At 34.8% G+C, this 57,671-nt stretch carries 60 protein-coding genes, 1 pseudogene and 1 riboswitch (1 of these 62 only partly in view); of the genes and pseudogenes, 23 read left to right on the top strand and 38 right to left on the bottom strand.

Annotated features, from left to right (window positions below; translation table 11 throughout):
- The first annotated feature begins 78 nt into the window (after positions 1–78).
- Positions 79–705, top strand: coding sequence for a YktB family protein (locus DN393_RS09500; protein ID WP_000175087.1), 627 nt, complete (start codon positions 79–81; stop codon positions 703–705).
- Positions 706–785: 80 nt separating this feature from the next.
- On the opposite strand, the gene DN393_RS09495 is transcribed toward DN393_RS09500, so the two are convergent.
- Complete coding sequence (locus DN393_RS09495) at positions 786–1,055, bottom strand: UPF0223 family protein (RefSeq protein WP_000456565.1); 270 nt, start codon at positions 1,053–1,055, stop codon at positions 786–788.
- Positions 1,056–1,422: 367 nt separating this feature from the next.
- On the opposite strand from DN393_RS09495, the gene speA reads away from it, so the two are divergent.
- Positions 1,423–2,895 carry an arginine decarboxylase gene (gene speA, locus DN393_RS09490; protein WP_000084901.1) on the top strand — a complete coding sequence of 491 codons (1,473 nt, stop codon included), beginning with the start codon at positions 1,423–1,425 and terminating at the stop codon, positions 2,893–2,895.
- Between the two features lie 75 nt (positions 2,896–2,970).
- The gene (locus tag DN393_RS09485) at positions 2,971–3,801 is read left to right on the top strand and encodes a protein-glutamine gamma-glutamyltransferase (protein ID WP_088047245.1); all 831 of its coding nucleotides are present in this window, start codon (positions 2,971–2,973) and stop codon (positions 3,799–3,801) included.
- A 40-nt stretch (positions 3,802–3,841) separates the two neighbouring features.
- Here DN393_RS09485 and DN393_RS09480 read toward each other — a convergent pair whose 3' ends face one another.
- The 4 genes from DN393_RS09480 to DN393_RS09465 all read right to left on the bottom strand — a co-directional run bounded on the left by DN393_RS09480 (position 3,842) and on the right by DN393_RS09465 (position 4,824).
- Complete coding sequence (locus DN393_RS09480) at positions 3,842–3,970, bottom strand: GapA-binding peptide SR1P (protein ID WP_088047244.1); 129 nt, start codon at positions 3,968–3,970, stop codon at positions 3,842–3,844.
- A 45-nt stretch (positions 3,971–4,015) separates the two neighbouring features.
- Positions 4,016–4,144, bottom strand: coding sequence for a GapA-binding peptide SR1P (locus tag DN393_RS09475; RefSeq protein ID WP_064474947.1), 129 nt, complete (start codon positions 4,142–4,144; stop codon positions 4,016–4,018).
- A 59-nt stretch (positions 4,145–4,203) separates the two neighbouring features.
- Positions 4,204–4,332 (bottom strand): GapA-binding peptide SR1P, encoded by a 129-nt coding sequence (locus tag DN393_RS09470; protein WP_000536778.1) that lies wholly within the window; start codon positions 4,330–4,332, stop codon positions 4,204–4,206.
- 195 nt (positions 4,333–4,527) lie between these two features.
- The gene (locus DN393_RS09465; protein ID WP_088047342.1) at positions 4,528–4,824 is read right to left on the bottom strand and encodes a DUF3055 domain-containing protein; all 297 of its coding nucleotides are present in this window, start codon (positions 4,822–4,824) and stop codon (positions 4,528–4,530) included.
- A 128-nt stretch (positions 4,825–4,952) separates the two neighbouring features.
- On the opposite strand from DN393_RS09465, the gene DN393_RS09460 reads away from it, so the two are divergent.
- Positions 4,953–5,345: a DUF1885 family protein gene (locus DN393_RS09460; protein ID WP_098103102.1), complete on the top strand. Its 393-nt coding sequence runs from the start codon at positions 4,953–4,955 to the stop codon at positions 5,343–5,345.
- Position 5,346: 1 nt separating this feature from the next.
- Here the strand turns inward: DN393_RS09460 and DN393_RS09455 are convergent, their stop codons facing one another.
- Complete coding sequence (locus DN393_RS09455; protein WP_064474945.1) at positions 5,347–5,574, bottom strand: hypothetical protein; 228 nt, start codon at positions 5,572–5,574, stop codon at positions 5,347–5,349.
- 249 nt (positions 5,575–5,823) lie between these two features.
- Between DN393_RS09455 and DN393_RS09450 the strand changes: the two genes are divergently transcribed.
- Both DN393_RS09450 and DN393_RS32385 read left to right on the top strand, forming a co-directional pair.
- Positions 5,824–7,218, top strand: a complete 1,395-nt coding sequence (locus DN393_RS09450; RefSeq protein ID WP_149173471.1) for an MBOAT family O-acyltransferase — start codon at positions 5,824–5,826, stop codon at positions 7,216–7,218.
- Between the two features lie 97 nt (positions 7,219–7,315).
- A pseudogene (locus DN393_RS32385) lies at positions 7,316–7,525 on the top strand (hypothetical protein); the annotation flags it as partial.
- Positions 7,526–7,627: 102 nt separating this feature from the next.
- Here DN393_RS32385 and lpdA read toward each other — a convergent pair.
- The 4 genes from lpdA to pdhA form a co-directional block, all read right to left on the bottom strand.
- Positions 7,628–9,040, bottom strand: a complete 1,413-nt coding sequence (lpdA, locus tag DN393_RS09440) for a dihydrolipoyl dehydrogenase (RefSeq protein WP_000260106.1) — start codon at positions 9,038–9,040, stop codon at positions 7,628–7,630.
- 5 nt (positions 9,041–9,045) lie between these two features.
- Complete coding sequence (gene pdhC / locus DN393_RS09435) at positions 9,046–10,335, bottom strand: pyruvate dehydrogenase complex dihydrolipoyllysine-residue acetyltransferase (protein ID WP_064474943.1); 1,290 nt, start codon at positions 10,333–10,335, stop codon at positions 9,046–9,048.
- A gap of 93 nt (positions 10,336–10,428) precedes the next feature.
- Complete coding sequence (gene pdhB / locus DN393_RS09430; RefSeq protein WP_000068162.1) at positions 10,429–11,406, bottom strand: pyruvate dehydrogenase complex E1 component subunit beta; 978 nt, start codon at positions 11,404–11,406, stop codon at positions 10,429–10,431.
- A gap of 3 nt (positions 11,407–11,409) precedes the next feature.
- Positions 11,410–12,525: a pyruvate dehydrogenase E1 component subunit alpha gene (gene pdhA / locus DN393_RS09425; RefSeq protein ID WP_000536893.1), complete on the bottom strand. Its 1,116-nt coding sequence runs from the start codon at positions 12,523–12,525 to the stop codon at positions 11,410–11,412.
- Between the two features lie 513 nt (positions 12,526–13,038).
- On the opposite strand from pdhA, the gene DN393_RS09420 reads away from it, so the two are divergent.
- Both DN393_RS09420 and def read left to right on the top strand, forming a co-directional pair.
- On the top strand, positions 13,039–13,185 hold the full coding sequence (locus DN393_RS09420; protein WP_000274561.1) for a YjcZ family sporulation protein: 147 nt from the start codon (positions 13,039–13,041) through the stop codon (positions 13,183–13,185).
- A gap of 165 nt (positions 13,186–13,350) precedes the next feature.
- Complete coding sequence (gene def, locus DN393_RS09415) at positions 13,351–13,905, top strand: peptide deformylase (RefSeq protein ID WP_016086516.1); 555 nt, start codon at positions 13,351–13,353, stop codon at positions 13,903–13,905.
- Positions 13,906–13,963: 58 nt separating this feature from the next.
- Here def and DN393_RS09410 read toward each other — a convergent pair whose 3' ends face one another.
- Positions 13,964–14,737, bottom strand: a complete 774-nt coding sequence (locus DN393_RS09410) for a Cof-type HAD-IIB family hydrolase (RefSeq protein WP_064474942.1) — start codon at positions 14,735–14,737, stop codon at positions 13,964–13,966.
- Positions 14,738–15,284: 547 nt separating this feature from the next.
- Here DN393_RS09410 and DN393_RS09400 point away from each other — a divergent pair.
- Both DN393_RS09400 and rnjA read left to right on the top strand, forming a co-directional pair.
- A complete protein-coding gene (locus DN393_RS09400) occupies positions 15,285–15,497 on the top strand; it encodes a DNA-dependent RNA polymerase subunit epsilon (protein ID WP_000576445.1) in 213 nt (70 codons plus the stop codon).
- Between the two features lie 4 nt (positions 15,498–15,501).
- The gene (gene rnjA / locus DN393_RS09395; RefSeq protein ID WP_000670370.1) at positions 15,502–17,169 is read left to right on the top strand and encodes a ribonuclease J1; all 1,668 of its coding nucleotides are present in this window, start codon (positions 15,502–15,504) and stop codon (positions 17,167–17,169) included.
- A gap of 38 nt (positions 17,170–17,207) precedes the next feature.
- On the opposite strand, the gene DN393_RS09390 is transcribed toward rnjA, so the two are convergent.
- The 10 genes from DN393_RS09390 to DN393_RS09350 form a co-directional block, all read right to left on the bottom strand.
- A complete protein-coding gene (locus tag DN393_RS09390; RefSeq protein WP_000504032.1) occupies positions 17,208–17,873 on the bottom strand; it encodes a potassium channel family protein in 666 nt (221 codons plus the stop codon).
- 83 nt (positions 17,874–17,956) lie between these two features.
- On the bottom strand, positions 17,957–18,823 hold the full coding sequence (locus DN393_RS09385; protein WP_046956446.1) for a hypothetical protein: 867 nt from the start codon (positions 18,821–18,823) through the stop codon (positions 17,957–17,959).
- Between the two features lie 254 nt (positions 18,824–19,077).
- Entirely contained in the window at positions 19,078–20,208 is a 1,131-nt protein-coding gene (locus DN393_RS09380; protein WP_088047240.1) for an N-acetyldiaminopimelate deacetylase, read from the bottom strand.
- A gap of 61 nt (positions 20,209–20,269) precedes the next feature.
- Complete coding sequence (dapD, locus tag DN393_RS09375) at positions 20,270–20,992, bottom strand: 2,3,4,5-tetrahydropyridine-2,6-dicarboxylate N-acetyltransferase (RefSeq protein WP_064474940.1); 723 nt, start codon at positions 20,990–20,992, stop codon at positions 20,270–20,272.
- 71 nt (positions 20,993–21,063) lie between these two features.
- Positions 21,064–21,948 (bottom strand): LysR family transcriptional regulator, encoded by an 885-nt coding sequence (locus tag DN393_RS09370; protein WP_002008407.1) that lies wholly within the window; start codon positions 21,946–21,948, stop codon positions 21,064–21,066.
- A 141-nt stretch (positions 21,949–22,089) separates the two neighbouring features.
- Entirely contained in the window at positions 22,090–22,533 is a 444-nt protein-coding gene (gene cbpB, locus DN393_RS09365) for a cyclic-di-AMP-binding protein CbpB (RefSeq protein WP_000623572.1), read from the bottom strand.
- 170 nt (positions 22,534–22,703) lie between these two features.
- On the bottom strand, positions 22,704–22,895 hold the full coding sequence (gene abbA / locus DN393_RS09360; RefSeq protein ID WP_000817795.1) for an antirepressor AbbA: 192 nt from the start codon (positions 22,893–22,895) through the stop codon (positions 22,704–22,706).
- A 108-nt stretch (positions 22,896–23,003) separates the two neighbouring features.
- Entirely contained in the window at positions 23,004–23,522 is a 519-nt protein-coding gene (locus DN393_RS09355; RefSeq protein ID WP_000896655.1) for a ribonuclease H-like YkuK family protein, read from the bottom strand.
- A gap of 74 nt (positions 23,523–23,596) precedes the next feature.
- A complete protein-coding gene (locus tag DN393_RS31500; RefSeq protein ID WP_064474939.1) occupies positions 23,597–23,746 on the bottom strand; it encodes a hypothetical protein in 150 nt (49 codons plus the stop codon).
- A gap of 216 nt (positions 23,747–23,962) precedes the next feature.
- A complete protein-coding gene (locus DN393_RS09350; protein WP_000055151.1) occupies positions 23,963–24,199 on the bottom strand; it encodes a YkuJ family protein in 237 nt (78 codons plus the stop codon).
- A 233-nt stretch (positions 24,200–24,432) separates the two neighbouring features.
- On the opposite strand from DN393_RS09350, the gene DN393_RS09345 reads away from it, so the two are divergent.
- A complete protein-coding gene (locus DN393_RS09345) occupies positions 24,433–24,669 on the top strand; it encodes a glutaredoxin family protein (protein ID WP_000717880.1) in 237 nt (78 codons plus the stop codon).
- 116 nt (positions 24,670–24,785) lie between these two features.
- Here DN393_RS09345 and DN393_RS09340 read toward each other — a convergent pair whose 3' ends face one another.
- The 3 genes from DN393_RS09340 to fadH form a co-directional block, all read right to left on the bottom strand.
- The gene (locus tag DN393_RS09340) at positions 24,786–25,274 is read right to left on the bottom strand and encodes a DUF3993 domain-containing protein (RefSeq protein ID WP_046956444.1); all 489 of its coding nucleotides are present in this window, start codon (positions 25,272–25,274) and stop codon (positions 24,786–24,788) included.
- Between the two features lie 182 nt (positions 25,275–25,456).
- Positions 25,457–26,674, bottom strand: coding sequence for an EAL domain-containing protein (locus DN393_RS09335; RefSeq protein ID WP_046957433.1), 1,218 nt, complete (start codon positions 26,672–26,674; stop codon positions 25,457–25,459).
- A 255-nt stretch (positions 26,675–26,929) separates the two neighbouring features.
- Positions 26,930–27,694, bottom strand: coding sequence for a 2,4-dienoyl-CoA reductase (fadH, locus tag DN393_RS09330; protein ID WP_000660897.1), 765 nt, complete (start codon positions 27,692–27,694; stop codon positions 26,930–26,932).
- 244 nt (positions 27,695–27,938) lie between these two features.
- On the opposite strand from fadH, the gene DN393_RS09325 reads away from it, so the two are divergent.
- Both DN393_RS09325 and DN393_RS09320 read left to right on the top strand, forming a co-directional pair.
- Positions 27,939–28,796: a metallophosphoesterase gene (locus DN393_RS09325; protein WP_064474938.1), complete on the top strand. Its 858-nt coding sequence runs from the start codon at positions 27,939–27,941 to the stop codon at positions 28,794–28,796.
- 97 nt (positions 28,797–28,893) lie between these two features.
- On the top strand, positions 28,894–29,130 hold the full coding sequence (locus DN393_RS09320; protein ID WP_048563234.1) for a hypothetical protein: 237 nt from the start codon (positions 28,894–28,896) through the stop codon (positions 29,128–29,130).
- 175 nt (positions 29,131–29,305) lie between these two features.
- On the opposite strand, the gene DN393_RS09310 is transcribed toward DN393_RS09320, so the two are convergent.
- Positions 29,306–31,414, bottom strand: coding sequence for a polyphosphate kinase (locus tag DN393_RS09310; RefSeq protein WP_064474937.1), 2,109 nt, complete (start codon positions 31,412–31,414; stop codon positions 29,306–29,308).
- A gap of 107 nt (positions 31,415–31,521) precedes the next feature.
- The gene (gene ppx, locus DN393_RS09305) at positions 31,522–33,069 is read right to left on the bottom strand and encodes an exopolyphosphatase (protein WP_240368224.1); all 1,548 of its coding nucleotides are present in this window, start codon (positions 33,067–33,069) and stop codon (positions 31,522–31,524) included.
- Positions 33,070–33,237: 168 nt separating this feature from the next.
- Between ppx and DN393_RS09300 the strand changes: the two genes are divergently transcribed.
- Positions 33,238–33,696 carry a YkyB family protein gene (locus DN393_RS09300; protein WP_000804864.1) on the top strand — a complete coding sequence of 153 codons (459 nt, stop codon included), beginning with the start codon at positions 33,238–33,240 and terminating at the stop codon, positions 33,694–33,696.
- Positions 33,697–33,727: 31 nt separating this feature from the next.
- Here DN393_RS09300 and DN393_RS09295 read toward each other — a convergent pair whose 3' ends face one another.
- Both DN393_RS09295 and DN393_RS09290 read right to left on the bottom strand, forming a co-directional pair.
- Positions 33,728–34,390, bottom strand: a complete 663-nt coding sequence (locus DN393_RS09295; protein ID WP_088047237.1) for a YkyA family protein — start codon at positions 34,388–34,390, stop codon at positions 33,728–33,730.
- A 653-nt stretch (positions 34,391–35,043) separates the two neighbouring features.
- Positions 35,044–35,685 (bottom strand): diguanylate cyclase domain-containing protein, encoded by a 642-nt coding sequence (locus DN393_RS09290; RefSeq protein ID WP_088047236.1) that lies wholly within the window; start codon positions 35,683–35,685, stop codon positions 35,044–35,046.
- Positions 35,686–35,848: 163 nt separating this feature from the next.
- On the opposite strand from DN393_RS09290, the gene DN393_RS09285 reads away from it, so the two are divergent.
- The gene (locus DN393_RS09285) at positions 35,849–36,082 is read left to right on the top strand and encodes an SPP1 phage holin family protein (RefSeq protein ID WP_076539911.1); all 234 of its coding nucleotides are present in this window, start codon (positions 35,849–35,851) and stop codon (positions 36,080–36,082) included.
- 31 nt (positions 36,083–36,113) lie between these two features.
- Here DN393_RS09285 and DN393_RS09280 read toward each other — a convergent pair whose 3' ends face one another.
- Positions 36,114–36,614 carry a hypothetical protein gene (locus DN393_RS09280; protein WP_048563239.1) on the bottom strand — a complete coding sequence of 167 codons (501 nt, stop codon included), beginning with the start codon at positions 36,612–36,614 and terminating at the stop codon, positions 36,114–36,116.
- Positions 36,615–37,038: 424 nt separating this feature from the next.
- Between DN393_RS09280 and DN393_RS09275 the strand changes: the two genes are divergently transcribed.
- The 3 genes from DN393_RS09275 (at position 37,039) to metE (ending at position 42,185) form a co-directional block, all read left to right on the top strand.
- Complete coding sequence (locus DN393_RS09275; RefSeq protein ID WP_088047235.1) at positions 37,039–38,580, top strand: MDR family MFS transporter; 1,542 nt, start codon at positions 37,039–37,041, stop codon at positions 38,578–38,580.
- Between the two features lie 91 nt (positions 38,581–38,671).
- Entirely contained in the window at positions 38,672–39,229 is a 558-nt protein-coding gene (locus DN393_RS09270) for a PadR family transcriptional regulator (RefSeq protein ID WP_149173470.1), read from the top strand.
- A gap of 350 nt (positions 39,230–39,579) precedes the next feature.
- A riboswitch (cobalamin riboswitch) is annotated at positions 39,580–39,768 on the top strand.
- Positions 39,769–39,896: 128 nt separating this feature from the next.
- Positions 39,897–42,185 carry a 5-methyltetrahydropteroyltriglutamate--homocysteine S-methyltransferase gene (gene metE / locus DN393_RS09265; RefSeq protein WP_149173469.1) on the top strand — a complete coding sequence of 763 codons (2,289 nt, stop codon included), beginning with the start codon at positions 39,897–39,899 and terminating at the stop codon, positions 42,183–42,185.
- A gap of 37 nt (positions 42,186–42,222) precedes the next feature.
- Here the strand turns inward: metE and comJ are convergent, their stop codons facing one another.
- Positions 42,223–42,612 (bottom strand): competence protein ComJ, encoded by a 390-nt coding sequence (comJ, locus tag DN393_RS09260; protein WP_098103105.1) that lies wholly within the window; start codon positions 42,610–42,612, stop codon positions 42,223–42,225.
- Positions 42,613–42,648: 36 nt separating this feature from the next.
- Entirely contained in the window at positions 42,649–43,083 is a 435-nt protein-coding gene (gene nucA / locus DN393_RS09255) for a DNA-entry nuclease (RefSeq protein WP_064474927.1), read from the bottom strand.
- Between the two features lie 237 nt (positions 43,084–43,320).
- Between nucA and DN393_RS09250 the strand changes: the two genes are divergently transcribed.
- Positions 43,321–44,070, top strand: a complete 750-nt coding sequence (locus tag DN393_RS09250; RefSeq protein ID WP_064474926.1) for a DUF3967 domain-containing protein — start codon at positions 43,321–43,323, stop codon at positions 44,068–44,070.
- Between the two features lie 38 nt (positions 44,071–44,108).
- Here DN393_RS09250 and kinB read toward each other — a convergent pair whose 3' ends face one another.
- Complete coding sequence (gene kinB / locus DN393_RS09245) at positions 44,109–45,383, bottom strand: sporulation sensor histidine kinase KinB (RefSeq protein ID WP_000420381.1); 1,275 nt, start codon at positions 45,381–45,383, stop codon at positions 44,109–44,111.
- A 309-nt stretch (positions 45,384–45,692) separates the two neighbouring features.
- Between kinB and DN393_RS09240 the strand changes: the two genes are divergently transcribed.
- The gene (locus DN393_RS09240) at positions 45,693–45,893 is read left to right on the top strand and encodes a hypothetical protein (RefSeq protein WP_000929285.1); all 201 of its coding nucleotides are present in this window, start codon (positions 45,693–45,695) and stop codon (positions 45,891–45,893) included.
- 123 nt (positions 45,894–46,016) lie between these two features.
- Positions 46,017–47,180, top strand: a complete 1,164-nt coding sequence (locus DN393_RS09235) for an aminotransferase A (RefSeq protein WP_000434595.1) — start codon at positions 46,017–46,019, stop codon at positions 47,178–47,180.
- Between the two features lie 13 nt (positions 47,181–47,193).
- Here the strand turns inward: DN393_RS09235 and malR are convergent, their stop codons facing one another.
- The 4 genes from malR to DN393_RS09215 form a co-directional block, all read right to left on the bottom strand.
- On the bottom strand, positions 47,194–48,216 hold the full coding sequence (gene malR, locus DN393_RS09230) for a maltose operon transcriptional repressor MalR (protein ID WP_064474924.1): 1,023 nt from the start codon (positions 48,214–48,216) through the stop codon (positions 47,194–47,196).
- Positions 48,217–48,499: 283 nt separating this feature from the next.
- Positions 48,500–49,342 carry a maltosaccharide ABC transporter permease MalD gene (gene malD, locus DN393_RS09225; protein ID WP_064474923.1) on the bottom strand — a complete coding sequence of 281 codons (843 nt, stop codon included), beginning with the start codon at positions 49,340–49,342 and terminating at the stop codon, positions 48,500–48,502.
- Positions 49,343–50,644: a maltosaccharide ABC transporter permease MalC gene (malC, locus tag DN393_RS09220; protein WP_001194989.1), complete on the bottom strand. Its 1,302-nt coding sequence runs from the start codon at positions 50,642–50,644 to the stop codon at positions 49,343–49,345. It lies immediately after the preceding gene.
- A gap of 64 nt (positions 50,645–50,708) precedes the next feature.
- A complete protein-coding gene (locus DN393_RS09215) occupies positions 50,709–51,968 on the bottom strand; it encodes an extracellular solute-binding protein (protein ID WP_064474922.1) in 1,260 nt (419 codons plus the stop codon).
- Between the two features lie 324 nt (positions 51,969–52,292).
- On the opposite strand from DN393_RS09215, the gene DN393_RS09210 reads away from it, so the two are divergent.
- On the top strand, positions 52,293–54,053 hold the full coding sequence (locus DN393_RS09210) for an alpha-glycosidase (RefSeq protein WP_064474921.1): 1,761 nt from the start codon (positions 52,293–52,295) through the stop codon (positions 54,051–54,053).
- Positions 54,054–54,092: 39 nt separating this feature from the next.
- Here DN393_RS09210 and malL read toward each other — a convergent pair whose 3' ends face one another.
- On the bottom strand, positions 54,093–55,769 hold the full coding sequence (gene malL / locus DN393_RS09205; protein ID WP_064474920.1) for an oligo-1,6-glucosidase: 1,677 nt from the start codon (positions 55,767–55,769) through the stop codon (positions 54,093–54,095).
- A 262-nt stretch (positions 55,770–56,031) separates the two neighbouring features.
- Here malL and DN393_RS09200 point away from each other — a divergent pair, with 262 nt between their 5' ends.
- Positions 56,032–57,132 (top strand): ABC transporter ATP-binding protein, encoded by a 1,101-nt coding sequence (locus DN393_RS09200; RefSeq protein WP_064474919.1) that lies wholly within the window; start codon positions 56,032–56,034, stop codon positions 57,130–57,132.
- A 66-nt stretch (positions 57,133–57,198) separates the two neighbouring features.
- On the opposite strand, the gene DN393_RS09195 is transcribed toward DN393_RS09200, so the two are convergent.
- Positions 57,199–57,671: the 3' portion of an SDR family NAD(P)-dependent oxidoreductase gene (locus DN393_RS09195; RefSeq protein ID WP_064474918.1), read on the bottom strand. Its footprint extends 37 nt past the window's final position; 473 of the gene's 510 nt are visible here — the last part of the coding sequence; the start codon falls outside the window, past its right edge; the stop codon is at positions 57,199–57,201.

Below are 57,671 nucleotides of genomic sequence, written 5' to 3'. Positions count from 1 at the left end.
ATTTTTTTGTGCTGTTTTTTTTATGAATAGTACAAGCTATGCTAAAATAAAAGCAAAATAGGAGTTGGAGGAACAATCATGACACTACAAACATTCAAGTCAACTGATTTTGAGGTCTTTACAGTTGATGGTCTCGAAGAACGAATGAGTGCAATTAAAACGAACATTCATCCTAAGCTGGAAGCTTTAGGGGAACAGTTTGCAACGTATTTATCCAAACAAACTGATGAGAACTTTTTTTATCATGTAGCAAAACATGCACGCCGCAAAGTCAATCCACCAAACGATACTTGGGTTGCTTTTTCAACAAATAAACGCGGTTATAAAATGCTGCCACATTTCCAAATTGGATTATGGGGTACTCATGCCTTCATATACTTTGGTTTAATCTATGAGTGTCCACAAAAAGTGGAGACGGCTCACGCCTTCTTAGAACATTTAAATGATTTAAAAACAAATATTCCAAATGACTTCGTTTGGTCCATTGACCATACTAAACCAAGTGTAAAATTACATAAAACACTTGAAACAGAAGACTTACAAAAGATGATTGAACGTCTAGCTACTGTGAAAAAAGCAGAATTATTAGTTGGTATTCATATATCACCAGAGGAGTTTTCAGCAATGACCAACGAACAATTCCTTGCTAAGATTGAATCTACGATGCAATCACTCCTTCCTTTATATGCACTTTGTAATCGATAGTAGAAAACGGACAATTTATATTGTCCGTTTTTAGTTGTTATCACATTATATCACTTCAGTTTTCATTTTTCAAAATATTTTTACATTTTCACAAGCTTTTGTTCTTCAGTTTCTTTCGCCCTTTGAATCGCACGGTATATAGAATATCCACTTACTTCTTGAAACTCTTTATCAATTTTCTTCTCTTCTGCTTTAGATGGAACAATCTCTTTAAAACGACGATATAATCCCATTAATTCTTCTCTTATAATTCCTTTTTCGTATGCTTTCTCAATTGCTTCATAAAACTTCACAATTACAACCATTTCCTCATTTGACCAATCATAATCTAACGGATATTGATATTCCATTTCGCACCTCATTTATCATTTCTTCTTATTTCAATATGCTATCTTAAAGGGATTTTTTTCTTCTTCACTATAGCCACTTTGCATTATACACTATTTATTCATTGTGATGGAATTGTCTTCCTCTATAAGTTAATTGGAAATAACTATTTAACATACTCACTGTAAAAATATTTTTTTCTATACATCTATAATTATTGGTGATATAATGCTTTTGTTTTATAGAAAATAAAGTGAACCTACCATCTCAAAAATGCTTTTGTGATTGGCAGAAAAACAAGTCTCATTCTAAAAAGCACTTAACTTTTTTAGAACAAGATTATATAAAACAAACTCTAATAAATATTATGAAAAAGAAGGGGTGTATAGATTGTCCCAATACGAAACACCATTGTTTACCGCTTTAGTTGAGCACAGTAAGCGAAATCCAATTCAATTCCATATTCCTGGTCACAAAAAAGGTCAGGGCATGGATCCTACATTTCGCGAATTTATTGGGCATAATGCATTAGCAATTGATTTAATTAATATTGCGCCGCTCGATGATTTACATCATCCAAAAGGTATGATTAAAGAAGCACAAGATTTAGCAGCCGCTGCATTTGGTGCAGATCATACTTTCTTTTCTATTCAAGGTACAAGTGGTGCAATAATGACAATGGTGATGAGCGTGTGCGGTCCTGGTGACAAAATCCTAGTGCCACGAAACGTGCATAAATCAGTAATGTCAGCTATTATTTTCTCAGGTGCAAAACCGATTTTCATGCATCCTGAAATCGATCCAAAACTTGGTATTTCACACGGAATCACAATTCAATCTGTCAAAAAGGCACTTGAAGAGCATTCAGATGCGAAAGGCTTACTTGTTATTAATCCAACATACTTTGGCTTTGCTGCGGACTTAGAACAGATTGTCCAATTAGCGCATTCTTATGATATCCCTGTACTAGTTGATGAGGCTCATGGTGTTCATATTCATTTTCACGATGAATTGCCGATGTCAGCGATGCAAGCCGGTGCAGATATGGCAGCAACAAGTGTTCACAAATTAGGAGGATCTTTAACGCAAAGTTCTATTCTTAACGTGAAGGAAGGCCTTGTGAACGTTAAACATGTTCAATCTATTATTAGCATGCTTACGACTACATCAACTTCTTACATCTTGTTAGCATCCCTAGATGTTGCTAGAAAACGTCTTGCTACAGAAGGAACAGCACTCATAGAACAAACAATACAATTAGCGGAACAAGTTCGTGATGCTATTAATGCTGTTGAGGATCTTTACTGTCCTGGGAAAGAAATGCTAGGTACAGATGCTACTTTTAACTACGATCCTACAAAGATAATTGTATCTGTAAAAGATTTAGGTATTACAGGCCATCAGGCTGAAGTATGGCTTAGAGAGCAATATAACATTGAAGTAGAACTCTCGGATTTATACAACATACTATGTCTTGTCACTTTTGGGGATACAGAAAGTGAGACAAATACACTTATTGCAGCATTACAAGATTTAGCAGCAACATTTAGAAATAAAGCCGATAAAGGTGTTCAAATACAAGTAGAAATTCCAGAAATACCAGTGCTAGCACTTTCTCCTCGAGATGCTTTTTATTCGGAAACAGAAGTCATTCCGTTTGAAAATGCAGCAGGTCGTATTATAGCTGATTTCGTTATGGTTTATCCGCCAGGGATTCCAATCTTTACTCCGGGGGAAATTATTACACAAGATAACTTAGAGTATATTCGTAAAAACTTAGAAGCGGGTTTACCTGTACAAGGTCCTGAAGATATGACATTACAAACATTACGTGTGATTAAAGAGTACAAGCCTATCAGTTGATAGGCTTTTCTTTCACCATTTTACCCTTTTCTCATACGATATTAAGTAATGTAACGTATAGGTGGGGATACGATTATGATTGTAATAGGCCGTTCTATTGTACATCCTTATATCACAAATGAATACGAGCCATTTGCAGCTGAGAAACAACAAATTTTATCGATAATGGCAGGAAATCAAGAAATTTATTCCTTCCGAACATCTGATGAACTCAGCTTTGATCTAAATTTGCGAGTGAATATTATTACTTCTGCATTAGAACTTTTTCAAAGTGGATTTCAGTTTCGCACATTTCAACAATCCTTTTGCAACCCCCAGTATTGGAAAAGAACGTCACTTGGAGGATTCGAGCTACTACCAAACATACCCCCTTCCATTGCCATACAAGATATTTTCAAAAACGGAAAACTATATGGAACTGAATGTGCCACCGCTATGATTATTATTTTTTACAAAGCTTTACGATCATTATATGAGGAAGAAACTTTCAACCGTCTCTTTGCAAACCTTTTACTTTATACATGGGACTACGATCAAGATTTAAAGCTCATAACAAAAACGGGTGGTGATCTTGTTCCAGGTGATCTCGTTTATTTTAAAAATCCACAAGTGAATCCAGCTACGATCGAGTGGCAAGGAGAAAATGCAATCTATCTAGGAAATTTCTTTTTTTACGGACATGGCGTAGGTGTAAAAACCAAAGAGGAAATTATATACTCATTAAATGAACGACGAGTCCCTTACGCTTTTATTTCAGCTTTCTTGACCGATACTATTACCCGTATTGATAGCCGTCTTATGAGCCACTACGCTTCTCCTAGCACTCCACAGACATCGATAGGGTTTATTCCGATTAGAGATGATGCAATCGTTGCAACAGTTGGTCATACAACTACAATTTATTAAAAAAGCGCCTACATATGTATATGTAGGCGCTTTTTTTTATTTAAGCTTTTGTATGTTCTTTATGGCCACATTCGCAATGAGATCCACATTTCCCGTATAGTACTGTTGATTTTTCATCTTCAAAATGTCCGATTGTTCCTTCACATACTTGGCATACGATTGTTCCCATTTTTCATTTCCCCCTGAGTTTTAATAATAATCTACTTATTTATAATTAAGCTTTCGCCTTATCTCTATTAGCACATTCACAATTTGTACCACATTTTCCGTAAAGCACTGTCGTTTTTTCATCTTCAAAATGACCGATTGTTCCTTCACATACTTGGCATACAATTGTTCCCATTTTTTATTTCCCCCTAAGTTTATGGTCCTAAAAACTTTTAGCTGTCCATTTCCTATCAATTATTGGGCTTTTGTATGCTCTGTGTGATCACATCCGCAAGATCCACATTTCCCGTAAAGTACCGTTACTTTTTCATCCTCGAAGTGTGCAATTGTACCTTCACAATCTTGACATACGATCGTTCCCATTTTTCATTTCCCCCTAAGTTTATAATCCCAAAAACTTTTTGTAACCGCTTAACTTTCTGTCTTCATTTTAATATGTTATACTTTTTGCGTCAATAGGTTTTTAGTATAACACATTAAATATTTTTAATTTTAATTAGTATGCGATATTCAAACAAAAAAACAGCCATATTTATACGTACGACTGTTTTACATTAATTATTCTTCATATTCCGCATGCAAAGAAGTAGGTGGGACTAAAAACTTGAAAAACTGAGCTAACTCTGCCGCTTCCTCTTCTGATCCTAATTTAAAAATCTCCTGTATATGTTGAACATTCTCTACATCATCTCGCCCAAGTAAAGTAGACCTTCCTGTTTGCATGCAAACAATGAGTGGCTTTCCAAAAAACATATTTGTATAAATAACACCAAAATCATAACGAGTATCATGTGTCATAAAACCCAAAAATCGTACCTTCACACTTTCATGTTCATCATACAATTTTTCAAACATCGGTTTCCACCTTTCTCCATCACCTTTCATTAGTATATTAAACAAAAAAAGGAATACTCCTTTTAATTGTCAAAAAATTCAGTATCATGTAGAATGTTAGTATTCTACTAAGGTTAGGGGGATCTTATATGCAACATGCCTTTATTACGCTTGTACCTAAATCCAATCAACAATCTGTTTCAATAGATGATATAAAACAACTTTTTCATTACTATCAAACAGTTACTTCCAAAACTGGTGTTCAAATTAATTACGCTTATACAAATACCGCTTTTCCTTATGAAATTTTAGATACATCAGCAACAACATTAAAACTACAATCTACTCACGATCGATATGACTCCATTTATGTTGGTGTTGGTATAGAAAAGGAACAATCTTTTATTCAGATTTCTTTACCACCTAATGCAACATTTGGTGATAAAGGAAAAGCAAATGAATTTTGCCGTTTTCTAGCGAAGAAATTAGAAGGAGAGTTACAATTATTTAATGGAAGAACAATGTATTTCTATAAACGTTAATTTAAAAACAAAAATAAACGATTAGAAAGATCATACTATTTGTGCAAGTAAGAAGTATTGCTTTCCTCCTTGCACTTAGTATGACATATGCTATCACATACGCTAAGTACAAAAATATAAGAAAAAGAAAAATTTTATAATGCAGTTTATCCCGACTTGACAATAATAACACTGCTGAAAATCCACTCCACAAAACTAGATGAAAAAATGAAGCTAGCGTAATTTTCATAGCGTTACCTCCTTATCCTTTCTATTATATGCTTCAACTCTTCCCTCTTAGTATTTTGAAAGTAGACTTCTCCAAATTTCACCTAATCCACTGTTGAATTTTTCCTGTTTTTTTAATTCCCCAACTATTCACATACGAATATCCCTCGTTCTTAACAATAAATTCGCTCATATCGCCCATAAGACAGATTATTCATTTATCGCATGGTATACTCCTTAAGAAGAAAATATAGAAAGGAATTAATAATACATGGTATTTAGCAATTTATTTTTTTTATGTCTTTTTTTACCTGCAATTCTTTTCGTATACTACTCAGTACGGAAAGAATTACAAAACATCGTTCTTTTATTATTTAGTTTATTATTTTATGCTTGGGGAGAACCAATATATGTCTTCCTAATGCTTTTCTCTATTTTCATCAACTATTGGTTCGGAATATGGCTTAATAAAGACCGACTATCTAGTGCAAATAGAAAACTTATTTTTACTATAGCAATTGTTGTCAATACTGCTATACTAGGATATTTTAAATACGCTAATTTCTTAGTGGATAATATAAACGGGATTTTTCATACAAACATTGTACTCGAAAAAATTCCTTTGCCCATTGGGATTTCATTTTTCACTTTCCATGCAATGAGTTATATTATCGATATTTTTAAGAGAAAAGTAGAAGCTCAGCGAAATCTATTTGATCTCGCACTATATTTTACTATTTTCCCGCAATTAGTAGCAGGACCAATTGTTCGATATAATACAATCGCTTTTCAATTACATGTTAGAACAGTTAATGCTGATAAGTTTTCAGAAGGAATTCGTCGTTTTATCATTGGATTAGGAAAAAAGGTTTTAATTGCGAATCAACTAGGAGCTATTGCCGATGAAATATTTGCAATGGATCCAGCAACGATGAGCGTATCAACCGCTTGGATTGGTGCAATTGCTTATACATTACAAATTTATTTCGATTTTTCAGGTTACAGTGATATGGCAATTGGATTAGGAAAAATGTTCGGATTTGATTTCTTAGAAAACTTCAATTATCCATATATTTCAAAATCCATCTCTGAATTTTGGCGTCGCTGGCACATTTCACTTGGTTCATGGTTCCGTGATTATGTTTATATTCCACTAGGCGGAAATCGAGTATCTCCTTGGAAAAACTATCGAAATCTATTTATCGTATGGGCATTAACTGGATTTTGGCATGGAGCTAGTTGGACATTTATGATATGGGGTATTTATTACGGATGTTTAATTGCTTTAGAAAAGGCTGGTTTCGAAAAAATATTACAAAAATTATGGTGGCCGATTCAACACATATACGTTATGTTTTTAGTAATTATTGGTTGGGTGTTCTTCCGCGCTGATAATTTTAGCTACTGTTCTAAATTTTTACAAACAATGTTCGGATTAAATGGATCGTTGACTGACATTACTAGTTATTTCTATGTGATGAATTATTGGGGAATCTTTATACTTGCTATTATTACATCAGCTCCAATTTTCTCTTGGATCAAGAATCCATTAGCAAATAAAAAGGTAGTAATTTTATCTCCACTTTATTACTTGAGTGTTTTAATCATAACTATGATGTATTTAACGAATGCAACTTACAATCCATTTATTTACTTCCGCTTCTAAAGGAGGGCTGGAGGACTAACAAGGCATTTACTCATGAACAATTAGAAGACCGATCACCATTGGAATATGAAAGGTGCATTTTATGCATACGAACACACTACATGCTGTCATTATTAAAGATTCTTATGCAAATACAGCTTATCCTTTATTTGCACAAGAGTTTGAATAAACAACATTTATTGATCCACGATTTGCGGCAAGTAAAAATGTAAGGCAAGACCTCGAAAAACTAAATGCTGATATCGTATTATTCCTTTATAATGACACTAGTACAAATAAAGAAATGTATCAATTTGAAAACAAAGAATACAAAACAAGAGGTGAATCAACAAAATTCACCTCTTGTTTTTCTATGCATATAACACACGAAAAAAAACGTCTTCTAAATTTAGAAGACGTTTTTTTATAATTATTTTACAATGTGAATTGGCATTCCAAGAGCAACTTCAGCTGCTTCCATCGTGATCTCACCTAATGTTGGGTGAGCGTGGATTGTTTGAGCGATATCTTCTGCTGTCATTCCAGCTTCGATAGCTAAACCAATCTCAGAGATAATATCAGAAGCGCCTGCACCTGCAACTTGAGCACCTACAAGAAGACCATCTTCTTTACGTGTTACAAGTTGTAGGAAACCGTCAGTGCTGTTTAATGATAATGCACGACCGTTAGCAGCGAATGGGAACTTAGATACAGCTACTGTCATTCCTGCTTCTTCAGCTTGTTTCTTAGTGTAACCAACAGATGCTAATTCTGGATCAGTGAAGCATACTGCAGGAATTCCGATGTAATCGATTGCTGATGCATGGCCACTAATTGCTTCAACAGCTACTTTACCTTCGTAAGAAGCTTTGTGAGCTAATGGTGGTCCAGGAACGATATCACCGATTGCATAGATGTTTGATACGTTTGTACGACATTGCTCATCGATTTCGATGATGCCGCGGTCAGTCATTTTAACTCCAACTTGCTCAAGACCAATTTCTTGAGTGTTTGGACGACGACCTACAGTTACTAATACGTAATCAGCTTCTACAGTTTGGATTTCACCTTTAACTTCAAAGCTAACTTTTACGCCAGTTTCTGTTTCTTCAACGCCTTTAGCCATAGCTTTTGTATGGATATTTACGTTACCTTTCTTTTGAAGAGCACGTTTAACAACAGAGCTCATAGCTTTTTCGAAACCAGCTAAGATTTCGTCGCCAGCTTCTACTACAGTAACTTCTGTACCGAAGTTAGCATATGCAGTTCCTAATTCCATACCGATGTAACCGCCGCCGATTACAACAAGTTTTTTAGGAATTTCAGGTAAGCTTAAAGCACCTGTAGAGTTGATAACACGTTTAGAGTATTTGAATCCTGGAATTTCGATTGGTGTAGAACCAGTTGCAAGAACAGCATTTTTAAACGTATACGTTTGTGCTGCATCTTCAGTCATTACGCGTAATGTATTAGCATCTACGAAGTAAGCTTCACCGCGAATGATTTCAACTTTGTTACCTTTAAGAAGGCCTTCAACACCGCCAGTTAATTTCTTAACTACGCCGTTTTTCCATTCTTGAACTTTTGTAAAGTCAACTTTTACGTTCTCTGCAGTGATACCCATGTCATCAGAATGCATTGCATTCTCATAACGATGACCTGCATTGATTAACGCTTTTGAAGGAATACATCCAACGTTTAAGCATACGCCACCAAGGTTAGCTTTTTCGATAATTGCTACCTTTTGACCTAATTGTGCTGCACGAATTGCCGCAACGTATCCACCAGGACCTGCACCAACAACGACTGTATCTAATTCAATTGGGAAATCTCCTACTACCATTGTTATTACGCCTCCATTACTAATAATTGTGGGTCATTCAATAGACGTTTAATTTGGTTTAATGCTTTTTGAGCAGTTGCGCCGTCAATTAAACGATGGTCAAAGCTTAGAGATAATGCTAATACTGGAGCTGCAACGATTTCACCGTTTTTCACAACTGGCTTCTCAGCGATACGGCCGATACCAAGGATTGCTACTTCTGGGTGGTTGATAACTGGAGTGAACCATTGTCCACCTGCAGAACCAATGTTTGTAATTGTGCAAGAAGCACCTTTCATTTCAGCTGGAGCTAAACGACCTTCACGTGCTTTACCAGCAAGATCATTGATCTCGTTAGAAATAGTGAAGATTGATTTACGATCTGTATCTTTAACAACTGGTACTAATAGACCTTTGTCTGTATCAGCTGCGATACCGATGTTGAAGTAATGTTTATGAACGATTTCTTGAGAAGCATCGTCTAAAGCAGTATTCAACATTGGGAATTCACGTAATGCAGATGTTAAAGCTTTAACAACGTATGGAAGGTAAGTTAATTTAATACCTTTGTCAGCTGCAACAGCTTTGAACTTCTTACGGTGAGCAACAAGTTCTGTTACATCTACTTCATCCATTAATGTTACGTGAGGAGCTGTATGTTTAGAGTTAACCATTGCTTTTGCAATCGCTTTACGGATACCACTCATTTTCTCACGAGTTTCTGGATATTCACCAGCTGGGATTGGTTGTGCTTTTGGTGCTTCTTCTTTCGCTGCTGCTGGAGTAGCTTCTACTGCTGCTGGAGCCTCAGTTGCTGCTACTGCTTGTCCACCATTTGCAAATGCATCGATGTCAGCTTTTACGATACGGCCGTTCTTACCAGAACCAGCTACTTTATGAATGTCTACGCCGTTTTCACGAGCATATTTACGAACAGATGGCATAGCGATTACGCGCTCATTTACTACTTCTGCAGTTGCTGCTGGAGTAGCTTCCGCTGCTGGAGCTTCTACTGCTGCTTCTTCAGCTTTTGGAGCTTCATCATGATCGTCACCTTTAAATTTAAGGTTTTCGTATCCAGGAGCATCAAATTTAATTAATGTATCTCCTACAATTGCAACTGTTCCTTCTTCTACAAGTACTTCAAGTACTTTACCTTTAACAGGAGAAGGGATTTCTACTACTGCTTTATCATTTTGTACTTCAAGAAGTACATCGTCTTCGTTTACTTCATCGCCTGGTTTAATAAACCATTTTACGATTTCACCTTCGTGGATACCTTCACCGATATCTGGTAGTTTAAATTCAAATGCCACGGAATTCAGCCCCCTGATTCATTTCATTATTATGGAATATGTACAAAAGAAACCAGCATGTGCTGATTTCTTTTGCACATGAAAAGCTAAAAATTAGAAGTTCATTACTTTGTTAACAGCTTCAACAATATCTTTATGGTTTGGTAACCATACGCTCTCAGCTTGAGAGAATGGGAATACTGTATCAGCAGCTGCAACACGTACAACTGGAGCTTCTAAGTTTAAGATTGCACGGTCGTTAATTTCCGCTACAACGTTAGCTGCAATACCAGCTTGTTTTTGTGCTTCTTGAACTACAACTACGCGGCCTGTTTTTTCAACAGAAGCGATGATTGTTTCGATATCTAATGGTTGAACTGTACGTAAGTCAACTACTTCTAAAGAGATACCTTCTTTTTCAAGTTCTTCAGCAGCTTTTAATGCAGCATGAACCATAGCACCGTAAGCGATAACAGATACATCTGTACCTTCACGTTTGATATCAGCTTTACCTAAATCAATTGTGTAATCGCCTTCTGGTACATCTTGACGGAATGAACGGTACAATTTCATATGCTCTAAGTAGATAACTGGATCGTTGTCACGAATCGCAGAGATTAAAAGACCTTTTGCATCGTATGGAGTAGATGGAATAACAACTTTTAGACCAGGTTGTTGAGCCACTAATCCTTCTAAGCTATCAGCATGTAGTTCAGGAGTATGAACACCGCCACCGAATGGAGAACGAATTGTTACTGGAGCAGTCCAACGTCCACCAGAACGGTAACGCATACGAGCTAATTGACCAGAAACTGAATCCATTACTTCATAAATGAAACCGAAGAATTGGATTTCTGGAACTGGACGGAAGCCTTCTAATGCAAGTCCAACTGCAAGTCCACCAATACCAGACTCTGCAAGTGGAGTATCCATTACACGATCTTCACCGAATTCAGCTTGTAAACCTTCAGTAGCACGGAATACACCGCCGTTTACACCAACGTCTTCACCAAACACAAGTACGTTAGGGTCATTTTTCATTTCAACGCGTAAAGCATCAGTGATTGCTTGAATCATTGTCATTTGAGCCATGGCTTACTTCGACTCCTTTTCTTTGTAAATTTCATATTGTTCAGCTAAGTTGTAAGGCATTTTTTCGTACATGATTTCCATTAAATCAGTAACTTTTTGTTTTGGAGCTTGGTCAGCCTTAGCAATTGCTTGTTTGATATCTTCTTTTGCTTCTTCGATTACTTTCTCTTCAACTTCTTGAGACCATAGGCCTTTGTTTTCTAAGAATGCACGGAAGCGTACGATTGGATCTTTTTGTTCCCATTCGTTCTCGATATCTTTTGTACGGTAACGAGTTGGGTCATCACCAGCCATTGTATGTGGACCATAACGGAATGTTAAAGTCTCGATTAAAGTAGGGCCTTCGCCGTTTACTGCACGCTCACGAGCGAAAGCAGTTGCTGCGTATACAGCTAATGGATCCATACCGTCTACTTGAATTCCGTAAATACCTGCTGCTACTGCTTTTTGTGCTACAGTTTTAGCTGCAGATTGCTTTTCTACTGGAGTAGAGATTGCATAACGGTTGTTTTGTACAACGAAGATTGCTGGAGCTTTGAATGCACCCGCAAAGTTCATACCTTCGTAGAAGTCACCTTGTGAAGCACCACCGTCACCAGTGTAAGTAATTGCAACAGATTTTTTACCACGTAGTTTCATACCTAACGCAACACCAGCAGTTTGGATGATTTGCGCACCGATAATGATTTGTGGAGCAAGTGCATTTACATTCTCAGGCATTTGGTTACCCATGAAATGTCCACGAGAGAATAAGAATGCTTGGTATAATGGTAAACCGTGCCATACTAATTGTGGCACATCACGATATCCTGGTAAGATGAAATCTTCTGCTTCAAGTGCGAAATGACTTGCTAATTGAGAAGCCTCTTGTCCAGCTGTTGGTGCGTAGAAACCTAAACGTCCTTGACGGTTTAAAGAAATAGAACGTTGATCTAGTACGCGAGTATACACCATACGGCGCATCAATTCTTTTAATTGATCATCAGATAATTCAGGCATAGCTGCTTCATTCACAACTTCGCCTTTTTCATTTAAAATTTGTAATGTCTCAAATTGAGCTGCGATAGCTTTCATTTGCTCATCAACATTAAATAGGGTCTTTTTTGTTTTAGTACCCATTCCGTTCACCTCTTCCTCTCTTGAACCATATTCTGAAACGCTTTCACTATCTATTAGCTAGACTGAAAACGCAACAATGTAAACCAACAAATTTATCTGTCGGTTGAGAATAATTTTGTGTACCTAACAATCTGTACTAATGTTTTTTCAGAAACATATTAATACAATCTTGATCACGTTTTTTAGTTTACAACTATTCTAATTACGATGTCAATTACTTTGGTTACGTTTTTTTATAAATAATCTGCAGGTTTCTTCTACACAAACGTGTTTTTATTTTTCACATCTGTATTAGTAAGCATTAACCTACTGTTATATTATTCCCTTTTCAACTTATTTTTTCTCTTAGAATAATATGTAAACGATTTAATTCTCTTTAGTTTTTCTCTCTTCTTAGCAAAAATATACAAACTCTTCTTCCTTTTATAGGTAATTACCCATACATTTCTATCCTTCCCTCCATACATTATAGTAACCGCAGTGTTAGCGGGAAATGATAAAGGAGGTCATCTCATGTACGGATACTCATATTGCTATCCAACTTGTTCAAATCCTTCCTACGGTTATGGCGGTTCTTGTGGCGGGTCTGGACGCGGCTTCGCCTTAATCGTTGTGTTGTTTATTCTTTTAATTATCGTTGGTGCTGCTTGCATTCGCTAATGTAAAATGAAACAACTATGGAAAGAAACAGACGGCTTTGCCGTCTTTTCTTTTTATTACATACATAAATATTCTATAGTAGAACGCTTTCCAAAGCGCTTCCCTACTTGTCGATGACTTTTTCCATCTCCTTTGGTAGACTAAAGAAGAAAGGAGAGATTACATATGCTTACAATGAAAGATGTAATTCGCGAAGGAGATCCTATTTTGCGAAACGTTGCAGAAGAGGTTTCAATGCCGGCGAGCGAAGAAGATACAACTACCCTTAAAGAAATGATTGAATTTGTAATAAATAGCCAAGATCCTGAAATGGCTGAAAAATATAGTTTACGCCCTGGAATCGGATTAGCAGCTCCACAAATCGGTATTTCAAAGAAAATGATTGCGGTTCATGTAACTGATACGGACGGTACGTTATATAGTCATGCATTATTCAACCCAAAAATCATTAGTCATTCTGTTGAACGTACATATTTACAAAGCGGGGAAGGCTGTCTATCAGTAGACCGCGAAGTACCTGGTTATGTCCCTCGTTACACAAGAATTACAGTGAAAGCAACATCTATCAACGGCGAAGAAGTAAAATTACGTTTAAAAGGTTTACCAGCAATCGTATTTCAGCATGAGATTGACCATTTAAATGGTGTTATGTTCTATGACCACATTAATAAAGAAAATCCATTTGCTGCTCCTGATGATTCAAAACCTCTAGAGCGATAATAAAAAAGGCGGAAGTTAATCTTCCGCCTTTTTTATATGAAATGGGTTCCATATTCACTTATAGCAATCCAGCCCATTTTAAGCCATGATATATGCCGTCTTCACTAACATCCTTTGTCACATAATTTGCAAGTTTTTTCAAGTCTTCGTGACCATTCCCCATCACAATACCTGTCCCAACTGCTTCGATCATTTCTAAATCATTTAAGCCATCTCCAAATGCATACACTTGTTCACGGTTAAATCCTAATTTTTCAATGAATTTCTCAATTCCTTTTGCCTTCGAACCACCATTTGGAATAATATCCATTGAATACGCATGCCAGCGAATGAAATGAAAGTCTGGATACTGATTAATAAACTTTTCCTCTTCATTCACTTCACAGAAAAGCAGAGTTTGATAAATATTACGCTTCTCATAAAAATCAGGTTCATATGCCGGATGTTCAAAGTTTAAGCTTCCAAAACCTTCTTTCACATAATCATGATATTCTACTGATGCTCTCATTTCTTGATGATCCAGATATACAAGTGGATATCCTTCTTGTTTTGCAAACTGAGTAAACTTATGTAAGGCAGCTGGATGTAACGGGTTATTAAATATTACCTCATCTTCAAATACAACGTACTGTCCATTAAAGCTAACATAATTATGTATATTGAGTTCCTCACGTATATCCTCAAACATAAATGGCGCACGTCCTGTTGCAATTGCTACATGCACACCTTTCTCTTGTAAATGTCTTACTGCATCTCGTGTAGATTGCGGAATCTTCTTATCGTGATCTAATAATGTTCCGTCAATATCAAAAAAGACAATTTTATCATTCATTTGTCAAAATCCTTTCTGTTACTCTATATTCCTATTTTGATTATCGCTTTTCAAATTCTAAAAAAAAGTATAACATATTAAACATCTGTGAAGAAAGCGTTCACTTTCTGACCTTATTTATGAAACCTGCATATATATATTAGTAAAAAATGTGGATACTTGTTCGTATGAATTTTCTTTTCTATTCTTTCTCATACTATACCTATAACTAACGGCTACTAATCGTTACTATAGAATAACTTTCCCTGTATGAGAAAGGACAAGATTCAACATTCACTTTTGTCTTCTTTCTTATATCAGAGACGGAGTTTTCACTAGTAATATGCATGTTTTAAATAAGGAAAGGAAGGAGTAATCATGCTGAAGAAGCTGAAGAAAAAGCTCAAGCGTTATTTAAAAGATCTAGTCCGTAAAAAGACAATCGCTTAAATTGTGCCCATTTCGGGCTTTTTCTTCATTCTCATTCGAAAAAACATGAAAATCGTGACTGTTTGCTTTATAATAAGTAACAGATAATGCAAAACATAGACAAGGAGAGGTTTTCCAAATGATTTTTAAAGTATTTTATCAAGTAAAATTGACTGAGGTTCCAGTACGTGAAAATACAAAAGTTTTATATTTAGAGGCTACGTCTGAAAAGGATGTTCGTAAGAAATTAAATAAGTTCGCATATAATATCGAGTTCGTTCAGTCTGTTACTGGTGCTCATCTTGAATATGAAAAAGAAAACGCTGATTTAACATTAGCGGAAATCGTATAGTCATATGAAATTTCTAAAGAATGATCAAGCTGCCGTTTTTGCTTTAGGTGGACTTGGTGAAATCGGTAAAAATACATATGCTGTTCAATTTCAAGATGAAATTATTATTATTGATGCTGGAATTAAATTTCCAGAAGACGAACTCCTCGGAATCGATTATGTAATACCAGATTACACTTATTTTGTGCGAAACGAAGATAAAATTAAAGGATTATTCATTACACATGGTCACGAAGATCATATCGGTGGAATTCCTTACTTATTACGTCAAGTAAACATCCCGATTTATGGCGGAAAATTAGCAATTGCACTAATCAAAAACAAATTAGAAGAGCACGGATTACTTCGTAAAGCAAAACTTTATGAAATTCAAGAAGATGATGTTATTAAATTTAAAAAGACATCTGTTTCCTTCTTCCGTACAACTCACAGTATCCCAGATTCATACGGAGTTGTTGTGAAAACACCTCAAGGGCAAGTTGTTCATACTGGCGATTTCAAATTTGATTTCACACCAGTCGGTGAACCAGCGGACTTAACAAAAATGGCTGAAATCGGAAAAGACGGCGTACTTTGTCTCTTATCTGACAGTACAAACAGTGAAGTTCCAAACTTTACAATGTCTGAGCGCCGTGTTGGTGATAGTATTCAAGATATTTTCCGCAAAGTAGAAGGTCGTATTATCTTTGCAACCTTTGCATCAAATATCCATCGTCTACAACAAGTTGTTGAAGCGGCTGTTGAAAACAATCGTAAAGTGGCTGTGTTCGGTCGCAGTATGGAAGCGGCGATTGAAATCGGACAAAACCTTGGTTATATTCGCTGTCCGAAGGATACATTCATAGATACAGCTCAACTAAACCGCCTACCGGCTAATAAAGTTGTTATTTTATGTACAGGTAGTCAAGGTGAGCCAATGGCAGCACTTTCACGTATTGCTAATGGTACTCATCGTCAAATTCAAATCATTCCTGGCGACACAGTTGTTTTCTCTTCTTCACCAATCCCTGGTAATACAATTAGTGTAAGCCGTACAATTAACATGTTGTATCGTGCTGGTGCTGATGTAATCCACGGAAAACTGTCAAACATTCATACGAGTGGACACGGTGGACAAGAAGAACAAAAACTAATGCTTCGTCTAATTAAACCGAAGTATTTCATGCCAATTCATGGTGAATACCGCATGCAACGTATGCATATGAAGTTAGCAAACGATTGTGGTATTCCAGAAGAAAACTGTTTCATCATGGATAATGGAGATGTTCTTGCTCTTCGTTCTGATGAAGCAAGCGTAGCTGGTAAAATACCATCTGGATCTGTCTATATTGACGGAAATGGTATTGGAGATATCGGTAATATTGTATTACGCGATCGTCGTATTCTTTCTGAAGAAGGACTTGTTATTGTAGTTGTAAGCATTGATATGAAAGAGTTTAAAGTTGCAGCAGGACCTGATATTATCTCACGTGGTTTCGTGTATATGCGCGAAAGTAGTGATTTAATTAATGATGCTCAAACATTAATTACAACTCATTTAGAAAAAGTAATGGAGCGTAAAACAACACAATGGTCTGAAATTAAAAATGAAATTACAGACACATTAGCACCATTCCTATATGAGAAAACGAAACGTCGCCCAATGATTTTACCAATCATTATGGAAATATAAGAAAAAGGACAATACCTTCATGGTATTGTCCTTTTCTCTTATCTTAAAAAGTGTTTAAAACGATCTACTTCATCGTCATGACCAATTACAATTAATATATCTCCCGCTTGAATATTTTCCGTAGCTCGAGGAGATACAATAACTTCTTTACCACGTTTAATCGCTACAATATTCAATCCAAACTTCGCACGAATATCTAATTCGATTAAAGAATGACCATCAATTTTTTTATTTGCAATAATCTCTACAATACTATGCTCATCTGAAAGCTCAAGATAGTCTAATACATTACTTGATGCAATATTATTAGCAATCCTTTTTCCCATATCACGCTCGGGGTGCACAATGTGATCTGCCCCTATTTTACTTAACACTTTTTCATGGTAATCATTTTGAGCTTTTACAGTAATATTTTTTACACCTAACTCTTTTAAAATTAATGTTGTTAAAATACTTGAATTTAAATTATCTCCAATAGCAACGACTACATGATCAAAATTACGAATACCAAGACTTTTTAATACCATCTCATCTGTTGAATCTGCAATTACAGCATGTGAAGCTATATTTGCAAACTCATTAATTTTATCCTCATCTGAATCAATTGCCATTACTTCCATACCTAATTGAGCGAGTTCTCGGCAAATGCTTCCACCAAAACGTCCAAGCCCAATGACAGCAAATTCTTTCTCTTTTTCACCCACAGGAATTCCTCCAATAACATCGAATACTATGTATTTTTATTGTAACATACTTTAGATTTGCTACAAAAACCTGTATATCATTCTTATTTTTGTTTTTGCATATAAAAATACTGTTGTAAATAAAATGCGATACTGAAAATCAACATACCAAATACAAATATATTTCCAAATGAACTAAATGTTTCAAAAACGAATAATAACGTTTCTTGTCCGAAGAAAGCAAATAATAGTTGTGTAAATGCGAATAGCAATGCCAATATATAATGATGTTGATGGAATAAATAATGTGTTGCACCTAAAAAAGCGATAAACGAAATAATGAAAATCCACCAATTTTCTAAAAACAGTTGCCAATTAGTAAATTGATATCCATTTACTAATATCGCAATAATTCCTATAACAGCCATCGTTGGCACACTCCAAAATAATGCTCGCCCTCTAAAGAAGCGCGTTCCTTTAACATCACCTTTTTCATGTGCAATGTATGTGAGTACTACCGTACTTATGTACAAAACTGAAAGAATTGTTAAAACGATAATAAGCCAAAAATGTAATTGATAATACTCATGCTCTATGTTTGTCACGATAGCCGCTAACATACACGGGATTAACATTCCAGTCCAACCATCTACTTTTCTTTCATTCCAAAACACTGTGTTACCAATCCGTATCCCTAACAACATAAAAATAATGATACCTAGTACAAATAATGTCGTTTTATTCCCTACTAAACTCGTCGAGAAAGCAATTAATCCAATAAATAAAAAGAGCACAAACCCATTCATAATTTCTAATACAGGTGATAAATATCTTTTCACCCATTTATATGTTTCGTCATATTCGTGATTATCTACTAAACGGTAGGCATAAAAACTTATCCCAAAATACACCGCCGCAATAATAACATACGCATATAAGACGAAACACAACATTGCACTGCTAATTTGCACGTAATTCCCCACCCTTTTTTCTATGTTTCACCTTGATTTTACACACTTTCTACACGAAATGTAAACATATATAAGCTAGTTAACTAATCATCTTCTCAATAAGCGATAATGAATAATGAGCAGCGGCTCAAAACCGCTGCTCATTACTTTATCCATTTGTATGCCAGTGTGTATCCAAAACAAATATGAAAGATGTTTTCGTCTTGGAACTAACAAGTACCCGCTGTAAGTTTTTGCAAAGTTGGCGAGCGAGTTTACTTTCTAGTTCCTTTCCACTTTACATATTGATCTAAAAATGCGATAGCTTTCTCAATAACCTCTTCATCTGGTTTTAATTTCGCATGGTGTAAACCATATTCTGAATTTACCCCAAGCCAAAACATAAATCCAGGAATCTCTTGAAGCATATAACCAAAATCTTCCCCTGTCATTGCCTCAGTACATGTAATTACCTTCATATCAGTTTGTTCACTTACAAACTGCATAAACTCTCTCGTTAATACTTCATGGTTATATACTTGATGATACATCGCTCCATAGTCAATAACAGCTTCACATTGGAAGGAAGCTTCTATACCTGCAACAATTGCCTCAATCCTACTTTTAACACGCCTCATTGATTCCACTGATAACGTTCGGATCGTTCCTTCTAACCGAGACTTTTCTGCTATGATATTTTGAACTGTACCACCTGTTATTTTTCCGATTGTAATCACTGCACTATCAAGAGGATTCACATTACGACTAATAACAGATTGAAGTTGTGTAACAAGGTGACTTGCTGCTACAATCATATCATTTGCAGTATGCGGGTAGGCTGCATGTCCACCTTTCCCTTTCAAATCAACATATAACTCTGATGTATTTGCAAATAATAGCCCCTCTTTTGTGGCAATTGTTCCTACAGCGTATTCAGGTGCAATATGAAGACCAAGAATTATATTCGGCTTCCATTCTTTTAACTCTTCACTCTCTAACATAGGAAGAGCCCCTCCTGGTCCTTCTTCAGCTGGTTGGAATAGAAACACAAGGTCATCATCTATTCTTTCTGTTACAGCTGCTGTTAGAAGGCCTAAACCGATTGTTGTATGCAAATCATGTCCACATGCATGCATCATTCCTTCATGAATAGAAGCAAACTCATATCCAGTTTCTTCGGTAATTGGTAAACCGTCTATATCTGCGCGATAACCGATAATTTTTTCTGGATTTTTTCCATTTACTTTAACAATGACACCTGTTTTCCATACTTTCACTTCCACATATTCATTCGAAAGCGTTCCTATGTAATCTAAAATATACTGTTGTGTTTTCCACTCTTTAAATCCAATTTCCGGTATTTTGTGTAAGTCTCTACGAATTTGAACGAATTTGCTTACTGCCATTTTTGCACCTCTATCTATAAAAAGCGCAAGAGCCTGTTATGCTCTTACGCTTTTTTTGTGTTTATTTCTCTGGGTTTAATTGACGAAGCTCTTGTTTAATTTCAGTTTTTGCTTTTGTCTTCTCATCAATCTCTTTAATTACACGTGCTGGAGTACCGGCAACAACTGTATATGGAGGTACATCTTCTGTTACAACAGCTCCTGCTGCTACAACTGCACCCTTACCTACTGTAACTCCCTCTAACACAACTACGTTTGCACCAATTACAACATCATCTTCAACGATAACTGGTTTTGCTGAAGGCGGCTCAATAACACCTGCAAGTACTGCACCTGCACCTACGTGACAGTTCTTACCAACAGTTGCACGTCCACCAAGTACCGCGTTCATGTCAATCATAGTACCTTCACCAATTACAGCACCGATATTAATTGTTGCATTCATCATAATAACAGCGTTGTCGCCGATTTCAACGTGATCACGAATAATCGCGCCTGGCTCAATACGAGCTTTAATACCTTTTAAATCAAGCATTGGAATTGCAGAATTACGACGGTCATTTTCAACAACGTAATCAACGATGTGCTTGCTATTTCCATCAAGAATTGTCTTAATTTCAGACCATTCTCCAAATAATACACCAGACTTTTTATTTACAAATGCTTGTACCGTTTCAGGGAATGTTACTTCTTTTAAATCCCCTTTTATGTATACCTTTACAGGAGTTTTCTTTTCACTTTTTTGAATAAACGAAATAATTTCGTTAGCGTCCATCATTTTCATTCTTGTTGCCTCCTAAATCCATTTATAATGTTACTCTACCAAACGATAGAGCGAGTAGCAAGATAATAATCCTATTTTTCCATTTGAATTTCTTCTATAATTTCTAAAAATGCCCTTACTTGCTTCAATTGTCTGGCCGATTCACTCGTCAATAACCATGTTTCTCTCGTTAATTGAACAGGTGTTTTATACATATTTTCCTGTACTTCTTTTAAAACAGTAGAAGGTAAAAGAGCATAACCTATACCATTTAAAACGAGCTGTTTGCAAGTCTCAATTTGATCAACCACAATTGTTCTCTTAGGTGGATTAGAAAATAAACCATACCACCAATTTTGTATTTGTCCATAATAAGTCGAATCACTTTTAAATTGAATAAATGGTCTATTTGTTTCTTTTAACATTGTAATATCTTTTATTTCTTTATCCACTAAATAAAGTTCATCTTCAAATAATTGTTGCTTCTGACCTTTATATTCTTGTGTTCCTCTCAATATAGCAACATGAACGTCCCCTTCATAAAATTGCTTTTGCACTTCACTACTCCAGCCAGTAAACAGCGATATTTTCACAGAAGGGTATTTATGTACAAACTTCTTCAAAACAGGAGGAAGCCAATATTGACCAATAACTGATGCAACAGCTATTTTTAACGTTCCGTGAGTTTCTGTTCTAAAAACAGCTAGCTCACTTTTAATATCCTCTTCCTTTTGTAGCATTTCTTTTGCATAATTTGCGACTTTTTCCCCTTCAGGTGTAATTGTCAATCCTTTTTGTGAGCGAATAAAAAACTTCATTCCCCATTGTTTCTCCATAGATTGTAATCGTTGACTAAGCGCAGGTTGTGAAACAAATAAACGTTCCGCCGCTTTTCTCATATTTGATTCCTGAGCTAACACAACCATCATTTGAAAATCATCAATTTGCAACTTTCTCCCTCTTTCCTTAGCTTCCATACACCTTATCTCAATAAGCTTTTCATCCTTAATTTAACTATATACTCTTATATTTTTTATCTTTTTAAATATAATACATACACAACTGATATGCACGAAAAAAAGTGACTTCTCCGCTTCTATGAAGTCACTTTTCTCACATTATCGATTATGTTGCCTTACTTTTTTATTCAACAATTTTAAAATAGCCCGACGTGTTAAAATCCCCTCAAAATACCCATCTTCATTGACAGCGCAAATAAAAGGATGATCAATTGTCATTTCTAAAGCTTTTGCAAACGAATCTTCTAACTTAAGAACCGGAATGTCTTCCTTCATCACCTGTTCTACTTTCATTTCGTCAAGTCTTTCAAACTCAATACGTTCCAGCCCTAACATACCGTCTAAAATCATGGCAGTACTAATTAACCCATGTAATTTATACATCGGGTCCAAAACAGGTATCGCCGAATATCCAGATTTCACAAGAACGAGTAAAGCATGCTCTAAACCATTCCCCATTTGGACATGTGCTACTTTTTCTGATGAAATCATTAAATCTTTCACAAAAATTTGTTGAAACTCGTCTTTCGGAATACTAATCATGTTACATCCCCCCATTTTCCCTTTTTCCTACTTTTAATCACCGATTCTATTCATATTTTATGACAGCGTTTTCATATCATTATTTTGTCCCTACTTTATTTCAATAAAAACAAAATTACACAGCTATTTTAGCATACAACACAAAAAAAAGACTACCATTCCGGTAGCGCTTAATACCCCTTATTTTTTAATCTGTAAAATAACCTTGTGATTTTTTTATATTGCGTCACATCTGTCTGTTTTAAACCATTCTCAATATCTGTAATTTCCACAGATAAAATTTCACTCGCATAATTTTGCTGAAATAGAATATCTAGTAACAAACTCTCTTCTTCTTCTGTTAAAACAAATTCCCTTTTCATATACCCCTCTCCTTATACTCGCATCGTTACTCTTATTATATATAATTTTCAACCTATTTAATAGATGTAATATTCAGTTTTTAGTGAAGGATATATAAAAATTGTTTTTTATTTCGTATATCGATTTGCATAACTAAACGCCGCATAAGCATCTGGCTTAATTTTTGCTGTTAATCCCATCGCTTGAATTTTCGCTGTCATATCTAGAATAAATTCTTTTGTTAACCCATCATTTCCGATATCCAAGTGAATTTCCATTATAAATCCAGCTCCCTCTTGAGCATATGGATGCAATAAATCCCATATTGTTTGTATATGGTTCGGAGTAAATAGGCATGCAATTTCTTGGCTAAACTGCGTTTCTAAATATATTTTCTCACGTAAAGTTGCTGGCTTATCTTTTACTGATTTATGGTGTAAACACCCCCAGGCACCTTTTCCAACGCGATGAATATGAATTGCCGTAATAAACCTCGTATCCTTTTGATGTGCTTGTGAGTCTGTCCCAATGGATAAGCGATATAAATTTCGTGGATCCTTTTCAATGAAACTGCAAATACGGCTAAAGACCATATCAAAATTTAAATGTCTCTCTGAAACATTATAAAATGTATGTTCACCGGCCACATAGTCACGTCCTTTCAATTAGACAGACTTTTCGTATTCTCATTGTATGGGACAAAAATAAAAATTATAACTTCCTACCCTTTATTCGTTTCAATATTTCGAATTACATAATGGCAAACTTGGCACGTATAAATTACATTTTGATTCGATTGAGCCGTTAATACATGAATAATCTCAGCAGAATTGTGACATTTAGGACAAACCACAACTGGTAAACGTTCCATACAACACACCTCCTCGTTATTTTTATCCCGCTATTTGCTACCCGTAAACACCCAATTGGTGATGGCTAATAATCAGTATAGGACGAAGAAGCCCTACTGATTACAATTTCACTTTATTACCATTGTAGGAAAAATGAAAAATCCCTATACCTATATGCTAAAAAGTAATAGAACTAAAAAAGGTGTTGCCATATGGCAACACCTTTTTTATATGTATCAAGAAATGATATCGTAAATCTCAATTGCAACCATATCGATATTATCGAATTGATACACTTGAGGTTTTTCACCTTGTTGATACACTTCTAACTCATACATTTCACTTTTATCGAAAAATTTCACGCTACATTTGCGCTCACCGTTCACTTCAAAATAGCGTTGTGCTACTTCACCGCTTTCAGCTTGTTCTTGTAGACTAACAAGTCGAGTTAAAATTCCTTGGAGTAGAGACATGAAATCTCTCCTTTCTCTGATCTTCCTACCAATAGGTTTTACAGCTATACTCATTCTATCCGTCATAACAGAAAAAATGTTCCACAGTCTAGGATAAAGGTTATTGGCCAGAAACTCAACTAAAAATTTGTCGAAATGCGAAGGAAAAAACAGAAAGAACATCTTTTCCCTTCTTTATTGCGATTTTTATACTGGAAGAATATAATAAAAAACAGAAAAAAGGAGGAATTACAATGAAAAAAATTGAGGTTTACACACAACCTGATTGTCCGCCATGTGTCATTGTGAAAGAATTTTTAAAGCATAATAACGTTGTATATGAAGAGTTTGACGTAAAAAAAGACGCTGCTGCACGCAATCGTCTTTTATACGACTATGATTCGTATTCAACTCCAACAGTTGTAATTGATGGAGAAGTTGTTGCTGGTTTTCAAATTGAAAAATTACAACAGCTACTCAATATTGAATAAGAATAGGTAAAGACCTATTCTTATTTTTATCCCACTATTTGTGGGCAGTAATAGCCCGATTGGTGCGAGCTATTAATCAGTGAGAGATGAACATCCCCACCGATTACAGTTTCACTTTATAATTGTTGTAATCGTTTTATTTCAGTTAAAAGTTCTTGACTTTCATGATATCCGGCCAATTTCCATTTCCCTTGATCTCTTTGCAATGTTACAATTTGATATTGTCCACTTTTCGCCCGCTCATATACATATAAAATTTTATGCTCTTCATCATATGACATTTTCGTTTCTGAATGAAAAGAAAACGGCGCTTCTTTTGCTGGAAGTAAATATTCACCACTTTGTTTATCACTTCTACTATTTTCATCTGTAAATACTTGAAGGAAATTCTCTGTAAAATATGGTGATAACGTTTCTATCATCTTATTCATCGGCAAATGCTTCCCACGAATTGAAAATTGGGTTTCATAGCCCTTTTGTATCGTTGTAAACACTTCTTCCCGATCGACTTTCGCTTCCTCTTTTCCTAAAACAGTTGTGACACTATAACCAACTAGAAAGGCAACGCATACAAATAGAACTAACCATATTCCATATTTCCTCATTTTTTCACCTTCCTTTTAAGAAAACTTGTCTTTGTAGTATTCATTGTAACAATGATTATGCAAAGACAGGGGTGGTTTCGTTCGTAAAATCTTTACAACGATAGACAGCATTTTCATCACCATTTTCACTATTACCAATTTATGATAAAAACAAACAAAAAATGCACGAATCTCTTCGTGCATTAAAATAAAACATCTTCTTCATATAAATATTCATACGATAAATCTATAAATAAAAAGTTTTCATCATCAATTGGGAAGGAAAATGTTCGTACCATCTCACCGGTTTCAATATCAGCATATAAATCTGAAAGTCTTGCCTTATTCTCAAAACGCATTTTCATAATATTTTCTAGAAAATACGGACGCCAACTCCAGTTCTTCATATAATACTCAGGCATCACAATCCATTCCCCATCTTTTTTCATAACGTTTCCTGATTGTTGGAAACCATCTTCGTTACAAATAAATATGCGAAAACTACACTGTGATACACTTTGGCTAAATTGTAATAACCAATCATTTATATCTTCATTCTTTTTCTGTTTGGCTAGAACATCACCAATTCGATCACGTAACATTTCTGTTAAATTATAAATCTTTTGTAACTTTTTCTTCTCATGTTGAATAAATTGATGACACTCATTACCAAGTCGTTCTTTCAAAACGTTCGTTTCAATAAAATCAGGTAAGCACTCTTTCAAATAATTCCCTTGATAATATCTACCACCGTTTTTCCAAGCATATTGTAGTTGATAAAAAGCATCTATTTCTTCATATAACAATGTTGCACCAATTCTTCTAGCAAGTAATGATAAAGAATATAAAATATCTTGATAAGATTGTAAAAGTGCAGTTTGCCTTAAGTTTGTTAAATCTACTTTTAAAATATCCGGTGCTAACACGCTAATACGTTCTAAATTACTTGTACCCGTTCCGACTTTATTAATCGAAATTTGAATACCATATGTACGATAATACATAAGCAAATGATTAAATTGCTCTATATCTTCTTGACATTCATGTTCTGTAATTTCTAAAACAATGTGTTTCAAATTTAAACCTTGCTCTTCATACATCAATAAAAGTTGAAGTAAACTTTCATCATCATCGTTCATTAATACGTTAGCATTCCGATGTATAAATAATAATAATTTTTGATCACTTTCTAAATAACGATTTAAAGCTTTTTCTACTATAATGTTGTCCGCTTCCAGTTGAAACTCACTCGGAATAGAATCATCATGAAAGAAAGAAGCTAGACTTTGTATGCCCTCTTCTGTTTGAATACGTCCTACTACTTCATATCCAATTACAGTATGCTCATCAGCACTAAAAATAGCTTGATAATAAGGAAGGACTTTATCCAAGTTACTCATTACATCTAATGCATCTATCAACGCGCTTCCCTCCCTTTACTTTTCAAAAATTATAACATGATATTTACGGAAAAATAATAAAAAATCCCTTCAGTTTTCCTGAAGGGATTAGAGGGGTAAAATGCTAAGGGGAATTAGCAATTCTACTATGAAGAAAAAAGAGGTCTTAAATATAACGTATATATGACCTCTTGTAAACACTTTTCTTTCACATGTCACAATTCCGTCACATTTAACCGTAAGAATATGGATCAAACATTCATTTTCTCATCCCTTTTAAAATGGATATTGATGTAAATGTTGTCCTCCATCCATTGTCATGCAAGTTCCATTTATGTACGCAGCTTCATCTGAACATAAATAATAAGCTAAACCTGCGATTTCTTCTGGCGTACCCAGCCTTCCAAGCGGAACACTTTGTATCGTACGCTTAGCCATTTCTTCTGAAATCCATAACTTATCAGCACCGCCCGTACGTTCAATTGGTCCTGGCGCGATAGCGTTAACTCGTATTCCATATTTACGTCCCCACTCAACAGCAAGCGTCTTCGTCATTGCTAACACTCCAGCCTTCGCTGCAGCCGAATGAATAACTCCCGGACCTGCATCCCATGCATATGTTGCTACCATGTTAATGATATTCCCTTTTATACCTTTTTCAATCCAATATTTTCCGACAGCCTGGCTACAGTAAAATGTGCCATTTAACACAATATTTATGACCGAATTCCAGCCATTCACGGATAAATCCTCTGCTGGACAAATAAAGTTTCCAGCTGCATTATTTATTAAAATATCAATTCGTCCAAACTTCTCATCAATCTGTTCAATCATTTTCTGAATATCATCAGTATTTCTTACATCCATTTGTACGGGTAATATTTGCCCTGGAAATTGTTCAATTTCCAACTTTGTTTCCTCTAGTTTTTCCTTTGTACGTCCTGTAATAACAACTCGTGCCCCTTCTTTTGCAAAACGAATCGCCATTCCTTTTCCCATTCCGCTTGATCCACCTGTAATAATAACTACCTTTTCTTTCACATACATCCCCTCCCAAAAATGAATACACATTCATTTTATCATTTTATTTAATAGAAATCTTTATATTTTTAAACTTTTCTGATATTTTAACGTAAAGAGGTTTCTTTTCATTCATTTTTTTCGTAATCTATACTACTTTTTTATTATTTAAAATATATTTCAAATAAACTGAAAGGAGATTTGAGTAACCTGTAGATGTAACGAACACATGTGATATAAGTCAAATAGGTATACTCATATTTTTATGAAGAAAATTACTAGAAGAGATTTTTTAAAAGTTGGCATGCGCACTTGTCTATATTCATTTATAACCACTAGCATCGGGTACTATTACGCTAAATATATTGAGCCTCATTTACTCTCTTTTACAGAGCATACACTTACATCGCAACTCATACCCAAAAGTTTTCATGGTATGAAGATTCTTCAATTTAGCGATTTACATCTCGGATACTATTTCTCTCTCCAACATTTATCTCAAATCGTTTCTAAAATTAATGCTGTAAAACCCGACATTGTTCTTTTTACTGGTGATCTCATTGATAATTATCAAACATATACTGCCACCCCTTTCGTTGCATCCATTTTAAAAAATATACAAGCACCCTTCGGTAAATTTTCTATTTATGGTAACCATGATCACGGCGGCTATGGAACGGAATACTATGAGCACATCATGCGTGAATCTGGATTTGAACTATTACTAAATAACGAAAAGAGAATCCGTCTACTGGATAATAGTGAAATTTCAATTTTCGGGCTCGATGATATACTACTAGGCAAACCAAAAATAGAGGAGACACTACAGTACGCGAGGCAAAATACTTATAACATTGTTCTTGTTCACGAGCCAGATATTGCACCGCAAATCGCTAAATATCCAGTTAACTTACAACTTTCTGGTCATAGCCATGGCGGACAAGTGCAAATTCCTTTTTTAGGCGCTATTATTACCCCATCACTTGCTAAAAACTATGTTGAAGGCTTCTATACGATTCAAGATTTAGCTCTCTATGTCAATCGGGGCCTTGGAAGAACACGTGTCCCATTCCGATTTATGTCAAAACCTGAAATTACGATTTTCACGCTCCAACATTCGTAATAATTCGCCTATTTTCTTACATATCCTTTCTTGTACGCGCTCATCCACGTTTCATTTACCATATGATAAAAGTGAGTCCAATAAAGGAGGTTTGTTCATGTACCCATATTATCAACCAATCCCAGTCCGTTCAGCACCTATTGGTCCAGTAGGCGACTCACGCTTCTTTCCGTTTTTTGGCGTCCCATTTCTAGCTGGCATTGCTGGCGGACTGCTAGGCGGTGCATTGGCTTTCGGTCCTAGACCGTATTATCCACCATATCCACCACCTTTCCCACCGCCAACACCTTATCCTTGTTATGGTGGACCTTGTCAACAACCATACTATTATTAATGTACTGCCACAATTCTACCAATGTTATTCCCTCTCTTGACCGATCCATGATCTATTAACATGCTTACAATAAAAACTATTCTCTCTACGCATCCATTTATTTAGAGAACATATAATAAGTAGAGAACAAAGTAAAAAAACCTCTTTTTTAAGAGGTTTTTTTACTTTGTTCTCATTATTCAGCATCCGTGTTTTGATACGCCATCTTAAACAACTTCACTTGGCTATCAATTTCTTCTGTACTACTATTAATAACATAATAATAATCACCGGTTTTATTTTGTTCGCGCGTTTTCACATTATCAGCTAATATAAGCTGTAAAATCGCCTTAATTCTCGCCTTCATTTCAATATCTAATATTGGGAAAGATATTTCTACTCGCTTTTCCATATTTCGCGTCATCCAATCAGCTGAAGATAAATATGTCTTTTCCTCTCCATTATGATGGAAATAATAAATTCGGCTATGTTCTAAATATCTCCCAACAACACTAACTACCCGAATATTCTCACTTACATTTGGAATACCAGGCCTTAAACAACATGTTCCTCGAACGATGAGCTCTACCTTTACTCCAGCTTGTGATGCTTCATACATTTTTTTTATTAATGGTTTATCTGTTAATGAATTCATCTTAGCGATAATATACCCATTTCCATATTGCCTATGATAACGGATTTCTTCATCTATTAAATCCATAAATTGCTCTCTTATATCAAATGGTGCAACCGATAAATGATGAAAATGCGGCTTTGTTGTATAACCGCTCAAATAATTAAAGAAATTTGTTGCATCGACCCCAAAGTCTTTTCGTGATGTAATATACCCAAAATCAGTATATAACTTTGCAGTCGCGTCATTATAATTTCCAGTCCCAAGATGTACGAACCTTTCAATTTTTCCGTTTTTTCTTCTTACAACTAGCGTAATTTTACTATGTGTTTTCAAGTGGCTTACACCGTAAATAACATGACAGCCCGCCTGTTCCAATTCTTTAGCCCAATTCACATTATTTTCTTCATCAAATCTTGCCTTTAATTCAACTAATACCGTAACTTGCTTCCCTTTTTCAGCTGCTACCTTTAGCGCCTGAATAATCGGCGAATCCCCACTTACTCGATATAATGTTTGTTTGATTGCAAGTACATTCGGATCGTCTGCCGCATCACGGACAAAATCAACTACTGGCTGAAATGATTCAAAAGGATGATGTAATAAAATATCATGCTCAATCGCTTTTTCAAATACATCTTCCGCATCCCCTAAGTCTTGAGGCCGTTGCGGAATAAGAGCCGGATATACAAGATGTTCATATACAGGAGCTAGTTTTTTATATAAAGAAAATAGACATGTTAAATCTAACGGTCCATCCATTATATACACATCTTCATCTTTTACTTCCAACACCTCATATAATAATGCTAATACTCTTTCATCAATATGCTCTTTGCCAACTTCTAAACGTACAGCAGCTCCCCACTTACGCTTTTTTAATTCTTTTTCAATTACCTTTAATAAATCCCTTGCACCTTCTTCATGAATTGTTAAATCCGCATTGCGTGTAATACGAAAACGAGTAACTGATGATACATTATATCCTGTAAATAATTTATGGGTAAAACCACTAATTACATCTTCTAATAAAATAAATTTATGCTTTTGCCCTTCACTCGGTAAAAATATGAAGCGTTCGAGTAATGAAGGAACTTGTACAATCCCTAACTTCGTACGGTTTTCTTCCTCCACTTGTTTCTCATCATATAAAAGAGTAGCTAAATTCAAACTTTTATTTAATAACATCGGAAATGGACGATATGCATCAATAGCTACAGGTGTTAAGACTGGAAAAATTTGCTCATCAAAATACTCTTCTATAAATTCCCTCTGTTCTTTCGTCAAATCGTGGAATGTTAAACGTTCAATTCCCTCTAACTCCAGCGCTGGCAACACATAATTTTTAAACGTATCATATTGTACAGTCATTAATTCATGGGCCTTTATCGCAATTTTATTTAATTGCTTTTTTGGTGTTAAGCCAGCCTTATTTTCTGGTTGGTTAAACCCAGCACTCACTTGATCCTTCAATCCTGCTACGCGTACCATAAAGAATTCATCTAAATTGGAACTGAAAATGCTAATAAACTTTAATCTTTCCAAGAGCGGATTCGTTTCATCCTGTGCTTCTTGTAGTACACGTTCATTAAATGCTAACCAACTTAATTCTCGATTGTTGTAATAAGCTGTATCATTTAAATTTACTATATTCCCCATCAACATTTCCATCCTCTTCACACTTCCCCTGAAACTTTTTTACTATAATTTAGTTACTTTTATTTTAGCAAATTACAATATTCCAAGGTGTTAATTTTTTGTAAAGACATCCGTACAACTTAACATTTTGATTCGAAGGATAAATTAATAGTCTTTTTCAACACTCTTTCCAGCTGCTTTTTTTGTTTTTCAGCTTGTACTTTTTCCGCTAATGCCGATTGCTCACATACAATTTTAAATGTTAATCCTTCTTTACTTTCTATTATAGATATCGATTCAACAAGCGATCTTTGTCTTATATTTAGAGCTGCTGAAAATTGTAAAACAGCCCCTAATAGGCGGATTTTTTTTTGTTCATTTTTATCAAACCATCCTTCAAATGGGGACAAGTGTTGTTTGAATAACATTTTTGATTTATAAGACGCAATAAGCGCTAATCTAACTCGCTCTTTATGCATCATACCATCAATTGTTTTATTCGCTAATAAATAAAACGTATGTAAGCGACTCGCTTCTTCGTCTATATATTTACCTATATTAAATACTTTCGCTGCTTGATGAAATACTTCCCAGTCTTTTACTGACATAGAAATTAGCCCTGTTTCTTCAAGCTGTTTACAAATCAATCTTCCATGTTTAATAAGCTGAATTACAAATTCCATATCCATTTCATATTCATGTGATAATAAATGTAAACTTTCTTCGACTACGTTCGGATAATATGAAATCCCCAAATCTTTTGTCAACTCTTCATAGAAAACACCTTCTCGTAACCCTTTTCTGCTTAACACAAATGCTGGTGCCTCTATAACATTAACAAGCGTATGAAAAACTTTGACTGCTGGAATAATTGTATCTGCTCGATCTTTTGCCAATCCTTCCAATTTTTGAATTTCTATGAACGACAATGCTTCCAATTCTTCTTTCACATTTTTAATATCTTCTTCTTTCATTTTATATAAATGTACCCCTGCTATAGGATAACAAATTAAATTTTGATGGATTTTCACTAAGTTCCTCGCACTACCACCAATTGCAATAAGAGGCAATTTCTTATCAATTAACCATGGTAATGTTCGAAATTGATATTCTAAGTACGTTTGAATTTTTTCCAACTCGTCTTCAGTAGGTATATCCTCTTTAATAAATTGTTGTTTTAAAGAAAGTGCTCCAAAAGGAAAGCTATGGTACTCTAGAATCTCTCTATTTCGAAAGTATGTAACTTCTGTACTTCCTCCACCAATATCTACTGTAATTCCTTCAGAGAACGAAGTTGAATTCATAACTGCTAAATAGCCGTAACGTGCTTCCTCATATTCTGATAAGACTCTAAGAGTAAAGTCTGTTTGTCCCTCAACCAGTTTTTTAATTGCCTCTTGATTCTCAGCCTGTCTAATTGTTGCTGTTGCAACACAAAGTACATGATGCAACTGGTGGAATCGTGTACTTTCTTGAAATTGAAATAACGTTTGTAACAATACCTCTATTCCTTCTTCCATCAACACACCATCAATTAAGTAATTCCTTAACCGAGCAACCACTTTCGTATTTTCAATCTCCTTATAAAAACCTCCGTTTTGCTTTTCATAAATAACTAAACGCATTGTATTAGATCCAATATCTATAATGGCATATTGCTGTTTTAATATTTCTTTCAAACTTCTCACTCTTTCATTATCAAATTTCTAAAACACATTCTATTACTATTATACAAAATAGTTGTTTTTTGTAACAATATTGCTTTAATATTGAAAATATATACAATCACTTTTTGCATATAATAAAAACCTCTTTTATTTATGTTATAATAATGAAAAATTGAAAGGAGATTCAATATGAAACCTTCACAACCACAATCTCAATTACAAAACCAACATTCTATTAATCGACTAGCTCAATCTATTTTCGTTGTGAATCGTCATGCTAAAGCTGCAACTAATCCGAAGTATTTATACTGGTTAAAAAAGACGGCTTTAGAACGCTTAATTGCTGAAAAAAAAGCTATTAAAGAAGGATTACATTTTTCTAGAAATCCACGTTTTAGCCAACAACAATCTGATGTTCTTATACGTTTAGGTGATTATTTTTTCCATATTCCTCCTACCAAAGAAGATTTTCGAATCCTACCACATCTTGGTCATCTTGAATCCTCCTATCGAAATCCGAAAACAACCTTATCTTTAACAGTAGCAAAAAAAACACTTCAAGATTATATTGGTCCTGAAGCACTGAAACAAGAAAAAAAATTAAGTGAACCTGTCCCATGGTATAGTCGTACTTATACAAAAAAATAAAACAGTTTGGCCAATTGTAGGCCAAACTGTTTTATTTTTTCTCTTCTTTAATTTTAATATTTGCTTGTTTATAAAAAGCTATTTTTTCTGTATTATAAGATTTTGTAAATTCATTAAACTTGTCTTTTTCTGATTCAATATCCTTATAAGATTGATTTACTACTTTTACTTTTTCACTAATATCTTTTAATTTTGTACCTTTATCTTGTAACATTGTATATAATTCTTTTTCTTGTTTTAACGATTTATTATAGCTATCATACATCTTGTTAAATGAATCTTGTCGTTTCTCATATATGCTTTTCACTTTATCCGCTTGATCTTTCAATTTCTTATCTTCAATTTTCTTCACATATTTATCTACTGATTTTACTTCTTCTTGTGCCTTACTTAAAGATTCTTTTTCTTTTTTAAGCACTTTGTCTCGTTCATCTGTATTTTTCACTGCTTGGTTCAATTTTTCCTTAACAGTTTGATTATTATCTTTTCCTTCTCGAACAATCTGGTTATATAATTCTTGTCCCTCTTTTTCTAAAGTTTCAAGTTTCTTTGCATCTTCAAACATTGTTTTTTCTTGCTTTGCAGCATTTTCAAATGCAACATATAATTCCTCTTCTGGTTTCGGTCCGAAACAACCGGCTAATAAAGTCATTGATAATGCAGTTACAATTGCTAATTTACTATATTTCAACATCTTCTTCCTCCTACTTATATACGATCATCGTGTAAAAAGCTATGAAAATTATATATCCTTCTATAAACTCCATACTCGCACCTTTTCTACGAAAATCATTGATATTGTTTATAATGCTTGTACAAATTGTATTACTTAAAATTACATTTTACTTTTTTGAACCAATTAGCAGTTTCATATCCATCTTTTACTTAGCACTTTTTAAAGTCTGTTCATACTATGTATTACATAAAAGTACAACGGAATTCATCACAGCCATAATAATTTGAAGAACAACAGTAATAATAATTCACCTGATAAAAGATGATCGTTGTTCTCTCACGTCTATCATTCTATCATTCCCTTTCCGGCTTTCTATCAAATAATCTATTTGTTCATTTTACACAGTATAAATGCTATCTTGCAACAACTTACAATTATTCTTGTCATTCCCTAAAAAGGAAAAGTGTAGAGCATGCTTCCCTCTACACTTTTAAAATGAAACACATTGTGCAAAATGCATTGACACATCCATCATAATTATATGCTTATTCCATATATTTTTAAAGACTTTTATTACAATAAAAGTTCTTTTTGTAATAAAAGTCAAAAAAATGTTACATTCAAAACTTCTTCATATCATATTTCTTCAAATCAAAGTTTCACTCATTTTCTTACAAATCCCTATGCTGGTACAATTGATTTTGTGCCTTTCTTAACAATTCTTCAAAAGTTTTTCCTTCTATTGGATAACTAGCAGCTCCAAATAAAAGCGTCATACTTAACAAACCATTTTCTATTTCACTTTCAATATTTTTCATTAATCGGTTTGTTATCGTCGACTTTTCATGTCCGTTATCAACTGCCACAATAACATACTTATTTTCGTCCCACCTAGTAACAACATCCCCTTTACGAATTGTCTTTACAATTGTACTCTCCAATTTTTGTACTAACACCTCCAAATTTTTTTCTTGCACTGTTTCTTTTAGTCCTTTCCATTCTTTCATAGAAAGAATGTACACTGTAATATTATGAGAATCCCGTTCTGACAGAGCAGTTACTTTCTCAAAAAAATCAACTACAAAATCATTACTTGCCATTCCTCCTACTTCCGTATCCATACGTCCACTCGCTCTTTTATCATACCAATGTCCAAAATAATAGCTGAGTATCATTTGCAATATATAAATAATAAAGACGGTATAAAATGATCGCGAATCCAGTTTTGTAATTACATCCTGAAGCGCAATCCATTCTGTAACTGCCACTGTATTCCCAAGTAATAACCCACTAATTTTTCCTTTATGTTTCATACTTCTCCTCCCTTCTATACCAATATATGTTTCTATAACAATTATGTTTTTCTACAAAATAAAAAATGTACACATTGAGTGTACATTTTCGCTTAAGCTTGTATACCATTTTTATTCTATTTCATATATATACTATATATCGTTTTAGAAAGAGGTGATCTGTATGCTACAAAAAGAAAATCTATCAGATATTATACGTTTACTAGCAGGCTTTCTGTTATCGTTAAAATTATTATGTAATTCTTTCGGAGTGAACTTTATTACAAACGATCAAATTGACGCTATTGTAAATGTTGCTTCCTTTCTTTTCATTTTATATTTTGGTTATAAAAATAATTATGTAGGAAAAAAAGGAATCGAGCAAAAAAAAGTACTCAAAAAACACAATCTTCATTAAAAAAGGAACCTTTCTTACAGGTTCCTTTTTATCATTGCCGCACAACAACTTCATTTGTTTGCAGCGGACCATATGATACTCCTTTATATTGAAATGTATATGTAGCCTGAAATAATGCGTTTTTAATTGCTTTATCTTTATTTGCTTTTATTTTACAAATTAGTTCTACTTTCTCATTCGGTAATAAATTTTCGATTCGCCACCTTACAAGCTGGAACAAAAACTCACTCATCCCCTTATCAGCCTTTAATGAATTTGGGATATATGCAAAATAATCTCGAATCATATGACTTACTACAACTCGTGAAATCATTTCCATTCCTTTATTTTCTACTTCAATTCGAATAATAAGTATGTCGTTTACATCATAGGTCAGTTCATATGAAAATTTTTCTTTATACATACTACGGATTTGTAATGTAACTGCTATATTAGGACATTCGCTTTCCTTTTTTGAGCCATCAATCCATAATACTGGTTGTAGCGGTATTGAATGCCTTCCTTGATCCGAATTTCGTTTCCATATTTTCACAATAATATTCACCCCATTTCAGATGCATCATCCATACGACCTTATTCTACCTCTCTACACCATATTAATAAAGCTTGTTACAAACGATATATAGTTATTGCTCTTCCTTGTATCCTATTCGACAATATAAAGAAAAAACCATTTTTCCTCTGTTAACAGGCAGTATTCTTACTGAAATATTTTTTTACAATTTCCTTCATTGACTTTATACCAATATTAAGTATTACTCACTCTTTTGCTGTCCATACAACAGAATATATTGACGGAAGAAAAAGTTTGCCTTTTAGTCAAATTTGACTATAATATTCTTTATGGCTTTGTCAGTGCACTTGTTTAAATTAATTTGAAAGAACTATACTTTAAATTTTTATGTGCTGCACTCAAAACTTCATATAGTTTACTTATTATTAAAGGAGGGTTATATTTGGAATCTCAATTATCAAAAAAAGACTCCAACAATACAAAATTTGTTGTTGCAGGTTTATTACTTGGTATTTTAATGGCGGCAATGGATAATACAATCGTTGCAACAGCAATGGCAACGATTGTTGGAGACCTAGGAGGATTTGACAAGTTCGTTTGGGTCACGTCTGCATATATGGTAGCAACAATGGCAGGGATGCCTATCTTCGGAAAACTTTCTGATATGTACGGACGGAAACGCTTTTATATTGGTGGTCTCATTCTTTTCTTATTCGGTTCTGCACTTTGCGGGACAGCATCTAGTATTGAGCAACTAAGTATTTATAGAGCAATTCAAGGGATCGGCGGCGGTGCTCTTATGCCTATCGCCTTCACGATTATGTACGATATATTCCCACCAGAAAAGCGTGGAAAAATGACAGGGCTATTCGGTGCGGTTTTCGGGACATCTAGTGTATTCGGCCCTTTATTAGGTGCTTATATTACAGACTATATAAGTTGGCATTGGGTCTTCTATATTAATATTCCATTAGGACTTATCTCTTTCTTCTTCATTACTAAATACTACAGTGAATCTCTAGAATTTAGAAAACAAAAAATTGATTGGGCCGGCGCTATTACACTTGTTATTAGTATCGTTTGCTTAATGTTCGCCTTAGAACTTGGTGGTAAAGAATACGCATGGAATTCCACTGTAATTATCGGTTTATTTACAACAGTTGTTATTATGCTTATTATTTTCTTCTTCGTAGAACGAAAAGCAACTGAACCTATCATTTCTTTCCATCTATTTAAAAAACCTTTATTCGCAGCTAGCCAAGGAGTTGCCTTTTTCTATGGTGCCGCTTTTATTATCTGTACAGTTTATATCCCAATCTTCGTTCAAGGTGTTCTCGGCGGTTCAGCCTCAAATGCTGGATTAATTTTAACACCTATGATGGTTGGCTCTGTAATTGGAAGTCAAACAGGTGGACAGTTAGCTTCTCGAACAAGCTATCGTAACATCATGATGGTATCTGGCGTTTTCTTCGTAATTGGTATTTATTTACTAAGCACTTTAACAATGGATACACCTCGTCTACTTGTAACGCTATTTATGGTTCTCACTGGACTTGGAGTTGGTTTCTCGTTCTCAGTTTTAAGTATGTCTTCTATCCACAAGTTAGAAATGCGAGACCGTGGTTCTGCTACATCAACAAACTCATTCTTCCGTTCACTCGGTATGACTCTTGGTGTAACGATTTTCGGTACAATTCAAAACCATATTTTTACTACTAAATTAAACACTGTGTTCCCTCCTGAACTAGCTAAATTAGCTCCAAAAGGCGGAGACACAAGTTTCTTATTAACACAAGGTGCTACCGAGAAGATTCCAGCTGAAATATTAACTGGTATTAAAGATGCTCTCGCTACCTCTATTGCCAGCACATTCTTCTGGGCACTTATTCCGGCTGTACTAAGTATTATTTGTATTTTACTTATGGGCAATGAACGCCTCTTTACAGGTCCAAAAACGAAACAAAAACAAAAGCAAGTAAGTTAATATAGAGAAAAGAAACGGCATATCCCTTTATGAAAACGGATATGCCGTTTATAATATGTATAAAGTTTTTATTTATAGGAGTTGAGACAGCATGAGCATGAAATTAGTCATTCTCGGCTTGCTACTCGAAGGAGATAAACATCCATATGAAGTGCAGCACATCATGAAAGAACGACAAATGGATTGTTATATTAAATATGCAAAAGGATCACTTTACTACGCCTTCGAGCAATTAGAAAAGCAGGGTGCAATTCGTATTACCACGATTGTTCGAGATACGAATAGACCCGATAAAACAATCTTTCATATAACAGAAGAAGGTAAACGGTTATTTCACACGTTACTATTAAAACAATTCGAGGCAAAAAATCAAATCTATAAACCAATTTATTCAGCACTCTCTTTCGCTCATTTTGGTGATGATCAAGAGTTAATTCCTATTTTAAAAAAAAAGAAAAATGATACCGTTCAATATTTACATAAAATGCAAACTATTTATGATTGTAGCAAAGGACACATTCCACGTGCACAACTATATATTTTACAAAGCGTTATTGAACATATTACAGTTGAATTACAATGGTTAAACACCCTCCTTACAGATGCAGTTGCAGGGCGACTGTCAGAAATTGATATAGATGAAAGGTAAACTTATAAAGAAGAAACTGTAAAAAGACAATAAAGTTATTTAATGTTAAAACCTAAACAAGTATCCCCCGTTCTAATTTAGGACGGGGGATACTTGTTTAGGTTTTGATATAACATGAACCGATTGTTAAATAACATAACTGGCATCTTATCTCTGTACAGATACACACTTCTTTATAAGTTTAATCGCACTTTATTTCAATTACCGCTACCTCTCTTCACTCTTATAAAAGTTAGAACAATCAGAATAATAAAAATAAAAACCTTTAGAATTTTCTTATTTTAAAACAGTAGACAAAATTCCAAAAATTGTGTTAGAATTTGTTTCAATATCATATCGCTTGTTAACTTCCTTTCAAAAGGAAAATAGGTACACGAAAATTTCGTTTCGTGTTTAAAAGGGAAGCTTGGTGAAACTCCAACACGGTCCCGCCACTGTAAATGCTGAGATTTCTTGTTTAGTGCCACTGTGAAAACGGGAAGGTGAAAGAAATTATATGAAGCATAAGTCAGGAGACCTGCCTGTTTTAGCAACACTGATAGATTCACGGATGATGATGAGGTGTTAAAACAAAAAGGAAGGCTTATTTTCTATGCCTTTATGCTTTTTGTTATAGGTATTTCCTAGTAAACGGAAATGCTTACTTTCAATTAGGGAGGAATTTAAAATGGCAATTCAAACAAGTAACTTAGGTTATCCACGTATCGGACTACAAAGAGAGTGGAAAAAAACATTGGAAGCTTTTTGGTCCAATAAAATCGATGAAGAACAATTTTTAACAACGATGAAAGAAATTCGCCTTCAACACGTTAAAGTACAGCAAGAAAAAGGGATTGAACTCATTCCAATTGGCGACTTTACATATTATGATCACGTTTTGGATACTGCTTATATGCTAGGATTTATCCCATCACGTTTTTCTGAGTTTACATCTTACCTTGATGTATATTTCGCAATGGCGCGTGGCTCTAAAGATCACGTAGCTTCTGAAATGACAAAATGGTTTAACACAAACTATCATTATATCGTTCCTGAATATGAAGAGGGATTACAAATCTCTTTAAAAGATAATCGTCCACTTCGCTTATACGAAGAGGCAAAACAAGAATTAGGAGTAGATGGAAAACCTGTTATTTTAGGACCATATACTTTCTTAAAATTAGCTAAAGGTTATACACAAGAACAATTCGCTACGATTTTAAAACAATTAGTTGCACCATACGTACAACTGCTTTCAGAACTACATGCAGCTGGTGCACAAGTCATTCAAGTTGATGAACCGATTTTCGCTTCTTTAACAAAAGAAGAAGTTCAACAAGCAAAAGAAATTTATGAAGCTATTCGTAAAGAAGTTCCAAATGCGAACCTTCTTTTACAAACATATTTTGATAGTGTAGAAGAAAACTATGAAGAAATTATTACATTCCCTGTATCCGGTATTGGATTAGATTTCGTTCATGGTAAAGAAGGTAATCTACATGCTATTTCAAAATATGGATTCCCAGCTGATAAAACTTTAGCTGTCGGTTGTATAGATGGCCGTAACATTTGGAGAGCTGACCTTGATGAAGTTCTTACGTTATTTACAACGTTACAAAAACAAGTCCAAACGAAAGACTTCATCGTTCAGCCTTCTTGTAGCTTATTGCATACACCAATCGATAAAACAGAAGAAATTCACTTATCGACTGAACTATTCGATGCGTTAGCATTTGCAAATCAAAAATTAGAAGAGTTAGTTCTCATTCACTCTGCTCTCACTCAAGGTACAGAAAGTATTAGTAATGAGCTGGAAACATATCGAAATGTACATCATACAATTCGTTCATCTGCTGTACGTAACCGTGAAGATGTCAAAGCAGCACGAACAGCACTAAAAGAAGAAGACTTCTCACGTCCTCTTCCATTTGAAAAGCGATACGAATTACAACAAGTTGCCCTAGAGTTACCATTGTTACCAACAACAACTATCGGTAGCTTCCCGCAAACAACTGAAGTTCGTCAAACGCGAAAAGAATGGCGTAACCGTGTTATTTCAAATGAACAATATGAAAAATTTATTGAAAAAGAGACAGAAAAATGGATTCGTTACCAAGAAGAAATTGGTCTTGATGTCCTTGTACATGGTGAGTTTGAAAGAACTGACATGGTCGAATATTTCGGTGAGCGTCTTGCTGGTTTCTCATTCACTAAAAACGGTTGGGTACAATCATACGGTTCCCGCTGCGTAAAACCACCTGTTATTTATGGTGATGTAGCCTTTATTAACGGAATGACTATTAAGGAAACTGTTTATGCACAAAGCTTAACAGAGAAAGTTGTAAAAGGAATGTTAACTGGACCTGTTACAATTTTAAATTGGTCCTTCGTTCGAAATGACATTCCAAGAAAAGAAGTTTCGTATCAAATTGCATTAGCTCTTCGTCACGAAATTGAACTACTTGAATCTTCCGGAATTCGAGTAATCCAAGTCGATGAGCCAGCACTTCGTGAAGGAATGCCACTAAAAGAAAAAGATTGGGACACTTATATTACATGGGCAGTTCAATCCTTCCTTTTAGCAACTTCTTCTGTAGCAAATGAAACACAAATTCATACTCATATGTGTTACAGTAACTTCGAAGATATTGTTGATGCGATTCGCGCATTAGATGCAGATGTGATTTCTATCGAAACATCAAGAAGTCACGGTGAATTTATTGATACATTAAAACATACAACATATGAAAAAGGCATCGGTCTAGGTGTATATGATATTCATAGCCCACGTGTACCGAGTAAAGATGAAATGTATAAAATCGTAGAACAATCTTTAGAAGTATGCGATCCTAAATATTTCTGGATTAATCCTGATTGTGGTTTAAAAACGAGAAGAACAGAAGAAGTTATTCCAGCTTTAGAGCACATGGTGCAAGCAGCAAAAGATGCTCGCTCCCTGCTAAAAACAAACGCATAACGAAAATGGGTTATCCTTATTGAGGATAACCCATTTTTTATTCTTTACTTTCAAAAAAGAATTCGTATTGTATTTTATATAATTCATCATCCGTTGGTTCTTCAAGAGGAGTTGCCTGTAATACAACTGTATACTCACCATTCGCAATAGGAATTTGAAATTTATTTGAAAGAATACTTGTTACAACGATACATCCATTTTCAACTGTAAAAGGAACTGTAACCGTTCTAATCGCTTCTTCTTTCTCAATATGCTTCCCGCAAGTCACTTTCACTTCACAAGTATAATCAGAGAGTGCTTCAAAAATAACAGTTCCATCCGCCTTCGCATAACCTCTTTCAAAATCTTCATCCGTCCAGTCAACGTAAGGCTGATCACCGTCATAGTTCATCAACATTAATTGCGAATAAGAAATTGTTAACTCCATCGTTCCCATTCTCCTTCATTATGAAATATGCAACTACTACTTTACGTCAAATTTCACACGCGTACCATCTGGGTATTTGTCCAACTTATTTCCTACCCAAGACCCTGCTCCGCGGTTATCTGCTGGACTTATATATTCAATATGTGCTCCTTTTCCACCTTCTTTACACATCGCCATTGGCCATTCATCACGATCATACCCTTTTTTTGATGGATATGGAGCTAACGATAATTTCCTTCTATCCGCAGCACCACTACGATCGATTGTACAAACTTCTGAATGTCCTTCTTTTATAGCATCCGTAATATGTTTCCCTGTCTCTGGATATCGCTCTTTCGGAAATTCTAGAACTTGATCATACGTATTCGTTTTTTTGATACTTGTTTCCTCTGGAACAAGTACTTCATACACCGCTACTACAATAGAAAGAATTGCAATAATTGAAATGATAATACCTTTTAATTGCTTCATGTATACCTCCATGATTCTACCAGTTTCTTTGCCTCCGTTATTATAACAAACTTCTCCTGTATATGTTTTCAGACATTATTTTAGCTCTTCTTCGCCATTCCGCCAAAAAACTCTCATTTTCCTTCATCTTTTCACTAATGCTGTAGAAAACTAATAACCTTCCGACATTCTTTTTCAAAGGAAGTCCTCATAAAAGATTGAAATGATATATACGATACTTTTTGGGGAGGAAATATTATGGAAGCTACCTATAAAACGAAAGATGTCACGAATAAAACAGGCATCCCAAAACATATAGTTCGCAAATATAGTCAACTGTTAGAGGATCATGGTTATATCATTTCCAAAACAGCTGATGCTCGCATTTATAAACTGGATGATTTAAAACTATTGAAATCTATACATGAAAGAGCTGCTACATTGCAAGAAGACATTTCAGAAACGATACCTATTATTTTAAAAGAAAAAGAGGACCCGCCTGTACCCGCTATACAAGATAAGCAAGAAATACAAACGAAAGAAAAAGAAGATGGGCGTAACTTTGAGGAGTTCATGTTAAAACTTGAAATGCTCGCTCAATTAAATGAAGCAATTATTCATCAAAATTCTACCCTTATTACCCAAAATCGTTTAAAAGATGAAAAGCTAGATGAATTGATGCAACAAGTTTATGTAAAAGAAGGCTCTCAAGAAAAAATGCTACAAGAGTTAGTGGATCATGCCGCTCAAACAGATGCCCTGCAAAAAGAAAAGATGGACTTATTAATGAATCATATGTATAAACGCGAATCTAAGCAAGAGGAAAAAATGAATAAACTCGTAAATCAAATTTATAATAAAGACAGCAATCGGGATGCACAACTTATGCAAGTAATTCGCGAAATTCAAGAAACAAAAAGAATGGTTGCTGCATCAAAAGAGCAAGGATTCTTGCAATCATTTAAAAGTTTATTTAGCCGAGCAAAACAAGAAAAAACAAATGAATAAACAATATAAAATAAAAAGTTACCTTCCATCGGTAACTTTTATTCCTTATTTCTTACAGCTGGCAATATAATAATCGCTTCAGTTCCTTTCCCACTTTCGCTTTTATATTCCAGCGTACCATTATGCGCTTGTAAAATACTAAATGTTACCATAAGTCCTAATCCTGTCCCTTTTTCTTTTAAAGAATAATACGGTTGTCCCAGTCTTACTAACTGTTCTTTCGTCATTCCAACACCACTATCTTTAACTCTTATTACTATCGTTTCATCTTTTTGCATAGCCGTTACTTTTAAATATCCTTTATTTCCTTGGATTGCTTCAATACCATTTTTAACAACATTCATAATAGCTTGCTTCAGTTTCGTCTTATCACCGATCGTATAAAGACTTTCAGAAATCTCAACTTGCAAATATACACCTTGCATCGCTGCAAATGATGACATAAGAGTTGTCATTTCTATTAATTGAGCGGATAAGCAAATGTGTTCTTTTTTCTCAATTTGTGGCCTTGCTAAATTCAAATAATCTGAAATAATTTGTTCTGCCCGATCCAATTCGGCTAATACGAGACGCATATAATCCTTATTTTTCACATCTTCCGTACTTTCTAACAATTGAATAAAACCACGAACAACAGTGAGTGGATTTCGAACCTCATGTGCAACACTTGCTGCCAACTCACTTACAATATTAAGCTTTTCTGACTTTTGCATCTCTGTACGTAATATTGCATTTTCGTTTAAATATTCTGTTAAGTACACTTGAAATACCATAGTCATAACCATAATAAGCGAAGCAAATATATATCCGCTATATAAGTGTGAAATATGTGGTGTAAACCCCGTTTCTAACAGAACGTTAATCATGCCAATCACTAAAGAAACAAGTACGTATAGTGATGAAATCATAAATGCTAAAATTAGCTTCTTATCCCTTGAAAATAGAGACCATTTCTTTGATAAAAATAATGGAACTATCAATAGAAATATTACTTCTATGACTGGAAGAAGGCTCATTCCCTTTAGCGCCCATTCATATGCAACAAAAATAACGGCCGGGATTAAACCAACAATCCCACCATATAAAAAACCACTAACAATCGGGATTGGGTGAAAGTTATACCCACAAATGTCACCAAAACAAATAGAGTATGTCATGGAGAGAACGAGTGTAATGCTGGATAAAAACATAATAAAGTAGCGGTTCGGCTTCGGAGGCATTTCTTGATAACGATTTAAACGAATCGCTTCATATAAAAATAGTGGCAAAATAATGATGGCAATTTGGATCATTAAATCACGGATCAGCTCCATAGCCTCTCATCCCCTATATGTATTTTGATATGATTATATCATTTTACGGGTTTATTTGTTTTAAAATTTTGATTTTTCTTAACATATTTGTTAATTCTTTGTTAACAACACATAATAATTGTTACAGATTTTCGAAATGAATGTAAACCCTGTACCAAATTTCCGTCGGGCAGTATACAATGAATACGGATTACAAAGAAAATAAAAAATACTTCATGAGACGGACAACTATAGCAAAATACAGCATATAATCCATACTATCTATGTTTACAAATAAGTGATCATTATTTTAGTAGGAGGAAGATAAATATGGCGGGTACTACGCTTGTTTTAAAAGAAGAGAATTTGGTTGTTCTAGAAAATGTTGAAAAATCAGTATATGAAGAGTTACAGCATAAAACCGGAGAAGAAAATTGCACATGTGCTGTGAATGAATCAGTTGTTCACCTTGGCAAAGTATCCTCTGTACTTTGGAATGAAGATGAAATAGATTGGGAGTACGGATATTAAAAAGTCGCTTACAGCGGCTTTTTTTCTATTATCGCTCTCTTTCTACATAACATATACGCAAGCGAAATCATAGAAAATATGTTAAAATGAACTTAATTTTCAAACGGAAGAAAGGGAGATACAATGGAACAATTCATTAACCCTAGAGTGAAGGACATCCAAATTTCTGGAATCCGTCAATTCTCTAACATGATTCAAAACTATGATAATCTTATCTCTTTAACAATTGGTCAACCCGATTTCCCTACGCCTTCTCTCGTAAAAGAAGCGGCAAAACGGGCTATTACAGAAAATTATACAAGCTATACACATAACGCCGGTTTACTAGAATTACGCAAGGCTGCTTGTAACTTTGTAAAAGATAACTACGATTTACAGTATTCGCCTGAAAACGAAACCATCGTTACAATCGGTGCCAGTGAAGCAATTGATATTGCATTCCGAACGATTTTAGAGCCAGGAACAGAAGTTATTTTACCTGCTCCTATTTATCCAGGATACGAACCAATTATTCGATTATGCGGTGCTACACCTATTTTTATCGATGTTCGTGAAACTGGCTTCCGTTTAACAGCCGAAGCGCTAGAAAATGCTATTACAGAAAAAACAAGATGCGTCGTACTGCCGTATCCTTCTAATCCAACTGGTGTAACTTTATCAAAAGAAGAATTACAGGATATTGTAACTGTTTTAAAAGATAAAAATATTTTCGTCCTTTCTGATGAAATTTATAGCGAACTTGTATATGAACAAAAGCATACATCTATCGCTCATTTCCCAGAAATGCGTGAAAAGACTATCGTCATTAACGGTTTATCAAAATCTCATTCTATGACTGGCTGGCGTATCGGTCTATTGTTCGCACCAAGCTATTTAGCAGGACATATACTAAAAGTTCATCAATACAACGTAACGTGTGCTACTTCAATCGCTCAGTATGCTGCAATTGAAGCATTAACAGCTGCTAAAGATGCACCAAAAATGATGCGTCATCAATACAAAAAACGTCGTGATTACGTATATAATCGACTCATTCAAATGGGCTTAACAGTTGAAAAGCCAACAGGTGCATTTTACTTATTCCCATATGTTGGTCATTTAACTTCTTCATCATTTGATTTTGCACTTGACCTTGTCAAAGAAGCTGGACTAGCTGTCGTTCCTGGAACTGCATTTTCTGAATATGGTGAAGGCTATCTTCGCTTGTCCTATGCGTATAGTATTGAAACTTTAAAAGAAGGCTGTGATCGATTAGAGGCCTTTCTACAACAAAAAGCTAAGAGTTAAACTCTTAGCTTTTTTATGCATAATGATCGCAAGTTTGGCGCTTTAGTAATTTATGAGGAATAATAATACACTTTGCAGTAGACTCCGCATTCTCTATTTTATCCACTAAAGCTTTTGCTGCCTCATATCCTAGTTGATAAATATTCACATCAACTGTCGAAAGTGGCGGACTCGCAATTTCTGATAATAAAGCATTGTTAAAGCTTATAATGGAAACATCCTTTGGTACAACGAATCCTTTTTTAGAAAGAGCACTTAACACACCAAGTCCAATTAAATCATCCGTTGCCACAATTGCTGTCGGTGGTTGCTGTAGTCCCATTAACTCCTCAACGGCTTGTTGACCACTTTCCCTCGAAAAATCAAAATGTAAAATATACTCTTTTGGTAATACAATGTCCGCTAATTTTAAAGCATCACTCATACCAGCCAAACGATCTCTCGTTACAAGTAAATCTGATCCACCGCCGATGAACGCGATTTGTTTATGACCTAATGAAATCAAATATTCTGCTACTTCTCTTGCAGCTGTATAATTATCATTATCTACATATGTAATTTCATCTTTTCGATCATACGGTTTCCCAATTAAAACAAACGGGAAATTTTGTTTATGCAAATATTGAATAATCCGATCATTCTCTCTTGAATATAAAAGAATAATGCCACCAATTTGGCGCCCCTGTACCATCTTTACAACACCATTAAAAATTTCATCTTCCGTTTCACCTGTCGACATATAAAGCGCATACCCTTCCACATGTGCAAATGAACTAATCCCTCTTATAACTTCTGGGAAAAACGGATTTTGAAAAGCTTTACTTGCAGAACTTGGCATAACAAGACCAAGTGTTTTTGTTGTTTGGTTAGCTAGATTTCTTGCGTTTAAATTGGGATGATACCCTAGTTCACTCATTACTTTCCGAACACGACGCTTTGTTTTTTCACTTATACTTGGATTATCAGCAATTACACGAGAAACGGTAGATGGTGCTACATTTGCCTTCTTCGCCACATCTTTAATTGTAACTGTCATAAAAATCCCCCTCCTCTCACTTCTCTGCCATTTTGTTATATATTTTAATCTTGCACCCGTTGCAAGTAATAGGAGAAGTCATAAACTTTCATTGATTCTATCTTGTAATACCTATCATATTCTCCCTCTCCATGTATTGTAAGGGATATAGCTCTTTTTTCCTATACTATAATATACTATTTATTTCACTTCTTTGCATATGTGATGTCAAATCTCTTTTCATCTCCCTATAAATTTTTTTATAGGGAGATGAAAAGAAAAATGGGACGTAACGTCCCATTTTTCATCCTTTCGTACCTCCAGCAGTTAAACCAGAGATAAAGTATTTTTGTAGTGATAGGAATAAAATTGAAATTGGGATTGCAATCAATACTGAACCCGCTGCGAACGTTGTAAATTCATTACCAAATTTCTTCGCTACCATTTCATATAACCCAACTGCTAACGTATAATTTTCTGGTGTGCGCAAAATAACACTCGCTAAAATGAAATCTGTAAATGGACCAATGAAAGTGAATAATGCCACAACCGCTACGATTGGCTTTGCAAGTGGCATAATGATTTGCCAAAAAATACGGAAATGTCCTGCCCCATCCATACGAGCTGACTCATCCAATTCTTTCGGAATCGTATCAAAATATCCTTTCATAAGCCATGTATTCATTGGAATTGCCCCGCCTACGTAAATTAAAATTAATGCAAGGTGCGTATCGATTAACCCTGTTAACTGTGCTAATACGTATAGAGCGATTAGCGCCGCAAAGTTCGGAATCATTTGCAGAATTAAAAACGTTAATAAACCATTTTTCCTTCCAACAAAACGGTATCTCGAAAATGCATAAGCAGTAAAACTAATTGCTAACACTGAGAAAATCATCGTTATAACACTTACTTTTAACGTGTTTTTATACCATAGTAAATAATTACTATTCTCTAAATCTAATAACTTACGATAATGATCTAACGTTGCATTTTGTGGAATAATACTTGATCCGGATAAACTATCACCTGGATTAAACGATGAGCCAATAATCCATAATAATGGATAGAAAATGATGGCACACATTACGAAAATAACGAAATAACTTAATGAGAGACGTAACATCTTTTGTTTTTTAATATTCATTTACATCATATCCTCTTCTTGGAATGATTTTGTTCTCTTAAATTGCCATAACGCAACTGTAATAACGATTAACGATAATATCATTGTAAGAGCTGCTGCTTTCCCGTACTGCGCCGAAGTCATCGTTAACTTATAAATCCATGAAATTAAAATATCTGTTCCACCTGCGTCTTGTCCAGCTACAGCAGGACCTCCGCCGTTAAATAGATAGATGATACTAAAGTTATTAAAGTTAAACGTATATTGCGTAATTAATATTGGTGCTGTTGCATATAGAACAAGTGGCAATGTAATTTTACGAAACTGTTGCCAAGCTGTAGCTCCATCTACTGTAGCTGCTTCATATAATTCTCCCGGAATCGATTGCAGTATACCTGTCGTCATTGCAAAGACAAATGGGAATCCAAGCCACGTTTGAATCATAATTAAAGCAATCTTCGCCCAAAATGGATCTGTCATCCAAGCAATCTTTTCAATTCCGAATAAAGCCAATACTTGATTGTTAATTGCTCCAAATGTTTCATTAAACATACCAGAGAAAACAAGAATAGATACGAATGCTGGAACTGCCCATGGTAAAATGAAGATTGTTCGAATAATTGCCTTCCCTTTAATACCAGGCTGATTTACGATAATCGCTAAGAAAATACCAAGCGCAACTTGTAATGTCGTTGCAACGAATGTCCAAATGACAGTCCAAGAAAATACACTTAAAAATGTCTCTCTCCACATCGGTAATGTAAAGATATCAATAAAGTTTTTAAATCCTACCCAATCTACTAATTTAGCTGGAGGAGAATGATATAAATCATAGTTCGTAAATCCAATTAAAATTACGAAGATGATTGGAAATACAACTACAAAGATAAGTAATAGAAAACCTGGTGAAACCATTAAATATGGAAAACCTTGATCTAGTAAATTACGGTATTGTTCTTTTACAGAGTTTAACGGTGTTCCTATATCACGTTTCTTCCCATTTTGGTATGCATCATATAAATTAAATGCATATATTCCGAGTCCAAAAACGATGACGATGAGTGCCAAGATTCCTTCTACTAATAGAAAGACAGAATGATCACGTGGAACTTCTGTACCAAGCGTTACAATTCCCCATAATCCCATATTTAATAAATCAGCAAAGGCTACAATAAATGAACCTGTTAATACTAGAAAAATAAGACCTTTTACAAATTGCTTATTATACATTTGGCCCACGCCTGGAATGATAGATAACATGGTTGCCATTTTCCTATGCTTTGAACCGTTTAAACCGTTTGCTGGTTCCATAGATGTTTGCATGTTCCTTCCCCCTTTTTTCTGGGAGAGAATTCGTGCCCCTCATATGAGAGGCACGAATTTCACCTTATTTTTTCTTACTATGATTTGCCTCAATATTACCTTTAATTTGCTTCACTGCATTGTCAAGTGCTGCTTTTGGTGCCTCTTTTTCCGTAACAACTAATTGAAGCGCATCTCCAGCTGGTTTCCATACTTCTTGCATTTCCGGAATGTTTGGCATTGGAATTCCATTTTCAGATTGCGTTGCAACTGCTTTTGCAGCTTCATTATCTTTAATAATTGGATCTTCCATTACTGATTTTACTGGAGGAATTTCTTTTGTTTTCTCAAATCGAATTTTTGCGTTTTCTTCATTTGTTACCCATTCAGTAAACTTTGTAGCTAAATCATTTTGCTTAGAGAAACTTGTTACATGCCATCCTTTAACTCCTACAAATGTTTTCATCGGTTGACCATTTGGTAATTTCGGCATTGGAGCAACACCATAATCAATTCCGTTCTTTTCCATTGCTTGGAACGCCCATGGGCCGTTCATAATAGATGCTGCTTTTCCTTCGTTAAATAGTCCATCAGCAGCAGGTCCACCAGATTCACCGATAATACCTTTCGGGAATAACTTTTCTTTGTACCATTTTTGAAGATATTCAGCACCTTGTACCGCTCCGCTATTATTTAATCCAACATCACTTGCATTTGGCTTTCCATCTTTTTCACCAAATACATAACCACCCATACCTGCCATAAATGCATTAGCAAAGTAGAAGTTATCTCCTAGTGTTAAAAATCCGTATTTGCCATCCTTCGTAAATTCTTTTGAGAAGTTAAACAGCTCGTCCATCGTTTCTGGCGCTTTTGGCATTAATTTTTTATTGTAAATAAAGACTGGTGTCTCAATTGCTTTTGGTAAACCATATAATTTTCCGTTATATTTCTGTGCTTCTATCGATGATTCAGTAAATCTACTCTTTACAGTATCATCAGCTTTCACTTCAGAAAGTAAACCTTCTGTTACTGCGTTTCCAATTTGATCATGTGGTAATGTTACAACATCTGGTCCCGTCCCCGCTGGTCCATCAAGGCGTAACTTCTTCACTTGATCTGTCATTTGCATTTCAACGACTTTTACTTTTACTTTATATTTTTCCTCAAAACTCTTCACTGCTGGTTCTAAACCAACACCTTTTTTATCATCTTCCCAAACGAGAAGATCGTAATCTTTCTTCGCTTTACTTTCTTCTTTTTTCCCTGAATCTTTCGGTCCACATGCAGATAACATACCAATTGATAATGCCGAAACCGTTAATAATGATAATGCTTTCTTCATCCCAAAAACCTCCCTAAATTGTATATGTACCCTAATAATTGAAAACGTTTGCATTAAATAGTTTAATAGAAGCGCAAACAACATCTCAATCTATGAAAACGTTTGCGCTATTTGTCTATCATTATACATTCTTTTATTCATTTTGCAAATATTAATTTTAAAATATTATTACTACACTCTTTATACATTGACTTTATATGAAATGAATACTACTCTTATAAGCAATATTAAAGCTATGCAAAAAGCAATCGTTTGCAACATATACTTTATTATTATACTTAAGGGAACAATATGCATGGAGATATTAAAGGGGGGCTTTTCTATATGCTTAAAGAAGCTATTTATCATAGGCCAAAAGATAATTACGCATACGCTTACGATGAAAAAACGATTCACATCCGAATACGTACTAAAAGAGAAGATGTTCAAAGCGCCACTCTTATTTACGGTGATCCTTATGAATGGAAAGAAGGGAAATGGATTACATCAAGTACAGCGATGAAAAAAACTGGTTCTACTGCATTGTTTGATTATTGGTCCATTTCCATCGAGCCTAAATTTAAGCGCTTACGTTATGGATTCGAATTAAAAAATGATATAGAAACGCTTATTTATGCAGAGCGAGGATTTTTTTCCACTATTCCAAATGATGACGTTGGTAACTTTTTCTGTTTGCCATTTATTCATGCAAATGATGTATTTCAAGCACCTTCTTGGATTAAAGACACCGTTTGGTATCAAATTTTCCCAGAACGGTTCGCTAATGGAGATCGTGCACTAAATCCAGAAAACACTCTTCCTTGGGGAAGCGCTGAGCCAACTCCAACTAATTTTTTCGGCGGAGATTTTGCTGGTATTATTCAAAACCTCGATTACCTTGTTAAGCTTGGAATTTCAGGAATATACTTCACACCTATTTTCAAAGCACATTCCAACCATAAATATGACACAATTGACTACATGGAAATCGACCCGCAATTCGGGACGAAAGAAACGTTCAAAGAACTCGTTCAAGCATGTCATACACACGGTATAAAAATAATGCTCGATGCCGTGTTTAATCATAGTGGATACTTTTTCGATAAATTCCAAGACGTACTAGAAAACGGCGAGAAGTCTGCTTATAAAGAGTGGTTCCATATTCATGAATTTCCAATTATAACTGAGCCACTTCCGAATTATGATACTTTCGCGTTTACACCGTATATGCCTAAATTAAATACAGCACACCCAGATGTAAAAGAATACTTACTTGAAGTTGGGCGTTATTGGGTAAGAGAATTTAATATAGACGGTTGGCGCCTTGATGTAGCAAATGAAGTCGACCACAGCTTTTGGAGAGAATTCCGAAGCGAGATAAAAGCATTAAATCCTGAAGTATATATTTTAGGAGAAATTTGGCACGATGCACTTCCATGGCTACAAGGAGATCAATTTGATGCTGTAATGAGCTATCCTGTTACAAACGCTCTGCTGTCTTACTTTGCTAATGATTCCATTAAAGCAAATGAATTTATGAAACAAATTACAGAATCTCTCCATTCCTACTCTATGAATATAAATGAAGCAGCGTTTCATTTATTAGACAGCCATGATACACCAAGAATATTGACAACATGTAACGGAGATAAAAATAAGTTACAGTTACTTTATGTATTCCATCTTTCTTTCATCGGCTCTCCTTGTATTTATTATGGAGACGAAATTGGTATGGACGGCGGTATGGACCCAGATTGTCGCAAATGTATGGTTTGGGATATGAAAGAACAAGATCATCTATTATTTACACATATACAAACATTAATTTCATTACGAAAGCAATATAAAGCATTTGGAGGACATGGTACTTTCCAATTCATCGAAGCAAATGATGAACATAATTATATTTCTTATACGAAAACATATGAAGATGAAACTATCTTTTTCGTTTTAAATCCGACTAATAGTGATGTTACAGCTTCACTCCCTCTCCATGTTACTGGAAAGAAAATCATTAACATTTATACAAACGAAGAATTTTCAGCGGAAGCAAGTGTATTACAGGTTACACTTCCTCCATATGGATTCTCAATCTTAACATGGTAATAAAAAATCCTTATGCCAAGGTGTGGCATAAGGATTTTTTTATTTTAATTTAAATACCATCGCTTCATATGGACGTAATGTCATGTTATCTATCGATCCACTCTCTACGTCGTAATTGTGTATGAATAACTCTGATTCACTATAAATAACGTCCTCAGGCAATTCAAATACACTTTCTTCCGCCGTAAAGTTTGCAATAACAAGAAGTTTTTCTTCTTCATATGTTCTTACGTATGCAAAAATAGAAGGATTATTATCTAATATTAAATCATATGATCCGTACACAACTATTTCATTATTTTTGCGTAGGTCAATTAATTTTTTATAGTAATAAAAAATTGAATCTTTATTTTGGATCGCTTGTTTCACATTGATTTCTTTGTAGTTAGGGTTTACCGTAATCCAAGGCTCACCTGTTGTGAATCCGGCATGATCTTTATCATCCCACTGCATCGGTGTTCTAGCATTATCTCGCCCTTTTATATAAATAGACTGCATCACTTTATCTATATCTTCACCGTGCTCTATCACTTTTTCCTTATACATATTTAATGTTTCAATATCTCGATATTCATCAATCGATTCAAATCGAACGTTCGTCATTCCGATTTCTTCTCCTTGATAAATATATGGTGTTCCTTTCATCATATGAAGCACCGTCGCTAACATTTTCGCAGATTTAATGCGATACATTCCATCATTACCAAAACGAGATACAACGCGTGGCTGATCATGGTTATTCCAATACAGGCTATTCCACCCTGTATGCTCTAATGCTTTTTGCCACTTCGTTAAATTCTCTTTTAAAGTAAGGAGTGAACATGGTTTTACATCCCATTTTCCGCCTTCTCCCGAATCTAAATCCATATGTTCAAATTGGAATACCATCTGCAGTTCTTTTCGTTCTTCTCCAGTATACATTTTCGCTTCTTCTGTCGTTACACCAGGCATTTCACCAACCGTCATAATATCATAATGAGACAATACTTCTTCATTCATTTCATGTAAATATTTATGAATGTTTGGACCGTTCATAAAATGCTTATGACCTGAAACATACCCCTCTTCTTCCGTTTCAACAGCTGGTAATCCCTCTTCTTTAGAAATAAAATTAATAACATCCATACGGAAGCCATCAATTCCTTTTTCTAACCAAAACTTCATCATTTCATAAACATCTTGTCTTACCTTTTCATTATCCCAATTTAAATCCGGCTGTTTTTTAGAAAACAAATGTAAATAATATTCATCTGTCATTTCATCATACTTCCATGCAGATCCACTAAAAGCTGCTCCCCAGTTGTTCGGCTCTTTCCCTTCTTTTCCAGGACGCCATATATAGTAATCTCTATATTTATTATCTTTTGATTTACGTGATTCAATAAACCAATTATGTTCATCAGAAGTATGGTTAACAACTAAGTCCATCATAAGTTTCATATTACGTTCATGCATTTCATGTAATAGCTCATCCCAATCTTCCATTGTTCCGAACTCATTCATAATTTTACAATAATCACTTATATCATAACCATTATCATCATTTGGAGATTCATAGACCGGAGATAACCAAATGACATCAATCCCTAATTCTTTTAAGTAATCTAGCTTTGAAATAATTCCACGAAGATCCCCAATACCATCACCGTTACTATCCATAAAGCTACGAGGATAAATTTGATATACTACACTTTCTTTCCACCACTGTTTTTCCATTATGCTACCCCATTTCATTAATAATTCGATTTTCTCTTTTTTAAGGCGCAAACGTTTTCATTAATGAATGATAACAGATTCTATCTTAATTTAAAATAGCGCTTACAACTTTTTATTCTTATTTTTCTAAGAAAACATACGAAAATTACTACTATTCTTCTAATAAATGAAAACGTTTTATTTTTTTGTTTATTTTTTGAATCTATTAGTTTATAATAAACTCAAAGAAAACGTTTGCATAATTTTTCTAGGGGGCAATACCATGGCAGAATTGAAATTAGAAAACATTTATAAAATATATGATAATAACGTAACAGCTGTAACAGATTTTAATTTACACATTCAAGATAAAGAGTTTATCGTATTTGTCGGTCCTTCTGGATGCGGAAAATCTACAACATTACGAATGGTGGCTGGGCTGGAAGATATTTCAAAAGGAGAGTTTTCAATTGATGGTAAGCTAATGAATGATGTCCCTCCAAAAGATCGCGATATCGCAATGGTCTTCCAAAACTATGCTTTATATCCACATATGAGTGTGTATGATAATATGGCATTTGGATTAAAACTTAGAAAAATACCAAAAGATGAAATCGATCGTCGTGTGAAAAATGCAGCAAAAATTTTAGGACTGGAACAATATTTAGATAGAAAACCGAAAGCGTTATCTGGTGGACAACGTCAACGTGTTGCGTTAGGTAGAGCAATTGTTCGAGACGCGAAAGTTTTCTTAATGGATGAGCCTTTATCCAACTTAGACGCTAAATTACGTGTTGCAATGCGCTCAGAAATTTCTAAATTACATCACCGTCTTGGAACGACAACAATTTACGTAACACATGATCAAACAGAAGCAATGACAATGGCTTCACGTCTCGTTGTTATGAAAGACGGAAAGATTCAACAAATCGGAACTCCAAAAGAAGTATATGAAACACCTGAAAATATTTTCGTTGGTGGATTTATTGGCTCACCAGCAATGAATTTCTTCCGTGGTAAATTAACTGAAACCGATTTCGTTATAGATAATTCATTAAAAGTTAAAGTAACTGAAGGAAAAATGAAGATGTTACGTGAACAAGGCTATGTAAATAAGGAAATTGTTTTAGGCATTCGCCCTGAAGACATTCATGATGAACTATTATTTTTAGAAGCTTCACAATCTACTGCCTTCACAACAAAAATCGAAGTTGCTGAGTTACTAGGTGCTGAATCTATTTTATATATGAAACTTGGAGATCAAGATTTTGCAGCACGTGTTGATGCAAGACATACATTTTCACCTGGAGATCAAATTAAACTAGCATTTGATATGAATAAAGCGCATTTCTTTGATAGTCAAACTGAACAACGTATTCGTTAAAAAATAATTTCTCCCTGTATAACATACAAAAAAACCGTCCACATACTTTGAGGGCGGTTTTCATTATTATACGAGGGCTTCTACTGTATGAAATGATTGTCCTTTCGTGCCAATAATACCGAAAATCGGTAAGTCACTCAGCACCACTTCTTCTTGCTGTTTCATAAAAGATGACGTTAATTGTTTTATCTCTATCCAAACGTCATTAATACAAAGTACATTGGAATCGTTCTCTTGTTGGCGAGAAAAAATAGAATCTATTTTATATAAACCAGCATTTTGAAAAAGCATATCAATGCGACTAAATGCATTCAAAGTAATACTGATAACGCGTTGCCAATCTCCTTGCTTTCCCATATCATAGGTTACAAAAAGTGCTTCTCCGCCTAGATTCGTAATTTCCTCCACTGTTGCTTGTCCACTTTCTTGATCAATGTCCGTCACAATTACTTTTGCGCCTTGTTTAGCCAACAAAAGAGCTGTATTACGTCCAATACCGATGCCACCGCCAGTTACGATAGCAACTTTTCCTGCAAGCT

The sequence above is a fragment of the Bacillus sp. BPN334 genome (assembly GCF_008368885.1).
Lineage (GTDB): Bacteria > Bacillota > Bacilli > Bacillales > Bacillaceae_G > Bacillus_A > Bacillus_A wiedmannii.
Note: the sequence above shows the minus strand (reverse complement) of the source record. Positions and strands in the feature narration are given on the sequence as shown.

Excerpts from the sequence above, each read along its gene's own strand:
- DN393_RS31500 (WP_064474939.1), bottom strand. The coding sequence starts at position 23,746 with ATGGAACGTTTACCAGTTGTGGTTTGTCCTAAATGTCACAATTCTGCT.
- DN393_RS09420 (WP_000274561.1), top strand. The coding sequence starts at position 13,039 with ATGTACGGATACTCATATTGCTATCCAACTTGTTCAAATCCTTCCTAC.
- DN393_RS09475 (WP_064474947.1), bottom strand. The coding sequence starts at position 4,144 with ATGGGAACAATTGTATGCCAAGTATGTGAAGGAACAATCGGTCATTTT.
- DN393_RS09350 (WP_000055151.1), bottom strand. The coding sequence starts at position 24,199 with ATGTCTCTACTCCAAGGAATTTTAACTCGACTTGTTAGTCTACAAGAA.
- DN393_RS09250 (WP_064474926.1), top strand. The coding sequence starts at position 43,321 with ATGGAAGCTACCTATAAAACGAAAGATGTCACGAATAAAACAGGCATC.
- DN393_RS09285 (WP_076539911.1), top strand. The coding sequence starts at position 35,849 with ATGCTACAAAAAGAAAATCTATCAGATATTATACGTTTACTAGCAGGC.
- malR (WP_064474924.1), bottom strand. The coding sequence starts at position 48,216 with ATGACAGTTACAATTAAAGATGTGGCGAAGAAGGCAAATGTAGCACCA.
- metE (WP_149173469.1), top strand. The coding sequence starts at position 39,897 with ATGGCAATTCAAACAAGTAACTTAGGTTATCCACGTATCGGACTACAA.
- DN393_RS09500 (WP_000175087.1), top strand. The coding sequence starts at position 79 with ATGACACTACAAACATTCAAGTCAACTGATTTTGAGGTCTTTACAGTT.
- DN393_RS09290 (WP_088047236.1), bottom strand. The coding sequence starts at position 35,685 with ATGAAACATAAAGGAAAAATTAGTGGGTTATTACTTGGGAATACAGTG.
- DN393_RS09325 (WP_064474938.1), top strand. The coding sequence starts at position 27,939 with ATGAAGAAAATTACTAGAAGAGATTTTTTAAAAGTTGGCATGCGCACT.
- malC (WP_001194989.1), bottom strand. The coding sequence starts at position 50,644 with ATGCAAACATCTATGGAACCAGCAAACGGTTTAAACGGTTCAAAGCAT.
- pdhB (WP_000068162.1), bottom strand. The coding sequence starts at position 11,406 with ATGGCTCAAATGACAATGATTCAAGCAATCACTGATGCTTTACGCGTT.
- DN393_RS09240 (WP_000929285.1), top strand. The coding sequence starts at position 45,693 with ATGGCGGGTACTACGCTTGTTTTAAAAGAAGAGAATTTGGTTGTTCTA.
- DN393_RS09450 (WP_149173471.1), top strand. The coding sequence starts at position 5,824 with ATGGTATTTAGCAATTTATTTTTTTTATGTCTTTTTTTACCTGCAATT.
- DN393_RS09340 (WP_046956444.1), bottom strand. The coding sequence starts at position 25,274 with ATGAGGAAATATGGAATATGGTTAGTTCTATTTGTATGCGTTGCCTTT.
- DN393_RS09200 (WP_064474919.1), top strand. The coding sequence starts at position 56,032 with ATGGCAGAATTGAAATTAGAAAACATTTATAAAATATATGATAATAAC.
- nucA (WP_064474927.1), bottom strand. The coding sequence starts at position 43,083 with ATGAAGCAATTAAAAGGTATTATCATTTCAATTATTGCAATTCTTTCT.
- DN393_RS09465 (WP_088047342.1), bottom strand. The coding sequence starts at position 4,824 with ATGTTTGAAAAATTGTATGATGAACATGAAAGTGTGAAGGTACGATTT.
- DN393_RS09295 (WP_088047237.1), bottom strand. The coding sequence starts at position 34,390 with ATGTTGAAATATAGTAAATTAGCAATTGTAACTGCATTATCAATGACT.
- malL (WP_064474920.1), bottom strand. The coding sequence starts at position 55,769 with ATGGAAAAACAGTGGTGGAAAGAAAGTGTAGTATATCAAATTTATCCT.
- malD (WP_064474923.1), bottom strand. The coding sequence starts at position 49,342 with ATGAATATTAAAAAACAAAAGATGTTACGTCTCTCATTAAGTTATTTC.
- DN393_RS09410 (WP_064474942.1), bottom strand. The coding sequence starts at position 14,737 with ATGAATGATAAAATTGTCTTTTTTGATATTGACGGAACATTATTAGAT.
- DN393_RS09300 (WP_000804864.1), top strand. The coding sequence starts at position 33,238 with ATGAAACCTTCACAACCACAATCTCAATTACAAAACCAACATTCTATT.
- lpdA (WP_000260106.1), bottom strand. The coding sequence starts at position 9,040 with ATGGTAGTAGGAGATTTCCCAATTGAATTAGATACAGTCGTTGTTGGT.
- DN393_RS09380 (WP_088047240.1), bottom strand. The coding sequence starts at position 20,208 with ATGGCAGTAAGCAAATTCGTTCAAATTCGTAGAGACTTACACAAAATA.
- dapD (WP_064474940.1), bottom strand. The coding sequence starts at position 20,992 with ATGAAAATGATGGACGCTAACGAAATTATTTCGTTTATTCAAAAAAGT.
- DN393_RS09235 (WP_000434595.1), top strand. The coding sequence starts at position 46,017 with ATGGAACAATTCATTAACCCTAGAGTGAAGGACATCCAAATTTCTGGA.
- DN393_RS09485 (WP_088047245.1), top strand. The coding sequence starts at position 2,971 with ATGATTGTAATAGGCCGTTCTATTGTACATCCTTATATCACAAATGAA.
- kinB (WP_000420381.1), bottom strand. The coding sequence starts at position 45,383 with ATGGAGCTGATCCGTGATTTAATGATCCAAATTGCCATCATTATTTTG.
- DN393_RS09455 (WP_064474945.1), bottom strand. The coding sequence starts at position 5,574 with ATGAAAATTACGCTAGCTTCATTTTTTCATCTAGTTTTGTGGAGTGGA.
- DN393_RS09210 (WP_064474921.1), top strand. The coding sequence starts at position 52,293 with ATGCTTAAAGAAGCTATTTATCATAGGCCAAAAGATAATTACGCATAC.
- abbA (WP_000817795.1), bottom strand. The coding sequence starts at position 22,895 with ATGAAAAGGGAATTTGTTTTAACAGAAGAAGAAGAGAGTTTGTTACTA.
- DN393_RS09495 (WP_000456565.1), bottom strand. The coding sequence starts at position 1,055 with ATGGAATATCAATATCCGTTAGATTATGATTGGTCAAATGAGGAAATG.
- DN393_RS09400 (WP_000576445.1), top strand. The coding sequence starts at position 15,285 with ATGATTTTTAAAGTATTTTATCAAGTAAAATTGACTGAGGTTCCAGTA.
- DN393_RS09370 (WP_002008407.1), bottom strand. The coding sequence starts at position 21,948 with ATGGAAGCTAAGGAAAGAGGGAGAAAGTTGCAAATTGATGATTTTCAA.
- DN393_RS09320 (WP_048563234.1), top strand. The coding sequence starts at position 28,894 with ATGTACCCATATTATCAACCAATCCCAGTCCGTTCAGCACCTATTGGT.
- DN393_RS09480 (WP_088047244.1), bottom strand. The coding sequence starts at position 3,970 with ATGGGAACAATCGTATGCCAAGTATGTGAAGGAACAATCGGACATTTT.
- DN393_RS09215 (WP_064474922.1), bottom strand. The coding sequence starts at position 51,968 with ATGAAGAAAGCATTATCATTATTAACGGTTTCGGCATTATCAATTGGT.
- rnjA (WP_000670370.1), top strand. The coding sequence starts at position 15,502 with ATGAAATTTCTAAAGAATGATCAAGCTGCCGTTTTTGCTTTAGGTGGA.
- comJ (WP_098103105.1), bottom strand. The coding sequence starts at position 42,612 with ATGGAGTTAACAATTTCTTATTCGCAATTAATGTTGATGAACTATGAC.
- DN393_RS09460 (WP_098103102.1), top strand. The coding sequence starts at position 4,953 with ATGCAACATGCCTTTATTACGCTTGTACCTAAATCCAATCAACAATCT.
- DN393_RS09345 (WP_000717880.1), top strand. The coding sequence starts at position 24,433 with ATGAAAAAAATTGAGGTTTACACACAACCTGATTGTCCGCCATGTGTC.
- cbpB (WP_000623572.1), bottom strand. The coding sequence starts at position 22,533 with ATGATTAGTATTCCGAAAGACGAGTTTCAACAAATTTTTGTGAAAGAT.
- def (WP_016086516.1), top strand. The coding sequence starts at position 13,351 with ATGCTTACAATGAAAGATGTAATTCGCGAAGGAGATCCTATTTTGCGA.
- DN393_RS09310 (WP_064474937.1), bottom strand. The coding sequence starts at position 31,414 with ATGGAAATGTTGATGGGGAATATAGTAAATTTAAATGATACAGCTTAT.
- pdhA (WP_000536893.1), bottom strand. The coding sequence starts at position 12,525 with ATGGGTACTAAAACAAAAAAGACCCTATTTAATGTTGATGAGCAAATG.
- DN393_RS09270 (WP_149173470.1), top strand. The coding sequence starts at position 38,672 with ATGAGCATGAAATTAGTCATTCTCGGCTTGCTACTCGAAGGAGATAAA.
- DN393_RS09470 (WP_000536778.1), bottom strand. The coding sequence starts at position 4,332 with ATGGGAACGATCGTATGTCAAGATTGTGAAGGTACAATTGCACACTTC.